Annotated in this window: 52 protein-coding genes and 7 tRNA genes (1 of these 59 running past the window's edge); 22 read left to right on the top strand and 37 right to left on the bottom strand. The window is 48.3% G+C overall.

Annotated features, from left to right (window positions below):
- Positions 1–101 precede the first annotated feature (101 nt).
- Together AZ602_RS10205 and putP are read right to left on the bottom strand one after the other, a co-directional pair.
- Positions 102–557, bottom strand: a complete 456-nt coding sequence (locus AZ602_RS10205) for an ESPR domain-containing protein (RefSeq protein WP_227525190.1) — start codon at positions 555–557, stop codon at positions 102–104.
- A gap of 416 nt (positions 558–973) precedes the next feature.
- Positions 974–2,470 (bottom strand): sodium/proline symporter PutP, encoded by a 1,497-nt coding sequence (gene putP, locus AZ602_RS06015; protein ID WP_103034159.1) that lies wholly within the window; start codon positions 2,468–2,470, stop codon positions 974–976.
- 600 nt (positions 2,471–3,070) lie between these two features.
- Between putP and AZ602_RS06020 the strand changes: the two genes are divergently transcribed.
- The 6 genes from AZ602_RS06020 to AZ602_RS06045 all read left to right on the top strand — a co-directional run bounded on the left by AZ602_RS06020 (position 3,071) and on the right by AZ602_RS06045 (position 7,747).
- Entirely contained in the window at positions 3,071–3,700 is a 630-nt protein-coding gene (locus tag AZ602_RS06020; RefSeq protein ID WP_103034160.1) for a 50S ribosomal protein L25/general stress protein Ctc, read from the top strand.
- 117 nt (positions 3,701–3,817) lie between these two features.
- Positions 3,818–4,399, top strand: a complete 582-nt coding sequence (gene pth, locus AZ602_RS06025) for an aminoacyl-tRNA hydrolase (protein ID WP_103034161.1) — start codon at positions 3,818–3,820, stop codon at positions 4,397–4,399.
- A 31-nt stretch (positions 4,400–4,430) separates the two neighbouring features.
- Positions 4,431–5,438 carry a calcium/sodium antiporter gene (locus AZ602_RS06030; protein WP_103034162.1) on the top strand — a complete coding sequence of 336 codons (1,008 nt, stop codon included), beginning with the start codon at positions 4,431–4,433 and terminating at the stop codon, positions 5,436–5,438.
- 140 nt (positions 5,439–5,578) lie between these two features.
- A complete protein-coding gene (gene hemN / locus AZ602_RS06035) occupies positions 5,579–6,988 on the top strand; it encodes an oxygen-independent coproporphyrinogen III oxidase (RefSeq protein WP_103034163.1) in 1,410 nt (469 codons plus the stop codon).
- A gap of 157 nt (positions 6,989–7,145) precedes the next feature.
- Positions 7,146–7,358, top strand: coding sequence for a DUF2281 domain-containing protein (locus AZ602_RS06040; protein ID WP_078317995.1), 213 nt, complete (start codon positions 7,146–7,148; stop codon positions 7,356–7,358).
- Positions 7,358–7,747, top strand: a complete 390-nt coding sequence (locus AZ602_RS06045; RefSeq protein ID WP_103034164.1) for a type II toxin-antitoxin system VapC family toxin — start codon at positions 7,358–7,360, stop codon at positions 7,745–7,747. Before AZ602_RS06040 ends, AZ602_RS06045 begins: the two co-directional genes overlap by 1 nt.
- An 89-nt stretch (positions 7,748–7,836) precedes the next feature.
- Here the strand turns inward: AZ602_RS06045 and AZ602_RS06050 are convergent, their stop codons facing one another.
- From AZ602_RS06050 to AZ602_RS06060, 3 genes are all read right to left on the bottom strand, one after another.
- Positions 7,837–8,457 (bottom strand): RDD family protein, encoded by a 621-nt coding sequence (locus AZ602_RS06050; RefSeq protein ID WP_199174099.1) that lies wholly within the window; start codon positions 8,455–8,457, stop codon positions 7,837–7,839.
- 183 nt (positions 8,458–8,640) lie between these two features.
- Positions 8,641–8,717, bottom strand: a tRNA-Arg gene (locus AZ602_RS06055).
- Between the two features lie 129 nt (positions 8,718–8,846).
- Positions 8,847–8,938: transfer RNA gene (locus AZ602_RS06060), tRNA-Ser, on the bottom strand.
- 285 nt (positions 8,939–9,223) lie between these two features.
- Here AZ602_RS06060 and AZ602_RS06065 point away from each other — a divergent pair.
- Positions 9,224–10,018 carry a hydroxymethylpyrimidine/phosphomethylpyrimidine kinase gene (locus tag AZ602_RS06065; protein ID WP_103034165.1) on the top strand — a complete coding sequence of 265 codons (795 nt, stop codon included), beginning with the start codon at positions 9,224–9,226 and terminating at the stop codon, positions 10,016–10,018.
- 58 nt (positions 10,019–10,076) lie between these two features.
- Here the strand turns inward: AZ602_RS06065 and AZ602_RS06070 are convergent, their stop codons facing one another.
- The 4 genes from AZ602_RS06070 to AZ602_RS06085 all read right to left on the bottom strand — a co-directional run bounded on the left by AZ602_RS06070 (position 10,077) and on the right by AZ602_RS06085 (position 13,858).
- Entirely contained in the window at positions 10,077–10,640 is a 564-nt protein-coding gene (locus AZ602_RS06070; protein ID WP_103034166.1) for a YggT family protein, read from the bottom strand.
- A gap of 10 nt (positions 10,641–10,650) precedes the next feature.
- Positions 10,651–11,502, bottom strand: coding sequence for a pyrroline-5-carboxylate reductase (gene proC / locus AZ602_RS06075; RefSeq protein WP_103034167.1), 852 nt, complete (start codon positions 11,500–11,502; stop codon positions 10,651–10,653).
- Between the two features lie 36 nt (positions 11,503–11,538).
- The gene (tilS, locus tag AZ602_RS06080) at positions 11,539–12,924 is read right to left on the bottom strand and encodes a tRNA lysidine(34) synthetase TilS (RefSeq protein ID WP_103034168.1); all 1,386 of its coding nucleotides are present in this window, start codon (positions 12,922–12,924) and stop codon (positions 11,539–11,541) included.
- A 136-nt stretch (positions 12,925–13,060) separates the two neighbouring features.
- Positions 13,061–13,858: an acetyl-CoA carboxylase carboxyltransferase subunit alpha gene (locus AZ602_RS06085; RefSeq protein WP_103034169.1), complete on the bottom strand. Its 798-nt coding sequence runs from the start codon at positions 13,856–13,858 to the stop codon at positions 13,061–13,063.
- Positions 13,859–14,088: 230 nt separating this feature from the next.
- Here AZ602_RS06085 and AZ602_RS06090 point away from each other — a divergent pair, with 230 nt between their 5' ends.
- Both AZ602_RS06090 and AZ602_RS06095 read left to right on the top strand, forming a co-directional pair.
- Entirely contained in the window at positions 14,089–14,301 is a 213-nt protein-coding gene (locus AZ602_RS06090) for a hypothetical protein (RefSeq protein WP_103034170.1), read from the top strand.
- Positions 14,301–14,600, top strand: coding sequence for a type II toxin-antitoxin system RelE/ParE family toxin (locus AZ602_RS06095; protein WP_103034171.1), 300 nt, complete (start codon positions 14,301–14,303; stop codon positions 14,598–14,600). Before AZ602_RS06090 ends, AZ602_RS06095 begins: the two co-directional genes overlap by 1 nt.
- Before the next feature lie 95 nt (positions 14,601–14,695).
- On the opposite strand, the gene ppx is transcribed toward AZ602_RS06095, so the two are convergent.
- A complete protein-coding gene (gene ppx, locus AZ602_RS06100; protein ID WP_103034172.1) occupies positions 14,696–16,264 on the bottom strand; it encodes an exopolyphosphatase in 1,569 nt (522 codons plus the stop codon).
- Positions 16,265–16,428: 164 nt separating this feature from the next.
- Entirely contained in the window at positions 16,429–17,607 is a 1,179-nt protein-coding gene (locus AZ602_RS06105) for an RluA family pseudouridine synthase (protein ID WP_103034173.1), read from the bottom strand.
- 638 nt (positions 17,608–18,245) lie between these two features.
- Here AZ602_RS06105 and AZ602_RS06110 point away from each other — a divergent pair.
- A complete protein-coding gene (locus tag AZ602_RS06110) occupies positions 18,246–21,893 on the top strand; it encodes an Rne/Rng family ribonuclease (protein ID WP_103034174.1) in 3,648 nt (1,215 codons plus the stop codon).
- Between the two features lie 73 nt (positions 21,894–21,966).
- Here the strand turns inward: AZ602_RS06110 and AZ602_RS06115 are convergent, their stop codons facing one another.
- The 3 genes from AZ602_RS06115 to AZ602_RS06125 all read right to left on the bottom strand — a co-directional run bounded on the left by AZ602_RS06115 (position 21,967) and on the right by AZ602_RS06125 (position 26,896).
- The gene (locus tag AZ602_RS06115) at positions 21,967–22,809 is read right to left on the bottom strand and encodes an N-acetylmuramoyl-L-alanine amidase (RefSeq protein ID WP_103034175.1); all 843 of its coding nucleotides are present in this window, start codon (positions 22,807–22,809) and stop codon (positions 21,967–21,969) included.
- A 120-nt stretch (positions 22,810–22,929) separates the two neighbouring features.
- Positions 22,930–25,098: a malate synthase G gene (locus tag AZ602_RS06120; RefSeq protein WP_103034176.1), complete on the bottom strand. Its 2,169-nt coding sequence runs from the start codon at positions 25,096–25,098 to the stop codon at positions 22,930–22,932.
- Positions 25,099–25,297: 199 nt separating this feature from the next.
- Positions 25,298–26,896, bottom strand: coding sequence for an isocitrate lyase (locus AZ602_RS06125; RefSeq protein ID WP_103034177.1), 1,599 nt, complete (start codon positions 26,894–26,896; stop codon positions 25,298–25,300).
- Positions 26,897–27,274: 378 nt separating this feature from the next.
- Between AZ602_RS06125 and AZ602_RS06130 the strand changes: the two genes are divergently transcribed.
- The 3 genes from AZ602_RS06130 to aat all read left to right on the top strand — a co-directional run bounded on the left by AZ602_RS06130 (position 27,275) and on the right by aat (position 30,056).
- The gene (locus AZ602_RS06130) at positions 27,275–27,766 is read left to right on the top strand and encodes a chorismate lyase (protein WP_103034178.1); all 492 of its coding nucleotides are present in this window, start codon (positions 27,275–27,277) and stop codon (positions 27,764–27,766) included.
- A gap of 153 nt (positions 27,767–27,919) precedes the next feature.
- Positions 27,920–29,182: a serine hydroxymethyltransferase gene (gene glyA / locus AZ602_RS06135; RefSeq protein ID WP_103034179.1), complete on the top strand. Its 1,263-nt coding sequence runs from the start codon at positions 27,920–27,922 to the stop codon at positions 29,180–29,182.
- 97 nt (positions 29,183–29,279) lie between these two features.
- The gene (aat, locus tag AZ602_RS06140; RefSeq protein WP_103034180.1) at positions 29,280–30,056 is read left to right on the top strand and encodes a leucyl/phenylalanyl-tRNA--protein transferase; all 777 of its coding nucleotides are present in this window, start codon (positions 29,280–29,282) and stop codon (positions 30,054–30,056) included.
- Positions 30,057–30,152: 96 nt separating this feature from the next.
- Here aat and AZ602_RS06145 read toward each other — a convergent pair.
- From AZ602_RS06145 to AZ602_RS06170, 6 genes are all read right to left on the bottom strand, one after another.
- Positions 30,153–30,243, bottom strand: a tRNA-Ser gene (locus tag AZ602_RS06145).
- Between the two features lie 62 nt (positions 30,244–30,305).
- Positions 30,306–32,372 (bottom strand): glycine--tRNA ligase subunit beta, encoded by a 2,067-nt coding sequence (gene glyS / locus AZ602_RS06150; protein WP_103034181.1) that lies wholly within the window; start codon positions 32,370–32,372, stop codon positions 30,306–30,308.
- A gap of 25 nt (positions 32,373–32,397) precedes the next feature.
- Positions 32,398–32,685 (bottom strand): hypothetical protein, encoded by a 288-nt coding sequence (locus AZ602_RS06155; RefSeq protein WP_103034182.1) that lies wholly within the window; start codon positions 32,683–32,685, stop codon positions 32,398–32,400.
- 28 nt (positions 32,686–32,713) lie between these two features.
- Complete coding sequence (locus AZ602_RS06160; RefSeq protein WP_103034183.1) at positions 32,714–33,172, bottom strand: hypothetical protein; 459 nt, start codon at positions 33,170–33,172, stop codon at positions 32,714–32,716.
- A 1-nt stretch (position 33,173) separates the two neighbouring features.
- Positions 33,174–34,109, bottom strand: coding sequence for a glycine--tRNA ligase subunit alpha (gene glyQ / locus AZ602_RS06165; protein WP_103034184.1), 936 nt, complete (start codon positions 34,107–34,109; stop codon positions 33,174–33,176).
- 136 nt (positions 34,110–34,245) lie between these two features.
- The gene (locus AZ602_RS06170) at positions 34,246–34,479 is read right to left on the bottom strand and encodes a PspC domain-containing protein (RefSeq protein ID WP_103034185.1); all 234 of its coding nucleotides are present in this window, start codon (positions 34,477–34,479) and stop codon (positions 34,246–34,248) included.
- A 66-nt stretch (positions 34,480–34,545) separates the two neighbouring features.
- On the opposite strand from AZ602_RS06170, the gene nadR reads away from it, so the two are divergent.
- The 3 genes from nadR to AZ602_RS06185 all read left to right on the top strand — a co-directional run bounded on the left by nadR (position 34,546) and on the right by AZ602_RS06185 (position 37,025).
- Entirely contained in the window at positions 34,546–35,721 is a 1,176-nt protein-coding gene (gene nadR / locus AZ602_RS06175; protein ID WP_103034186.1) for a multifunctional transcriptional regulator/nicotinamide-nucleotide adenylyltransferase/ribosylnicotinamide kinase NadR, read from the top strand.
- The gene (gene pnuC, locus AZ602_RS06180; protein ID WP_103034187.1) at positions 35,718–36,476 is read left to right on the top strand and encodes a nicotinamide riboside transporter PnuC; all 759 of its coding nucleotides are present in this window, start codon (positions 35,718–35,720) and stop codon (positions 36,474–36,476) included. Before nadR ends, pnuC begins: the two co-directional genes overlap by 4 nt.
- 114 nt (positions 36,477–36,590) lie before the next feature.
- Positions 36,591–37,025 carry a DUF962 domain-containing protein gene (locus tag AZ602_RS06185; RefSeq protein WP_103034188.1) on the top strand — a complete coding sequence of 145 codons (435 nt, stop codon included), beginning with the start codon at positions 36,591–36,593 and terminating at the stop codon, positions 37,023–37,025.
- 161 nt (positions 37,026–37,186) lie between these two features.
- Here the strand turns inward: AZ602_RS06185 and AZ602_RS06190 are convergent.
- The 5 genes from AZ602_RS06190 to AZ602_RS06210 all read right to left on the bottom strand — a co-directional run bounded on the left by AZ602_RS06190 (position 37,187) and on the right by AZ602_RS06210 (position 39,261).
- A tRNA-Thr gene (locus AZ602_RS06190) sits at positions 37,187–37,261 on the bottom strand.
- A gap of 15 nt (positions 37,262–37,276) precedes the next feature.
- Positions 37,277–37,350: transfer RNA gene (locus AZ602_RS06195), tRNA-Gly, on the bottom strand.
- Between the two features lie 25 nt (positions 37,351–37,375).
- Positions 37,376–37,459 (bottom strand) — tRNA-Tyr (locus AZ602_RS06200).
- Between the two features lie 78 nt (positions 37,460–37,537).
- A tRNA-Thr gene (locus AZ602_RS06205) sits at positions 37,538–37,613 on the bottom strand.
- 136 nt (positions 37,614–37,749) lie between these two features.
- Entirely contained in the window at positions 37,750–39,261 is a 1,512-nt protein-coding gene (locus AZ602_RS06210; protein ID WP_103034189.1) for an anthranilate synthase component I family protein, read from the bottom strand.
- Between the two features lie 227 nt (positions 39,262–39,488).
- On the opposite strand from AZ602_RS06210, the gene AZ602_RS06215 reads away from it, so the two are divergent.
- Complete coding sequence (locus tag AZ602_RS06215; RefSeq protein WP_103034190.1) at positions 39,489–41,237, top strand: alpha/beta-hydrolase family protein; 1,749 nt, start codon at positions 39,489–39,491, stop codon at positions 41,235–41,237.
- Between the two features lie 72 nt (positions 41,238–41,309).
- Here AZ602_RS06215 and AZ602_RS06220 read toward each other — a convergent pair whose 3' ends face one another.
- The 9 genes from AZ602_RS06220 to AZ602_RS06260 all read right to left on the bottom strand — a co-directional run bounded on the left by AZ602_RS06220 (position 41,310) and on the right by AZ602_RS06260 (position 48,935).
- Positions 41,310–41,630 (bottom strand): NGG1p interacting factor NIF3, encoded by a 321-nt coding sequence (locus AZ602_RS06220; RefSeq protein WP_103034217.1) that lies wholly within the window; start codon positions 41,628–41,630, stop codon positions 41,310–41,312.
- 70 nt (positions 41,631–41,700) lie between these two features.
- Positions 41,701–42,411 carry a phosphoribosylaminoimidazolesuccinocarboxamide synthase gene (purC, locus tag AZ602_RS06225; RefSeq protein ID WP_103034191.1) on the bottom strand — a complete coding sequence of 237 codons (711 nt, stop codon included), beginning with the start codon at positions 42,409–42,411 and terminating at the stop codon, positions 41,701–41,703.
- 70 nt (positions 42,412–42,481) lie between these two features.
- On the bottom strand, positions 42,482–42,754 hold the full coding sequence (locus tag AZ602_RS06230) for a hypothetical protein (RefSeq protein ID WP_103034192.1): 273 nt from the start codon (positions 42,752–42,754) through the stop codon (positions 42,482–42,484).
- Between the two features lie 86 nt (positions 42,755–42,840).
- Positions 42,841–43,746, bottom strand: coding sequence for a 4-hydroxy-tetrahydrodipicolinate synthase (dapA, locus tag AZ602_RS06235; protein WP_103034193.1), 906 nt, complete (start codon positions 43,744–43,746; stop codon positions 42,841–42,843).
- Between the two features lie 181 nt (positions 43,747–43,927).
- Entirely contained in the window at positions 43,928–45,322 is a 1,395-nt protein-coding gene (locus tag AZ602_RS06240) for a Do family serine endopeptidase (RefSeq protein WP_103034194.1), read from the bottom strand.
- 227 nt (positions 45,323–45,549) lie between these two features.
- Positions 45,550–46,167 (bottom strand): dTMP kinase, encoded by a 618-nt coding sequence (gene tmk / locus AZ602_RS06245; protein WP_103034195.1) that lies wholly within the window; start codon positions 46,165–46,167, stop codon positions 45,550–45,552.
- Positions 46,168–46,203: 36 nt separating this feature from the next.
- A complete protein-coding gene (gene mltG, locus AZ602_RS06250; RefSeq protein ID WP_103034196.1) occupies positions 46,204–47,337 on the bottom strand; it encodes an endolytic transglycosylase MltG in 1,134 nt (377 codons plus the stop codon).
- A 144-nt stretch (positions 47,338–47,481) separates the two neighbouring features.
- Positions 47,482–48,327 carry an aminotransferase class IV gene (locus AZ602_RS06255; protein ID WP_103034218.1) on the bottom strand — a complete coding sequence of 282 codons (846 nt, stop codon included), beginning with the start codon at positions 48,325–48,327 and terminating at the stop codon, positions 47,482–47,484.
- A 5-nt stretch (positions 48,328–48,332) separates the two neighbouring features.
- Positions 48,333–48,935, bottom strand: coding sequence for a hypothetical protein (locus AZ602_RS06260; RefSeq protein ID WP_103034197.1), 603 nt, complete (start codon positions 48,933–48,935; stop codon positions 48,333–48,335).
- A 216-nt stretch (positions 48,936–49,151) separates the two neighbouring features.
- Between AZ602_RS06260 and aroE the strand changes: the two genes are divergently transcribed.
- The 4 genes from aroE (at position 49,152) to trxB (ending at position 53,330) form a co-directional block, all read left to right on the top strand.
- Entirely contained in the window at positions 49,152–49,949 is a 798-nt protein-coding gene (gene aroE, locus AZ602_RS06265; RefSeq protein ID WP_103034198.1) for a shikimate dehydrogenase, read from the top strand.
- Positions 49,950–50,051: 102 nt separating this feature from the next.
- Positions 50,052–50,195, top strand: a complete 144-nt coding sequence (locus AZ602_RS10140; protein WP_199174100.1) for a hypothetical protein — start codon at positions 50,052–50,054, stop codon at positions 50,193–50,195.
- Positions 50,196–50,429: 234 nt separating this feature from the next.
- Complete coding sequence (locus AZ602_RS06270) at positions 50,430–52,250, top strand: acyl-CoA dehydrogenase C-terminal domain-containing protein (protein WP_103034199.1); 1,821 nt, start codon at positions 50,430–50,432, stop codon at positions 52,248–52,250.
- A gap of 135 nt (positions 52,251–52,385) precedes the next feature.
- Complete coding sequence (gene trxB, locus AZ602_RS06275) at positions 52,386–53,330, top strand: thioredoxin-disulfide reductase (protein WP_103034200.1); 945 nt, start codon at positions 52,386–52,388, stop codon at positions 53,328–53,330.
- Positions 53,331–53,496: 166 nt separating this feature from the next.
- Here trxB and tuf read toward each other — a convergent pair whose 3' ends face one another.
- Both tuf and pgsA read right to left on the bottom strand, forming a co-directional pair.
- Entirely contained in the window at positions 53,497–54,687 is a 1,191-nt protein-coding gene (gene tuf, locus AZ602_RS06280) for an elongation factor Tu (protein ID WP_078318570.1), read from the bottom strand.
- A 217-nt stretch (positions 54,688–54,904) separates the two neighbouring features.
- On the bottom strand, positions 54,905–55,564 hold the full coding sequence (gene pgsA / locus AZ602_RS06285; RefSeq protein ID WP_103034201.1) for a CDP-diacylglycerol--glycerol-3-phosphate 3-phosphatidyltransferase: 660 nt from the start codon (positions 55,562–55,564) through the stop codon (positions 54,905–54,907).
- A 188-nt stretch (positions 55,565–55,752) separates the two neighbouring features.
- Here pgsA and AZ602_RS06290 point away from each other — a divergent pair, with 188 nt between their 5' ends.
- Complete coding sequence (locus tag AZ602_RS06290) at positions 55,753–56,976, top strand: NAD(P)/FAD-dependent oxidoreductase (RefSeq protein WP_103034202.1); 1,224 nt, start codon at positions 55,753–55,755, stop codon at positions 56,974–56,976.
- Between the two features lie 84 nt (positions 56,977–57,060).
- Here the strand turns inward: AZ602_RS06290 and AZ602_RS06295 are convergent, their stop codons facing one another.
- On the bottom strand, positions 57,061–57,671 hold the end of the coding sequence (locus AZ602_RS06295) for an insulinase family protein (protein WP_103034203.1). Its footprint extends 2,362 nt past the window's final position; only the last 611 of its 2,973 coding nucleotides appear in the window; the start codon falls outside the window, past its right edge; the stop codon is at positions 57,061–57,063.

A 57,671-nucleotide genomic window follows, 5' to 3' on the forward strand; every position in this document is an offset into this window, starting at 1 on the left:
CCGCCAGTACATTGAACAGCAGAATACACCACGCTAAACAACGTCCATGCGTAAACATGATTGCGGAGTTGCCTTATATCCACCGCCTGAAGTCGGTGGTTTTACGGCAACGAAGGATAAACCGTCCCTGCGGCAAATGTCGTATTTGCGGTAAAGTCGCTACCCTTATCACCACGACCCAAACCCGCTTGGTTACCGATGGCGATGTCATTATTATTACGAGCTTCAGCGCCAATACCAACAGACACAGCACTTTGACCGGTTGCTTGGGTGGTCGCAGTGCCACAGATGACGCTATTGGTTGCAGTATCGAAATAACAAATATTATCAGTACCTGCTTGGTACTCGGTGCCAGTGGCTGCGATTGCTTGGGCTGACAAGATCATGCCGGACATCACAAGGGTAAAGCGGATCAGCTTAGAGACACTGCCTGTGTCTGCCTGCTCAGTCGTACCGACGGTGGCGCTGCTGCCTTTGCCTTGAGCGCGGGCATATTCTGCCACTGCCATAAAGGCGCCAGTGGCTTTATTAAAGATTACTTTGTAAATATGGTTCATAATAAAACTACCACTCAAGTGTATTCATCATGTTCGGCAGATGAATGGGGTTGTTAACCAGAATCGCTCGCCAGGAGGCCAAAGTGACTCTATGAGTATAAAAAAAATGAGGAGGGGGGAGATGGTCTGATACATGACTATACGCGACCATCGGAATTTTGGGTGTATTATACCCTTAACATCGATCAATTCTGTAGCAAAAATAGCACTGAATTGTATAGACTTTGTAATATGAGGTTGATTTGGTTAATTTTTAATCATTCTAATCAGTCATCGCCACATCTGACAGGCAGGATCGATGGCTGATGTGCTTACTATCATTATAGCATATATCTTGGCTAAGATCATTTATTAATCCATAAAAAAAGCACCACCCAACAGCGCGTCAGGTGATGCTCTTAATATTAAGCAAAGGATCAGCGCAGACCGCGTTCCATTTCTTCGAATTTCTCGACGATGTACTGAGGTGGTGGTGCTGTCATCAGGCTGACCACGATGGTGGTGATGAAGCTTAGCGCGAAGCCTGGTAGGATCGAGTAGATCGCGTCGTTCGCAGGCTGACCACCGATCTCGAAGCCGCCATATACCCAGATGATCACGGTCAAGGCACCGACGATCATACCTGCCAAGGCGCCGTTACGGTTCATGCGCTTCCACATCAGACTTAGGATGACCAATGGGCCAAATGCTGCACCAAAGCCTGCCCAAGCGTGTGATACCAGCTGTAGCACCGAGCTGTTACTATCACCTGCTAGCATGATCGCGACCAATGCCACGACCACCACCGAGATACGGCCGACGAGGACTTGGCGCGCCTCAGATGCCTCGCGATCAAGGAATAGCTTATACACATCACGGGTCAGTGAGCTCGATACCACGAGCAGCTGGCTTGAGATGGTACTCATGATCGCCGCCAAGATCGCTGCTAATAAGAAACCTGAGATCAGCGGATGGAACAGCACTTGTGAGAACACGAGGAAGATGGTCTCAGGGTCATTCAGCGGTGTGCCAGTACGAGCGATATAAGCGATGCCTGCCAAGCCCACCATCAAAGCACCGATCAAGCTTAGAATCATCCAACCCATACCGATGGCAGTGGCGATCGGCACATCTTTGACCGAGCGAATCGCCATGAAGCGCACGATGATATGCGGCTGACCAAAATAACCAAAGCCCCATGCCATCAGTGAGATGATGCCCATCACGGTAACGCCATTCATCCAGTTAAAGACCTCAGGATTCGCCTGCTGGGCGATCGCCATACCCTCTGAGACGCTGCCAATCTCGCTAAATGCCACAATAGGCACCAGCAGCATCGCGATCAGCATGATCACGCCTTGGACGAAGTCGGTCAATGACACCGCCAAAAAGCCACCAAATAGCGTATAAGCCACGACTACGCCTGCAGTCACCCACAGACCTAGGCTGTAGGACAGACCCAGCGAGCTTTCGAACAGCTTACCACCTGCCACCAGACTGGCTGCGGTATAGACGGTAAAGAATAAGATCACCACGAGCGCTGACATGATGCGCAGCAGATGCGATTTATCATGAAAACGGTTGGCGAAGTAGTCAGGCAAGGTGATGGCGTTATCCGCCACCTCAGTATAGACACGCAAGCGAGGCGCGACCAGTAGATAGTTAGCAAATGCGCCAATCGTCAAACCCAGCGCAATCCAAATACTCACCACACCTGATGCGTACATATAACCAGGCAAGCCAAGCAGTAGCCAGCCTGACATATCAGATGCCCCTGCCGACAGTGCTGTCACCGCAGGCCCTAGGTTACGGCCGCCCAACATGTAGCCTTCGACATCGTTTTTTTGTTTAAAATAGGCATAAACGCCGATGGCAATCATCAAAATAAAATAAATCGCCAGCGAAATCCATACGCCTGTTTCCACAGTTTGCATGGTAAAACTCCTTATATAGCAGGCATTGAGGCTGCCCACCAAAGCACTGATCTGGCCTCGTGCATGTCAGATACGCACCCATCAATGAGCCAAACCAGCCTTAACGCATAAAATTACCCACCCGACAGCTTGGCAGATCAGCCAACCAATCCGCTGCCTAACATAGCCAAGCCGCCCAAGCAGGTGTGACGCGCGTATTATAACATAAAAAGAACAAATCTTTGGTATTTGGGTAATATAATTTGTATAATCATATTTAAATCTTTGATTTATCGGATGATTTTATATAAATTAAAGCGGTCGTTTGCTGATTTTTTAAAGCGGTCGTTTGCTGATTTTTGGGATATTTACCACCTTTTAAGCAGTCATAGACAGCCATCAGCGCATTGATAAGCGCCTAAATGGGGGCAAATTTATCCATCATCATTGAAAAATGCTTTGTCAAAGGGTGAATTATTCGGTATAATATTGCGCTAATTTGTCTATGGCTTGTCAATCATAGCCCAGACAAATCACCCAAAGCCGATGATCTGTATCTAGGCGTGGGCTTTTTGCAGACTGGTCGCAAGTCTGCTTCATTTTATCATTTAAGGATCTATCATGAGCCAATTTACCCTAAACGGCGTTGTGCGCGCCGATGAGCAGCAGGGCAAAGGTGCGAGCCGCCGCCTGCGCAAAGAAAACCTTATCCCAGCCATCATCTATGGTGGTAACGATGAGCCAGTTTCTATCTGCGTAAAGAATAACGAACTGGTAAAAGCACTATCAAACGAAGCATTCTTCTCTAGCGTCATCACCATCAGCCTAGATGGCAATGACCAAGAAGTCATTATCAAAGCCCTACAGCGCCATCCAGCCAAAGGCTTCCCACTGCATGTGGATTTCCAGCGCATCGTTCGTGGCCAAGCCATGAATTTCCATGTGCCAGTACATGTGATCAATGAAGAAACTTCAGTCGGCAAAAAAGCTGGCGGCATCCTAACCACTTTGGTCAATGACATCGAAGTTAGCTGCCTACCACGCAACTTGCCAGAAGCCATCGAGATCGATGTGGCGAAGCTTGCGATCGGTGAATCTATCCACCTATCTGATGTGAAGCTGCCTGCTGAACTGACTCTAGTGACGCACGACGAAGCTGACCTAAATCGCACCATCGTCACTATGCAAGCACCTGCAGTGACCGAGCCTGCCGAAGAAGAAGAAGCTGAAGAAGCAGCCAGCGAAGAGTAATCTTCCAAGCTACCCAAAAAACCAGTAAGCGCTTTACTGGTTTTTTGTTTGTCAGTTTGATAAAATTTTTGGACCTTATGGCTGCATTGGCAGCAGCAGCATCATGGCGATCATTTTATGAGCATTCAATTCATCGTAGGACTGGGCAATCCTGGCGCCCAATATCAGCACACGCGGCATAATGCTGGGTTTTGGTTCGTTGAACGACTGGCAGAGGCGTTTGGCATCACTTTGAGTTATGATAAGAAATTTCACGGCCAAGTCGGTCGCGGTACGATACATGGCACTGATGTGCGCCTGCTTTTGCCTGAGACTTTTATGAATCGCTCAGGACAAGCGGTCGCGCCGATGGCGAAGTTTTATGGCGTGCCTGCTGATGCGATCTTAATTGCGCATGATGAGCTGGACATTCCAGCTGGTGCCATTCGCCTAAAGACAGGCGGTGGACATGGCGGACATAACGGCCTAAAAGACATCGTGCCGCACATCGGTGCTGAGTTTCACCGTCTGCGCATCGGCATCGGTCGCCCTGCACATTCTTCACAGGTCAGCGGCTTTGTCCTTGCCAAGCCGACCCTTGATGAGCGCATCAGCATCGATGCTGCCATCGACTGCGCCATCGACGCACTGCCTGAGCTGATGAGTGGTGACATCGAGCGCGCGCGCAATCACATTAATGGCTTTAAGCTGCCAGCCTAAGCCAGCTGGCTTTATTTACCGAGTATTTATTATGCTACTTCCCATACTTGCTGTCGTCATCGGACTGATCATCCTCATCTACAGTGCCGATATGTTCATCGATGGTGCCGTCGCCATCGCCACCAAGTACCACATGCCAAAAATGCTGATCGGCGCACTGATCATCGGTGTCGGCACTTCAGCGCCAGAGATCGTGGTCTCATCGCTGTCGGCACTGGCTGGCAGCCCAGGGCTTGCGCTCGGTAATGCCTTTGGCTCAAACATCGTCAACATCATGCTGGTGCTGGGCGTCACCGCACTCATCGCACCCATCGTTATCCAAAAACAAGTCCTAAAAACTGACTTCGTCTGGCTGATCAGCGCCACCATCGTCGCCGTCGTCGTCATGCTCGATGGCCACATCAGCCGCATCGATGCTGGCATCTTAGTGGCAGTGATGGCAGCCAATATCTGCGTGCAAGTCATCTACGCCAAGCGCCATGCCAAAGCCGCTGCCGAGAGTGCGATCTTGGCCAGTGATGAGCATGCCTATGAGCTGGCAGAAGATGAGCTGCCTGATCCGAATGCCGTCAGCACACCCAAATCCCTGTTCAAGCTCATCGTAGGTCTCGTGGTACTGGTGCTCAGCTCACGCCTGATCGTCTGGGGCGCGGTGGAGCTGGCGACCTTATGGGGGCTGTCAGATCTGATCATCGGCCTCACGATCGTTGCCATCGGCACCAGCTTGCCTGAGCTGGTCTCCTCTGTGATCGCTGCCCGTCGCGGTGAATTTGAGATGGCACTGGGCAATGTACTAGGCTCAAACCTCTTTAATACCCTAGGTGTCGTCGGTGTGGCAGGTCTGATCATGCCGATGGATGTCGCGCCAGAGGTGCTAAGCCGTGATACGGTGGTGATGTGTGCCATCACCCTGCTGCTATTTATCATGTGTGCGCTGGCATTAAAGCGCGATGGACAGATCGGTCGCCTTTCTGGTGCGCTTTTGATCAGCTGCTTTATTGGCTACAGCGCTTGGCTGATGGTGAGCGTGATGGCTTAATCTGTGACGACCAAGAAGACGGACTGATCGATGATGAGTCCGTTTTTTAATTCCCGAAGATTTTTGTGGATATCGGTTAGAATTTGCCGCCTGATTTGGTATAATACGGCCATCCACTCACCAAAAAACCCGAGCATGCCATGTCAGTCGATCATCCCTACGCCAACCGCACCGCCAAGCATTTTGACGGTATTGAGTTCGATGAAGCCTTGATTCAAAAATATAACCGCCAAGGCCCACGCTATACTTCCTATCCGACCGCACTGGAATTTGCCCCGATGGCAGATGGCATGGAAGCTGATATTCTCAAAAATCGTGATGCTACTGTGCCGCTGTCTTTGTACATTCATATTCCATTTTGTCATCATCTGTGCTACTACTGCGGCTGCAACAAAATCATCACCAAAAAGAACAGTGATGCTGGCGATTATCTGACCTATCTATTCAAAGAAATTCGCCATAAGAAATCCCTGCTGCCATCAGGCAGTCGTGTCAAACAGCTACATCTGGGCGGTGGTACGCCGACATTTTTGAGCGATGATGAGCTGGCCAGCCTGTGGGAATTTTTGCACGCAGAATTTGACTTTGCACCCGATGGTGATTATTCGATCGAAGTCGATCCCCGTGAATTACGCCCAAACACCTTACAGATACTACGCAATCTGGGCTTCAACCGCCTAAGCTTTGGCGTGCAGGATCTGGATAAGACAGTCCAAATCGCTGTCAATCGCGTCCAAAGTCTAGATCTCATCACCCATGTGATGAGCGAAGCGACCCGCCTAGGCTATCAATCAACCAATATCGATCTGATCTATGGCCTACCCCATCAGAGCATCGAGAGTATGAATGCCACGATCCGTGAGATCATCAAGCTATCCCCCGATCGGCTGTCGGTGTTCAACTATGCGCATCTGCCTGATCGCTTCGTCGCTCAACGACGCATCCGTGATGAAGATCTGCCAAGCCCGAGCGATAAGCTTGCTATGTTTGGCAATATCATCGCCGCTCTATCAGAAGCTGGCTATCAGTACATCGGCATCGATCACTTTGCCAAGCCGACCGATACGATGGCACAAGCGCAGCGAGCAGGCGAACTGCACCGTAATTTTCAGGGTTATGCCATCTTGGGCGAGTGCGATTTGATCGGCTTTGGCGTCAGCGCCATCAGTCAAATCGGTGCGCACATCACCCAAAATTCCACCGCACTGGCAGACTATCAAACCGCCATCCGTGATGATAAGCTGCCTGCCGTGAAGCATATCCAAAGCGATGCCAAAGACGAGCTGCGTCGTCATGTCATCATGAATCTACTCTGCCATGATTATATGAATTTTGGCTATTTGCGTGAGCGGTTTGGTATTGAGCCTACCCAAGTATTTGCCGATGAGATTGCCACGCTACACGACATGGCAGCCGATGGATTGGTGCAGATTGATCAAGATGGCATCACTATTTTACCAAAGGGGCGCATTCTTGGGCGTAATGTGGCGATGGTGTTTGATGAATATCTAAGCCAAAAACACGCAGGACGCTTTTCAAAGGTGATTTAGATGGGTGCTATCCCCATCTGACTTGACAATTTGGCACGGTTTGGGATAATGAATTTTATAGGGTGAACATGATGTTGGTAGTGATGAGTGATTATACATCGCTGCCAACACCGCACAGCCCATTTCACCACCCATCACGACGCACTGGAGTTATCACATGATCACACTGGATTTACCCCCAAGCACCGAACAAGCCATCATCGCCAAAGCACAAGACGCCGGTCTGAGTGTTGAAAGCTATCTTGCTGCCTACATCAATGAGCTGATCAATACACCCAAACAAAGACAGCTCGGCGGTGCCGCAGGCTCAGTGCTTTATATGGCGGATGATTTTGATGCACCTTTGGATGAGTTTAAGGATTATATGTAATGCAAGGTTATTTGCTAGACACGCACACCTTGCTTTGGTTGCTTGCCAAACCGGAAAAACTGAGCAAACCCGCCAAAGCCATCATTGAAAATTCTGACAATCGCATCTATTACAGTCCATTATCACTGTGTGAAATCGCCATCAAAATCAGTATTGGTAAGCTAACACTGGTTGAAAATTGGCAAATGCTATATCAACAGCAACTCGCCCATAATGACATTCGCCCAATCAGCCAAAGTTGGCACGATGTTCAAATACTACAACACTTGCCATTTCATCACAAAGACCCATTTGACCGTATGCTCATTAGCTGTGCGATGGCAAATAATTTAGGTTTTATTAGTGCCGACAGTCATTGTGCCTTGTATGAACTGCCCGTGATTTGGTAAGACCATGAAGTTCATATGATGCATTATTTATCAAATCTCTAAATACGCCACCCACAAAAAAGCCGTTGATAACAACGGCTTTGGCATATCTAGCTTTTTGATTGACGGCGTTTTAGGCTTTGCCATAGGGTTTCGTGGGCGATTTTTGGCACTTTGAGTGTGATGGTGTTTGACAGCATATCATGCACCGCAAGCCCCCGAGTGTTAAACACACAAAACAAAAAATTGAACAAAAAGCCCAAAAACGCCGCCAACAAAATCGCAAGCTTCGACCCATGGATAAACGCACCGACCACAGCACATATCGCAGGCACAAGGCAAGCACTGATGATCCGCTTAAAGCTCTGCCCCCAGCTAAGCAGCTGCCCATTGGCATCCACAGTCTTTAGTCGCCAAGTCTGCATACCCAAGGTCTGCCCCGACTTACGCCAAAAAATCCCATAAAACCCCACCAAAGTCAGCACAAACGCAGGTGTCATCACGCCGTTTTGATACCACAAAGGCAACGCTTTGGCATCCTGAGAGGTCGTCCCCACATCCAAAAATAGCAGCGTACCGACGACTGCCAGCACCGCCCCCACCAAAAACAACATCGCCAAAATCAGCATACCATCATAGACGATGGCAGATAGTCGCACCAATGGCTTGGCGATGGTAGGCGTTTCGGTGGTGGGCGTTTGTACGGCTTGGGTATTGGTGTGTTTTGACATAGATGCAATCACAATGAAAAAGATGGGATTATTGTAGCATAAAAGCAAGGCGTTGGGGGAATTAGCAATCGAAGCCTGCAATGCAAATGACTTGCACAATGCTTGTCCCAATGCCTGCCCAATGCCTATGATAAAACGCAAAAAAAATCACCGAAATCAATGACTTCGGTGATTTTCGTAATATGGCGCACCCGGAGAGATTCGAACTCCCGACCCCTTAGTTCGTAGCCAAGTGCTCTATCCAACTGAGCTACGGGTGCGGATTCAACTTACTTTGTTTCTCAACATCGTTCGTTGTGGCGGCTATTATACAGTGTTTATTTTGTATGTCAAGCACTTTTTTTAATTTATTTTCGGTTTTAACATCGATCAAAACTTGAGAAAATAAATGGCGGTGAAGGAGGGATTCGAACCCTCGATACCCGTAATTAGGTATGGTTCCTTAGCAGGGAACTGGTTTCAGCCACTCACCCACTTCACCGAACGCTTGCTTTGATAAGTTGCTAGACTTATCATCCATCATCATCGATGATTTCGCTTGTCGTTGTGGGCGTCAATTATAGCAAAAATTTGATACTTTGCAAGTGTTTTTCGCATCTTTTTTATAAAATTTTTGCAAAATTGGTAATTTACCTTGTGCCTTTATCGGTTTGGCAGACAATTTGGATGGTTGGAGGATAAAAAGTGCTGAATTTTTGTACAGATATCTGCTATCATAAGTTTGTTATCATAAGCCAACGATAGGATAATATCGCTAAGGAGAATTATGCGACCAACCGTATTATGTTTTTCGGGGCTAGATCCATCAGGCGGTGCAGGCCTACAAGCTGACATCGAAGCCATCGGCGGTGCTGGTGCACACGCTGCCATCGCTTGCACTGCCATCACGGTACAAAGCTCGCAGCAGGTATTTGGCTTTGAGCCAGTTTCTGCCGACCTTCTTACCGCTCAAGCCGTCGCTGTGCTCGACGACCTGCCCGTACAAGCCATCAAGTCAGGCATGCTCGGCACAGTTGAAAACATTGATGCCATCGCAAGGCTTTTTGACACACACCAGATACCACACGGTACGCCGTATGTGCTCGACCCTGTCCTGGTCGCCAACTCTGGTGGCAGTCTAGGCGATCCTGCGACATTGGTGCAAGCCTTTGGCAAGCTACTGCCTCACGCCACACTCATCACGCCAAATACGCACGAACTGCGCGCCCTAAGCGGTCGTGACAATCTGCATGATGCGGCCAAATACTTAAATGATCAGGGCGTCAATGCCGTGCTTGTCAAGACATCGCATGACTTTGAGATGGGGGATATTGAGCAGTTTTTGTACATGGATGGGCGTATAGAGCACACCAGTATCGTGCCACGCCTAGAGGGTGAGTACCACGGCTCAGGCTGTACACTGGCCAGCCACATTGCTGGGAGACTGGCGATGGGTGATGATTTGGTGGATGCCATCGTTCATGCGGACGACTGGGTGCATCAGTCGCTCATCCATGCCGATGTGCCACATCCCGATCATGATGCAGCGCAGATGATGCCGAATCGCTTTTATCATCTTTGATAAATCACCAAAAAAATCAGCACCCGTGATATGGCGCTGATTTTTTTTGGGTGTCGTATTAGCCCATCCAAATATTCATGGCGATGATGCGAATAAAATTCTCAGCAAGTAATAAAGCAAACAGCGCCACCAAAAACGACAAATCTATCATGCCAATATTCGGCACAAAACGACGAAACGGCGCGACGATCGGCTCGGATAATTGCATCAGTACCATCATAAAGTTATTATTGATGTTCAAAAACATCACCAACAGACTGCTGATGGCTGATGCGATCATGGTGTAGCGCAAAAGCTGCAAAAATTTCATGATGCCGCTTAACGACCCTGCAAAAAACAACTCCACAGCAGTCATCGATCGACCCAAAATCACATTATTGGCAGCAAGGTTGATCAGATACAAAAGCAGCATCAAGACAACCGCGGCAGTACTGATGCGCCCTTTGCCGACTGCAGGAAAAATGCGCGTAAAGACATCGACAACCCCTGTCAAGCGATAAGTGGCGCGAGCAAATGGTGAGCTGCTATCGACATCGGCTAACTGAATCATAAAACGCACAAACAGCAGCATCAGTGCAAAGTTGATGACCATATTGGTCAGCACAAAAGGCACAGAGTTCATAAACAATCCCTTAGCCTTGGCTCACAGTCGCACCAAGTTCGACACTGCGATCACTGCACGCCTGCATCGCACGGGCAAATGCCTGACCGACATCATCGGCATACAGGCTGTCTAGTGCCGCCGCGGTCGTACCGCCTTTTGAAGTGACTTGCTCTCGCAATGTGGCAGGGTCTTGATTGACTGCCAATGCGCCAGCACCACGCACACTCTGTACTGCCAAGGCGTGGGCATCGTCAGGCGATAGACCCATCTCGATCGCCTTTGCAATCATATTTTCTAGCACATAAAAGAAATACGCGGGTGCTGAGCCTGCCACTGCTGTCACGGCGTGCAATAGGTTTTCGTCTTTGACCCATGCAGTGATGCCCGATGCTTGCATGACTTTTTCGGCCATTTGGCAAGCTGTCTGGCTGACACCATCAGCAAAAAGACCTGACGCACCAAAGCCCACGCTAGCAGGTAGATTTGGCATACAGCGGACGATATTGCTATGACCGCCCAGCATCTGCGATAAGGTTGCCACCGATAAACCTGCCGCAATCGATAGCACAAGCTGTGATGACAAATACGGTGCAATCGACGCACCGACCACGCCCATCACTTGTGGCTTGACTGCCAAGACAACCACATCAGCTGGTGTGATGATCTGCTCAGCGTGCTCTGGGCTGACTGCCGTGACGCCTTTGGCGATAAACTGTGCCTGCTTATCGGTATCGGTATCAGATACTGACAAGGTCAGATCCAATCCGTGCTCGGCTTTTGCCTTTAACAGACCGTCAATAATCGCCCCTGCCATATTGCCACCGCCGATAAAAGCGATGGTTTTGCCATTTAATACATCAAAATCAACAACTGTCGTCATAACACACCTTTTTGTCAAATTTATCAAAGTAAAACTTCACCCATTGTACACCATTCGCCCTATTGGTGCAAAATTATCCAAAGCCACGCGCTCGCCATCAGGCAGTCGCCACACCATCATCGGTGCGATGAGCCAATGTCCACCATCAGCAACGACCACCTGCCACAGATGCCCCCGCAGCCATGGCGGTAGGCGAAGCTGTTGGGCAAGTTTTTTGGCTTTATAGCTGTGTTTGCCAATGATGATGGGTGTGGTTTTCTCTACTTTTTGGGCATGGGTGATGGCTTGTTGGCACTTTAGTATAATTTGCACCCGCCCATCTGCCACCAATGCCAATTCACCCAATTCATGCTGGTGTTCGTGCTGAAGATTAGGCAGCTCATCCGTCTGCACACCTGCTGTCAATAGTTGCCACACATCATCTCGATAGCGATACAGATATGCATCATAACGACAAATCACATAGCGATGATACGCGCCTTGCCAGATGATTTGACTGCGATGATCATTATCCGTGCGTGCCATCAACTCAAGCACGGATTGGGTCGTTTGTTGGCTTGGTGGTAGCGGCTCATCCCCTTGTAGCCAGTGGTGCAGCACGGCAGATTGGGCAAGGTTTGGCAATCGCTCAAATGCCTGCACCGCCATCACTGCTTGATACGGTAGATGATTTTGCTCGTGGGATAATTGCACCAAATACTCATCCACCGCCTGATCTTGCCAAGCGGCTGTCTCACACAGTAGCTGTGATGAGCGAGCGATATTGGCGATGGCTTTGGGATTGATGGTGCTTAGTAGCGGCAAAATCTGAGTGCGTAACACACCCCGCACATAAGCGGTATCCGTATTGGTCAGATCATCCACAAAGGGGAGCTTGTGATGCCAAGCAAAAGCGGTAATCTGCTCTCGAGATAGCTCCAGCCATGCTCGCCACAGCCACACTTGCTTATCATGACCGAATTTGGCTTGCCATGATTTCATCCCTGATAAGCCTTGCACGCCTGCACCATCGATCAGACGCATCAGCACTGTTTCGGCTTGGTCATGGGCATGATGGGCCAGCATCAGCACATCATGATCATTCATCACCGACAGCATGGCATCATAGCGAGCTTGGCGTGCATGAGTTTCGCTGTTTTTTGGGAGTGTGACAGGCAGTATCTGATAATCAAAACCATGCTGTATCGCCCAAGTCTCAACAAGCTTTGCCCAGTCATCATTGGCCGACTGCCACCCATGATGCACATGAAGCAGGATTGGCGGTCTATCTATCTGCCCTGCTTGATACAACAGATGACACGCATATGCCAATGACAGCGAATCCCGTCCGCCGCTACACGCCAAATACAGCGTCACCCCATCCAGTCTGTGTCGATGGGTTTGATAAGCGGTCAATAAAGTCTGGGTCAGTACATCAGGCATAAGTCAGGCATCGCATCAAAATAAAAAATAGGGCAAAATTACTTTCGCCCTATTGTAGCAAATTTATCAGTCAATAGCTGTCTTGGCTGTCAGATAGATAGCAAAGACCACTTTCCATGACTTATCTTGCCATGACTTATAAAGATACCTTAGAATTAAACTGCATCAAGCGCTCATAGCGTTTTTGTAGTAGCTCATCCTTTGGTAGCTTTTCAAGCTCGGCAAGCTGTGTAGTAATCAGTGATTTGAGTGCTGCCATCACAGGTTCTGGTGCTTCGTGTGCACCCACGCCTTCTTCGATGACTTCATCAATCAAGCCCAGCTGATGCAGATTGACAGCGTTAAGCTTCAGTGCATCTGACGCATCAGGCGCTTTTTCGGCAGTCTTCCATAGGATAGACGCACAGCCTTCTGGTGAAATCACCGAATAAATGCTGTTTTCAAGCATATTGACACGATCCGCCACACCAATGGCAAGCGCACCGCCCGAGCCACCTTCACCGATGACCGTTGCGATGACTGGCGTACCAAGACTTGAAAATACGGCGATACTCTTGGCGATGGCTTCAGCTTGTCCACGCTCTTCAGCACCCACGCCAGGGTATGCGCCTTGGGTGTCAATAAAGGTCAATACAGGCAAGCCAAAACGCTCTGCCATCTGCACAAGGCGAATCACCTTGCGATAACCTTCAGGGTTCGCCATGCCAAAATTATGCGCAATACGCTCACGAGTACTGCGACCACGGTGCTGACCTATGACCATCACAGGCTGACCGTTAAATCGTGCCAAGCCGCCAATGATGGCTCTGTCATCTGCAAAGGCACGATCGCCATGCAACTCATCAAATTCGGTAAATAATGCCGATACATAATCAAGGAACAACGGACGCTTTGCATGGCGTGCCAATTGCACACTTTCCCAAACTTTACTCATAGTCCACTCTAATAATGATTGTACAAATGTAAACTAAGATTTAGTTTAGCACATTTTTTGGTATCTCGTCATCTTTTTTGTTGTGATTTTTGGTTGGTTTGTCGTAGAAAATGATAATTAATGAAGGCACATCAATGCAGAGCCACTTTATCATTGGTATAATAATCATCAAATGCTATGGCGATGGCTATTTTATGCTATACTAAAACAAAACACCACAGGAGCCAATCATGGGCTATGCCGTCAAAAAAGACCAAGATTTGTGCTTGCAAAATAGCTACACGCTTGCAAGACAAGCCGAACAGACTTATAAGTCACTGATTGATGCTAAGCTACTTGATTCATTGGATCGCATGAGCGACGATCATTATCACGCAAAACCCATGCCTGATGATTTTCATATGCACACTTTGACTCGTGTCCGCCAAAAATTGGGCAAATAATGTACACTATCGAATTTGACCCAGATTATGAGCAGGAGTTGGAGTTTATTTTAACAGGCATTGTGCTTGATTATACGGTAGCATATGCCGAAAAAATTGTCGCCATCATTGATGATACAATCCAAACACTCAAACATCAACCCAAACTATTTGCCATTTATGCTGATGTTCCCATGTATCGCAAATTCTTGATAGATGGCAAATATGCCATTTTTTATATCGCCAATGATGATGCAAAAACGGTTAGAATCGTACATATTTTTCCTGCTGTTCGAGACCTACCCTATCTTTTACAATAACCCTGAACAATCAAAAACCCCAAAGCACATCATACTGTCATCTTTGGGGTTTTGGTGTTGTCTTTTGGCTAAAATTACCAAGATACTATATACTATCAAGCAAATTCGCCTGTACTCACCACATCAAGCTGCACACCCCATTTGGCAAACTGCGGTGCATCTTGCTCAAGCTGTGTAGCGATAAGCTCTTCGTGCATACCTGCACCGACCAGCACTTGCCAGTGGTCAGCACTGATGATGTTGAGATTAATCGCTGCCGCCTTGGTGGTGCGAGATTGGCTAGACTGTGCTGCTAAACGCAAAATCAAGCACAAATAAACAAGCTTGCGACCACCCAGACTTTCGACCACATCAAGCGCATCAGATTTGAGCTTGCGGCGATGATGTAGCACCAGCTGTGCCATCATCGCTTGACCGACCTGCGAAAACCCTGCAATGTCCGAATGCTCAAGCAAATAAGCGCTGTGGCGTTGGTAATTGCTATGCCCAACCGCCAGCCCAATCTCAAACAGATTTGCCGCACGGCGTAATAGGTCAGCATCTTCACTGCTGAACTCAAGCTCATCTTTGGCATCATGAAACAAGCGAGCCGCTCTTGTCATCACACGCCCTGCCTGTTTGACATCGACTGAATAACGCTCAGCCAGTGCTGCCACTGAGCGGTCACGCACATCTTCAGAATTGAGCCTGCCTAGCATATCATACATCACGCCTTCACGCAGTGCACCGTCTGAATAGCCCAGCTCATCAATCTCTAGCGTCTGCATGATGGCAAGCAACTCTGCCACACCTGCAGGGAATACCGCTTGGCGATGTGCCTTAACCCCTTCAAACTCAATCTTATCCACCGAACCAAGCTTGATCAGATGCTTTTTAAGCTTCACCATCCCATCTAGTGTGATGCTCTCACCGCTAAAGCCCAACTCTTCGAGCACTAGACGCGCTGCCTTGATGGTACCTGATGAGCCGATGGCATTATCCCAGCCGACTTTTTTGTAGCGTTTAGCGATGGCAAGCAGTTCGGTTTGGGTGTGCTTAGCGGCTTGTTCAAAGGCTTTTTCGGTGATTCTGCCATCAGCAAAGAATTTTTTGGTATAAGCCACACAGCCCATTTGCAAGCTTTCCATCTCAATCGGCTCAAAACCCTGACCGATGATAAACTCTGTCGAGCCGCCGCCAATATCGATAACTAGGCGAGTATCAGTACTGGCATTTGAGTGCGACACACCCAAATAAATCAAGCGAGCTTCTTCACGACCTGCGATGATTTCAATCGGCTTTGGCAGAAGTAGATTGGCACGGCGGATAAATTCTTGAGCATTGACCGCTTTACGCAAAGCATTGGTCGCAACGATACGCAGACGAGTCGGATGCACTTCGGTGACGTGCTGAGCAAAGCGATGCAAGCAGTCCAGACCCCGCTGAATGGCTTCTTCACTCAAGACATTATTCTCATCAAGACCTGCTGCCAGCTGTACTTTTTCAGAAATCGATGCCACTTTTCGTACTTCGCCATGATCCAAGCGGGCAATCGCCAAATGAAAGCTGTTCGAGCCCAAGTCAATCGCCCCCAAGAGCTCATCACGGCTAATGGCCGCCGCATCATTGATGGCACTGGCGATTTGTTGGTGGCGTTCGGTGGTATCTGGAAAAGTTGGGTTCATGACAAATCCTGAATTTTTATAGGGATATAATTTTGTTCATTGTATCGCTGTTTATCACCCAAAGCAAGTTGCGTTTTTTGATGACAAACAACTTCATTTATAACGCTCATAGTAGGACAAACGCCTACTTTTGTCTATTGATTTTTGGTTAATGGCTTGGCAAATTACCCTACCAACGACTGCAATGCCAATTCGGGCAACAGATCGCCAAAATCCTGCGGTAATGGTGCAACAAACTGCTGTGGACGATCACACACTTGATCATCATCCATCATAGGTGCAAGGCTCAGCTGCCATGCGTGCAGGCAAAGACGCTTGACCTGTGGTGCAGATGTGTTCAGTTGATATTTATCATCGCCAAGCAAAGCGTGCCCGATATGCGCCATATGCACGCGTATCTGATGCGTGCGACCCGTGGCAGGCATCGCAAGCACAAGGCTGACTGGCTGACCGTCTAGCTCAAATCGTGCCAAGACTTTGATCCGAGTCAGGCTTGCTTTGGCGACTTCTTCGCCGTGTGCTGTGCCGACTTTTGCCACTTTGACACGGCGTTCGCCATTGGCAAGCGTATAGCGAAGTAGCGGTGCATCGATGATTTGACTATCTGCTTTGACATAGCCTGTCACCAAGCACAGATATTGCTTATGGATGGTTTTTTGGCGAAATTGTTCTTGTAAGTGCTTGAGCGTACTGCGTTTTTTTGCGATAAGCAATAAGCCTGAAGTATCCTTGTCGATGCGGTGCACCAGCTCCAAATACTTTTTGCCTGTCGCCTGACGCATCGCTTCAATCACCCCAAAACTCTCACCACTACCGCCATGTACCGCCATGCCCGATGGTTTATTGAGTACAATCAGCCCATCATCTTCATGGATGATGCGTGCCATCAAGCCTTTGGCAAAGCTGTCACTGATGATCACTTCTTCACGCACTGATAAGCGAATCGGTGCAATTCGCACCACATCACCAACATCAAGCTTATCATGTGGCTTACAGCGTTTGCCATTGATGCGTACTTCATCGGCACGAATCAGCTTATATAGATGCGAGCGTGGCAAGCCTTTTAGCCGAGCGAGCAAAAAATTATCAATCCGCTGCCCTGCTTGATTGTCCGTCACCGTCAAAAAATTCACTTGATTAAAATTGCTAATCGCCACATCTGCCGATTGCTTCGGATGCGGATTGGACTGTTGACGTTTTGGTGGGTGGGTTTGGGTGGATTTTGGCAAATTTTTACCAAAACGATGGCTTGATGGCTGATTTTTGGGATTTTTTTGTAAATTTTTCATGGTTTTGTCAAATTTTTGTAGGCGTTTGGCAAAAGATTTGGTATAGTTTAGCATGTTGCAAACCAATACAGGATAATTTTTGCGATTTGACCCAATTTTTATCCGATACCATTGCAAATCCCTGAGCTATTTTTGTTACCATAGTTAAATTCACAAATCAGATATGATAATGACTGATTGAGATACTGGGTAAAAATTGGCGATTGAGCGATGTCGGTTTTGGCATAATTTTACAAAACCAAGTCTCAACGATACCTACACCCTACTGGTGTGACGGTCACGCCCACGCTGCTCATATTTGCCCTTGCAACCGCCAAAATAGTTAATAATCGCTTAAAAAAGCACTACAGCCATTTTAAGCATGATAATGCAACTTCGGTATTGATACCGTACAAGATTTCGCTAGGACGATTGTTCGTCTTTTAGCCTTGTTGAGTACCACTGGTTCAAAAGCACAAGACAAACTCTGCTTTTGCAAGGTAAACCCCAGTCGGCTCAAGCTTACAGAATTTTTATAGCATTGGTGCAAGCAGTGCTAAGTGTCGTTTGTACAGACAAGCGACTTGTAATGATTGCTCGTTCAATCAGCCTAGATGATAAGTATCTGTTGCTGATTGTTTCGTACAGCTAATAAATCTTTGGAAAAATACCGATGTTGCTTGATTCGGGCTTTTGCCCTTATAAGGAACATCATGAAACGCATTTTAATCAACGCCACGCATAACGAAGAAATTCGTGTTGCTCTGTGCAAAGACAGTCACCTGTACGATTTTGACTTAGAAAATCGCACCCGTGAACAAAAAAAGGCCAATATTTATAAAGGCCACATCACCCGAGTTGAGCCATCCTTAGAAGCGGCTTTTGTTGAATACGGCTCTGCTCGTCAAGGCTTTTTGCCACTGCGTGAGATTGCTAGCGAATATCTACACGGCAATCTGCGTGAAGACAACATCAAACAGCTGATCAAAGAAGGCGATGAAGTCATCGTCCAAGTCGAAAAAGAAGAACGCGGCAACAAAGGCGCAGCGTTATCGACTTTTATCTCGCTTGCTGGTCGCTATCTGGTATTGATGCCAAACAACGCCAAAGCAGGTGGCATCAGTCGCCAAATCTCAGGCAAAGTCCGTGAAGAGATGAAACAAATCATCGCAGGGCTAAGCCTACCAAAAGGCATGAGCGTCATCGTACGCACAGCAGGTCTTGGCAAGGGCGCTGAAGATCTACAAAACGACCTTGACCATCTGCTTGATATCTGGAAATCCATCCAAGAACAAAACAAAACTCGCCCAAGTCCATGCCTAGTCCATCAAGAAGCTGGCGTGGTGACTCGTGCGGTGCGTGACTATCTGCGTGATGACATCGGTGAAGTATGGATTGACAGCGAAAACGCCTACAACGAAGCGGCGAATTTCATCAGTGCGGTCATGCCAAGCCAAATGAGCAAACTGCGTAAATACACTGAGTATGAGCCGATGTTTGCTCGCTTTGGTATCGAACGCCAAATCGAAACTGCTTATCAGCGTGAAGTGCGTCTGCCATCAGGTGGCTCGATCGTCATCGACCAAACTGAAGCTTTGGTATCGATTGATATCAACTCATCAAAATCCACCAAAGGCTCAGATGTCGCCGAAACCGCCTATCACACCAACCTAGAAGCCGCCGATGAAATCGCTCGTCAGCTGCGTCTGCGTGATATGGGTGGCCTGATTGTCATCGACTTCATCGACATGAACGACCCACGCCACCAAAAAGAAGTGGAGAAACGCCTGATTGAAGCGACACGCCATGACCGTGCTCGTGTGCAGTTTGCTGAGATTAGTAAATTTGGCCTGATGGAGATGAGCCGTCAACGCCTACGCCCATCGCTCGAAGAAGCCACAGGCTACATCTGCCCACGCTGTCATGGTAATGGCATGATTCGTGATTTGCGTTCGCTATCGCTATCGATCATGCGTCAAATCGAGCAAATCGCTCTAAAAGAACGCATGGGCGAAATCCAAGCTGAAGTACCGACCGACATCGCTGCATTCTTATTGAACGAAAAGCGTGAAAGCTTGGTATATCTAGAGCAAGACAGCGGTGCACGCATTACCATCTTGCCGCACGCACATCTAGAAAGCCCGAATTTCACACTGCATTTCAATCCAGATGGCTTTGCCCCATCTAGCTACGAACGCATCGCCGATACCGAAGAAAAAGAAACTGTTGATCGTGGCTATGAAGTCAATTGGCAAAGCGATAATGATGGCAAGGATACCGCTCGTTGGCACAAACAAAGCGATAAGAGCGACAAAAAAGCCGCCAAACCGCAAGCGGAGCAAGCGACCCCTGCCAAGGCCGAACCACAAGCGGTGGCATGGCTATCCAACCTATTTGCACCAAAACCACAAGCCAAACTGGCAGGTTCTCTAGGCACAGCAGATGTCGCATCTGCCATCGAAGCCATCGTCAATGGCGGCGGAGTCAGTCTAGGTACATCAGGCAATGTCTCAGCCATCATCGAATCAGCGACGCATAACGAGCCAGCCGCTCGCCCACACGCTGATGACAAACGCAAAAAACCAAAACACAAAAAAGAAGTCAGCGAAGACAAAGAGAGTATCGAAAAGCCAGAATTGGATAAAACTGACAAATCCGAGAAAGGCGATCGTCGCACCAAAAAAGACAAAGTCGCTGAACAACACCCAAAACGAGAAGCAGGCTCACGCCGTGAATCTCGTGGCGAAATCGTGCGTCATGAAACCTTGACCGCTAAGAGCGATAAGAACGAAAAAGTCGAAAAAGCCGACAAAAAAGAACGCAACGATAAGCCAAAAGCAGATAAGGCAGAGCGTACACCACGCCAAAAATCAGCCAATCCTGATGAAGTGGTGCTACACATCAGCGCCACCAAAGCTGAAGATGCCGAAACCCAAGTGGTACATCTGTCGCTAGATGGCAGCAAGCCTAAGAAAACCAAGGCTCGTAGTGAAAGAGTAGAAAACGTCGAAAAAGCCGACCAAGTAGCTGCTGATATCGCAGAGCCGATCGATGCACAAGGTCGCGACAAGATCCCTACTGATATCACTGTCGCTACCGATATCACCGCTTTAGAAGTCAGTGATACACCTAAGCAGGCACAAGCTCCTGTCGATACCGTCAGCACGACTGTAGTGGATGCCAAGCCTGTTGCCAAGCCAGCACTGGCGCCTGAATTACAGGCTCGCATTGCAATGCTTGCCAAGTCGATGAATAAAGCAGTGAATGACCCTCGAGTGGTGCAGGCTGCACTACAAGCACCGGCAACGCCGATTCATGGTACTGCAGGTGAGTTCATTGCAAGCGTACTGGGCAGTGATGTCAGCGGTCAGTTTGTCGCCGACTTTTTGGCAGCGCTTGCCAAGTCGCAATCGCAAGTAGGCAAGTTTGACTTTAGCAACTTCGGCTATGCGCCGCTGGATGCTACTGCCAAGTCTGAGTTTGATAAACTTACCCAAGCAGCCTCACAGGCGTCTGCCCCACAAGGCAAAACTGCTGTCGCGCCACGCCCAATCACGCGTCGTGCTGCCAATGACCCACGTGGTCAGCATCCTGACTATGTCGAATCAGATAAACAAACTGCTGGGCAAGCTGCGGTAGCGTCAATCGAAACTGAAAGCGAGCAAGTGCAAAGTCAAGTGGTACAAGACCAAAGTGTCGATGCAGCATCTGAAGTGATGGCAACTCAAGTCGTTGAAATGACTGAAACCACCACCAAAGAAGCCATCGAGCCCGTCATCGAACCGACTAGCGAAGCTGACGCCAATCTTTTGGAATCTCAAGAGACCCTTGGTGAAACTGCGCGCCATTTGGTCGATGATGCCATCGATGTCGCCAAGCTAACTGCTGAGCAAGTCTCAGACTCGGTCAGCGAAGTGGTGAGCGAAACCATCGACAATGTCGCAACCATCGCAGCTGCTGCTGTGGACCTGCTTTCGGGTCAAAGCGACGCTGACAAGGCCAGTGACTCACAGCCAGCAGATGAGCCTGCAGCCACGGCAAGCGATGATGGCTCCCAAGTCGCTGCCGACAAGCAAAGCCAAAAGGTCAGCCAAGTCAAAGAAATCACCGCCGAACAAAAAGCGGAGAAAAAATCCAAGGCCAGTAGCTACAAAGACATGATTGAGAATGTCGCAGGTCAGCTACAGCCACAGGTTGGCATCCTAAATCTGATGGCAGCCAAAGCACCTAAGACCACCAAAACGCCAAAAACTCGTGCACCAAGAAAGCCGAGCAAAAAGCCAACCAAGGTCGAAGTGCGTAAAATCAGCAAGCCTGAGGCGGTCAGTGACACGCCAAACACGGACGGCAGCGACAACTGATCTGCCATGACCCAAAAAATAAGCGCCACATTTTTGGCGCTTATTTTTTTGGTTTATCAAGCAGTTTTCGCCATCACATCTGGGGTGCTGAGCGATATTTATGATTCAGCGCGCGCAAAATGGCCAATGTCTCAGCATCCATCACGCCTGTTGGACGCTGTGGGCGAAAATGCAGCTGAAATGCATATACGACATCTTGGCTGCTTCGATCCCATTCCTCACTGTCATTAATCTGATAACCATAGCGACGCAGCTCAGCCTTGATTTGGCTGATCGGCATATCCGCCATCACCTCATCATTTAGCTGTGCTAAGTAAGATGACTTATCCTGTTCATCATACCAAGCACCAATGCCATGAGTATGATATAGATATGCCCACGGAAATTTGGCGCCTGGGTCGATCTTACGCGATGGCGCAATGTCTGAATGCGCCAAAATATTCGTCGCGGGTATGTCATATTTGGCAATCAAGGTCGTCAATAGTTCAGCGACCTTAGCAATTTGTTGCGGCTCATAATCGACATAAGCCTCATGCGGCAAATAACCGCGCTGCCCACGATAAGTAGCATGCACGCCAGCATTGACGATCTCAATACCGATTGAAATATCATTTAAAGCAGTCTTGCCCTGAAAATGACTGGCGCCAGCGTGCCAGGCTTTTTTATGGTCATCAACAAGCTGATAAATGCGCCGATCATGGCCTGTTGGGATCAGATAATGACTGCTTACCTGACCTGTGGTCAGCACCGCCAAAGAGTTTTCATCATTTTCGGCAGTATAATGCAGCACAATGTATTCGATGCGCTCAGATTGACCTTGGGCAGTGTGCGTCTGATCGACAACAAACTGCGTACTGACGCAGCCGCCAAGCAAAAGACCGCACGACAACATTGCGGTATAAATAATCGATTTCATAAAAAAATTTGCCAAAGTTTTTTTAATTATAAAAGATTGGTCATACAAATGCCATCAAATTCCATTCCGTACATAAAAAAGCCGCCCTTGTAATAAGGACGGCTTTTTAAAGACAGCCGATCAATCGCCAGTATAGCCTTTTAATTTCAAGCGTGCTTTGTGCAGCAATGGCTCGGTATAGCCAGATGGCTGAGTTGCGCCCTTAAAGATCAAATCAGCTGCCGCATTGAAAGCGATATTATTGTCAAAGTCTGCCGACATTGGGCGATATTCAGGATCGCTCGCGTTTTGCTCATCAACGACTTTTGCCATGCGTTTTAGCACCGCCCAGACTTCATCTTCGGTGACGATGCCGTGTGCCAGCCAGTTGGCGACGTGCTGAGATGAGATGCGCAAGGTCGCACGGTCTTCCATGAGACCAATATTGTTGATGTCAGGGACTTTTGAGCAGCCGACACCCAAATCCACCCAACGCACCACATAACCTAAAATGCCTTGGCAGTTGTTTTCAAGCTCTTTTTGCTTATCGCTATCGCTCCAGCTGGTATCTGTCGCCAGTGGAATGGTCAGCAAATCATCGATGGACGGCACTTGAGCAGATTGCAATGCTGCTTGACGCTCAGCCACACTGCACTTGTGATAGTGGATCGCATGGATGGTCGCACCTGATGGGCTTGGTACCCATGCACAGCTTGCCCCTGCTTGTGGGTGCTCAATCTTGGTGCGGTACATATCAGCCAGCTCATCAGGCTTTGGCCACATACCTTTGCCGATTTGAGCACGGCCTTTGAGCCCTGCTTTTAGGCCGATGATGACATTACGGTCTTCATAGGCAGCAAACCATTTTTGACCCTTGATTTCACCTTTTCGCACAAATGCCCCTGCCTTCATAGCGGTGTGAATCTCATCACCTGTGCGATCCATAAAGCCTGTATTGATAAAGATGGTACGCTCACGAGCTGCCGAGATGCAGTTTTTCAGGTTGGCACTGGTGCGTTTTTCTTCGTCCATGATGCCCATTTTGACGCTGTTTTTTGGTAGCTTGAGCAGCTCTTCTGAGCGTGTGAACAACTCCACCGCAAAGGCAACTTCTTCGGAGCCGTGCATTTTTGGCTTGACGATATACATCGAGCCTGTGCGAGAGTTACGCAAGGTATTTTTGCCAGTGATGTCGATGGTGGATAGCATTGGTGTGATCACCCCATCCATAATCCCTTCAAAAATCTCTTCACCGTCCACCAAAATCGCAGGATTGGTCATCAAGTGACCTACATTACGCAGTAGTAGCACTGAGCGGCCGTGTAGGGTTTTGGCATTGCCATTTAGATCGGTGAAGGTGCGGTCGCTATTTAGCGTACGAGTGATGGTTTTGCCATTTTTTTCCAAAGTTTCACTCAAATCACCCTTCATCAGACCCAACCAGTTGCGATAGCCTTCTACTTTTTCTTCGGCATCGACAGCAGCCACTGAGTCTTCTAGGTCCTGGATGGTGGTTACGGCAGCTTCTAAGATGACATCTTTGACGCCTGCTTTGTCCGATTGACCGATTTGACTGGTTTTGTCAATTTGGATAATAGTATGTAGCCCATTGTTTTTTAGGATAATTTCTGCTGGCTCATCACTGCTACCGTTATAACCTTGCAGTTGCTCGGCAGTTTTGAGTGTGGTGATCGTGCCATCTACCAAAGTAACGGCAAGCACGCCGCCATCGATGGCATAGGCGGTCGCATCCGCGTGCGAGCCTGTTGCTAGTGGGTAGGTTTCATCTAGGAAATTTTTAGCAAATTCAATCACCTTTGCCCCACGCACAGGGTTGTAGCCACGACCCTTGTCAGCACCGCCTTCTTCGCTGATAACATCAAAGCCATACAGTGCATCATACAGACTGCCCCAGCGAGCGTTGCCTGCGTTTAGTGCATAGCGAGCATTACGCACAGGCACAACAAGCTGTGCACCTGCGATGGTGGCGATTTCGTCATCGACATTTTCGGTGGTGATTTCAAAATCCGCTACCTCTGGCTCAAGATAGCCGATGTCGGTGAGAAATTTTTTATACGCTTCAAGTTCATAGGTGTTATTCTCATGCCACTCATCAATCTGCGCTTGTAGCTCATCACGGCGAGCAAGCAGGGCTTTGTTTTTTGGGGTGAGATCTTTGACAATCGCCTCAAAGCCTGCCCAAAACTCATCGCTTGAGACATTTGATAGTGGCAAAGCCTCATTTTCGATAAAATCATACAAAATCTTGTCAATGGCAAAGCTGCCTTTTTGGATGCGTTGTGTCGCCATAGTTTTATCCTTAAAAATCATTATCTTAAACTAAATCAAAAACGGTGCTTTAACCCAAAAGTCAAAACACCGTTTTAATTGCCTTTTTTAACAAAGGAAAACCAAGTGGGTAAATGCTAATACAAGGAAAACGAGCGAAGTTGTACAAGTAGTACTACGAGCGAGTTTGACGAAGTAGTAGCGTTACCCACGACGGTTTTTAGCCGCCAAATTGGTTCATGGTGTTCTTACTTGCATCCCCTGCTTTTAGCGCATTCTCACCTGAGAAGATCTCTTTGTGATCGTCACCGATGTCAGAACCTGCCATGGCTTGGTGCTTGACGCAAGCGATGCCGCCGCGGATTTCTTTACGCTGTACACCTGCCACATACGCCAGCATACCTTCTTCACCGAAGTAACCTTTGGCAAGCTCATGCGTTGATAGCGCTGCGGTGTGGTAAGTTGGCAAGGTGATTAGGTGATGGAATACACCTGCTTCACGAGCTGCGTCTGCTTGGAAAGTACGGATTTTTTCGTCTGCGTCATTGGCAAGCTCAGAACCGTCATATTTGGCATCCATCAGTTTATCACGCTCATAGCCTGATACATCTTTGCCTTCAGCAACCCAGCGGTCATACGCTTGCTGACGGAAGTTGATGGTCCAGTTGAACGATGGTGAGTTGTTGTACACCAATTTTGCATCTGGCACTTGTTTTTTGATGTCATTAACAAAGCTTGCGATACCTGCCACATCTGGTGTCGGGGTCTCGATCCAAATCATGTCAGCGCCGTTTTGTAGTGAAGTGACGCAGTCAAGGACAACGCGGTCATGCTGAGTGCCTTCACGGAACTGATACAAGCCTGATGGCAAGCGAGTTGGGCGATGTAGTTTGCCGTTACGCTTGATTAGGATTTCATCTTCTTTGGCTTCAGAGATGTCAATTTCAGTGGTTTCTAGGTAGCTGATGTATTTGCTCGCTAGATCGCCTGGTTCACGAGATACAGGGATTTTTTGAGTTAGGTCAGCACCTTCTGAGTCGGTACGAGCCACGATTACGCCATCATCGACACCCAGCTCAAGGAATGCATAGCGTACGGCATTGATTTTGGCTAGGAAATCTTCGTGCGGCACAGTTACTTTACCTGCTTGGTGGCCACACTGCTTAGCATCAGATACTTGGTTTTCGATTTGAATCGCACACGCACCTGCTTCAATCATTTGCTTGGTCAATAGGTAGGTCGCTTCTTCGTTACCAAAGCCTGCATCGATGTCAGCGATGATTGGCACAACATGAGTTTCAAAGTTGTCGATTTGAGCTTCGATTTCTTTTACTTTCGCTGTGTCGCCTGCTGCTTCAGCTTTTTGCATCGCACGGAATAGGTCGTTTAGCTCTTTGGCGTCTGCTTGGCGAAGGAATGTGTAGATTTCTTCGATTAGCTTAGGCACAGCAGTTTTTTCGTGCATTGATTGGTCAGGTAGTGGACCAAACTCTGAGCGAAGCGCTGCCACCATCCAGCCTGATAGGTAGATGTAGCGTTTGTTGGTTGTGCCGAAGTATTTTTTGTTGGCAATCATTTTTTGCTGAGCGATAAAGCCATGCCAGCAGCCTAGTGATTGGGTGTATTTGCTGTTGTCCGCATCGTATTCTGCCATGTCACGACGCATGATGGCAGCGGTGTATTTGGCAATATCAAGACCGGTTTTGAAGCGGTTTTGGACGATCATGCGTGCCGCATCTTCTGGGCGAATGGCATCCCAAGTGCCGCCCAATTTTTCCTTAACTTTACGAACATGGTCTAGTGCTGATTGATAAGTCATGACTCACTCCTTTTATTGATAACTTAAAAATAAATGATGATTAATAACAACTCAGCGATCCATCGAAAATACCATCGAATCACTGCGTCCCCGATGACTACAGAATAGCCAAAATCTCAGCATAAATCCAATAGCCTGTGCCAATGTTCAATATTTCATAAATAAATGGCTATTACAAAATCATTTACAAATAGAATAAATAATAGTTTATCGATACAAGTGATTGATTTTTTGCAATTAATCTTGGCAATTGTCAGATTTTTGATTAGAATTATTTATTTTATTATATTATTATAAATTATTAATTTCGCAAAATCCCATCGCATTTTGTGGATTTTATGCTAAAATGAAACACCTGTATTCATCACAGTAACCGTCATGCCATCATCAATTTGTGCAAATATCCCTGCAATATCCCCAAAATTACAGGCATTTTTGAAATCCAAAGGTTCGCTGACCGCCCTACTTGAAGCACACGCACACAAGCCACTGCGTGTCGTCGTTCTGCATGAAGGCTATGCTCCACTCAATCACCGCCAAAAACGCCTACTGTCACTACCTATACATAAGCCACAGCTTGCTTGGGTGCGTACGGTCAAATTATACGGCAATAGTGATGATGCTTGGGTGATGGCAACCAGCATTTTCCCCCTACCGACATTGACAGGTGGTCTGTCTCGCCTGCGTCATCTTGGTCGTACGCCCATCGGCTATGTGCTGTTTAAGCAGCAGCGTACCTTGCCTTATGTGCGTCATTATTATGAGCAGCAAGGCTGTCATGGCAGATGTACGGTATATGAATATCAGGGCAAAAAACTGCTGATTGATGAGCGGTTTTTGCCTGCTTTTGTTGACAGTCTCTTGGTGTGATGACTCTCGGCGTAATGAGTTTTGTGTGTCAATTTTGGCATTGATAAATTTTCTTTGTAAAAACTCGCTCGCCCCTAGTGTATCGATAGATAAATATGCTACACTAGGGGCACTGTTTTATCCTTCCATATTTGATACAAACAAGGAAATACCATGTTTAAAGAAATCTCACTACATCAATACGATCCAGACATCGCTGCACAGGTCGATGCCGAAGCACAGCGTCAAGAAGATCATATTGAGCTTATCGCTTCTGAAAACTACTGCTCACCTGCAGTAATGGAAGCACAAGGCACAGCTTTGACCAACAAATATGCCGAAGGTTACCCAGGTAAGCGTTATTATGGTGGCTGTGAATATGTCGATGTTATCGAGCAAATCGCCATCGATCGTGCCAAGGAGCTATTTGGTGCTGACTACGCCAATGTGCAGCCACACTCAGGCTCAAACGCCAACAGTGCTGTCTATCTAGCACTACTAGAAGCTGGCGATACTGTACTTGGTATGAGCCTTGCACACGGTGGTCACTTGACACACGGTGCCACAGTGAGCTTCTCAGGTCGTACCTATAATGCGGTACAATACGGCCTAAATCCAGAGACTGGCTTGATTGATTATGATGAAGTGGCGCGCCTTGCTCGTGAGCATAAGCCAAAGATGATCATTGCTGGTTTCTCAGCGTATAGCCAAGTTGTTGATTGGCAAAAATTCCGTGATATCGCTGATGAAGTCGGTGCATACCTAATGGTCGATATGGCACACGTGGCAGGCCTAGTCGCAGCAGGCGTCTATCCAAACCCAGTACAAATCGCCGATGTCACTACCACTACCACCCACAAAACCCTACGTGGCCCACGCTCAGGCCTAATCCTAGCCAAAGCCAATGCTGATATCGAGAAAAAACTGGCATCAGCGGTATTCCCAGGCAACCAAGGCGGCCCACTGATGCACGCCATCGCTGCCAAAGCTGTCTGCTTCAAAGAAGCGATGAGCGATGAGTACAAAACCTATCAACAACAAGTCGTCGCCAATGCCAAAGCCATGGCAGAAGTTATCCAATCTCGTGGCTACGAGATCGTCTCAGGCGGCACTGAGAACCATCTGATGCTCATCAGCCTAATCAAGCAAGAAATCACTGGCAAAGAAGCGGATAAATGGCTGGGCGATGCACACATCACTGTGAACAAAAACTCAGTGCCAAACGATCCAAAATCACCATTTGTGACTTCAGGTATCCGCATCGGTACGCCTGCCATCACTACTCGTGGTTTTGGCGAAGCTGAGTGCCGTGAGCTGGCAGGCTGGATCTGCGATGTGCTAGATGCCCGTGGTGATGAAGCCGTCATCGCTGCTACTCGCGAAAAAGTCGCAGCCATCTGCAAAAAACTACCCGTTTATGAGCGTAATGCAAAGTAATCGGTGGTTGCTATAAAAAGCTGCTTAATTAAGCAGCTTTTTTAATGGTAAATTCAATATAACACAAGGAAGCTGCCAACCTCGGCAGAAATGGATTATGAATAACACAGATAATGCGATGGCAGACACGGATCATGCCCTTAAGCGGCTACACAGGCTAGCTGATGCATGTGCTTATAATTTTAAAGAGGCTGCTTGCGGTGGTGATGAGTTTTTAGGTACTGGCGCCGATCTTGAGCCATCCACGCTGCTGCATGCTTATCGCTCTGGTGTATTTCCATGGTTTGCAGCCGATGAGCCAATCTGCTGGTGGTCACCAAAAGAGCGCTGCGTGATGGCGCCAAGCGCCTTTGAGCCCAGCAAAAGCCTGATGCGCACCGCCAAAAAGCAGTCTTGGACGATCACCACCAATCAAGCATTCAACCAAGTGATCAGCGCTTGTAGTCAGCCTCGCAGCTACACCGATGACACCTGGATACATGCTGAGATGATCGCAGCCTATGATCAATTACATCAGCTGTCGGCCGCCAGCAGCATTGAGGTCTGGGCGGGATCGCCTCATGACAGCGAACTGATCGGCGGATTGTATGGCGTCAATATCGGGGCGATATTTTGTGGTGAAAGCATGTTTCATCGGAAAACGGATGCTTCCAAAATTGCTTTTTGGGCGCTGATGTACTTTGCCAAACGCTCAGGCATTGAGTTGATTGACTGCCAAATGCCAAACCCACATTTGCTAAGCTTGGGTGCCGACACCATGTCCAAGGCTAAGTTTTTGGATATGTTAGCTTGTTTGGTCACAACGCCCTGTATTGGTATTAATGGCGCGCGGCAGCCGATAACTACCCAAGCGCTATTAATTGATGATATCTGACTGCAAAAACCCCCTTGAAAGCTGGTATTTTCAAGGGGTTTGGTAGGTGTTTGCTTGTCTTTGAAGTTTGTTGCAAATCCTTGCAAAAATCATGGATGGCGGAGACGGAGGGATTCGAACCCTCGATACGCTATTAACGTATACACACTTTCCAGGCGTGCGCTTTCGACCACTCAGCCACGTCTCCAAGGCTGCCTATTATACCCAAAAAACCATAATTTGTCATGAGTTTTGGTAATTTTTTTGGTATCAGCCCTGTAGCAAGCTAATATCCGCCACCAGCATAAACAGATTTCGCACTTGCTGTAGCAGCGCTAGGCGATTTGCTTTGAGCTTGGCATCATCGCTATTGACCATCACATCATCAAAGAAAGCGGTCAAAGGCTCTGATAAGCTTGCCAATGTGGTCAAAATCGCTTGATAATCGGCGGCAGCTTGTAGTGGCAAGACGGCAGCTTGGGCAGATTTCACCGCATCAAAGAGTGCTTTTTCGGCTGCTTCCACCAACACTGCTTCATCGACCGCATCACTCACCGCAACATCAGCTTTGGCTAGGATATTGGCAACGCGCTTATTATTCTCAGCAAGCACGCCCGCCTGTGGCAGACTGCGGAACACCTGTACCGCACGGATACGATCATCAAAATCCATCGGCACATCAATATTCATCGCCTGCACCGCTTGGATGGTATCCACCGCTACACCCTGCTCGCTGTACATCGCACGATAACGAGCATTGATAAATTCCATCACCTCATCAAAAGTCTTGGCAGCATCGCTAAGCTTATCACCATAGCCGCTCAAAGCGTGCTGAATCAACTCACTTAGGCCAAGATTTAGGCGTTTTTCAATCAAAATCCGCAGTACACCAATCGATGCACGACGCAAGCTGAATGGGTCTTTTGAACCTGTCGGAATCTCGCCGATGCCAAAAATCCCCACCAGCGTATCAATACGATCCGCCAAAGCAAGAGCCGTGCCGATGTCGGTCGCAGGCAGTTTATCACCAGCAAACTTAGGCAAATACTGCTCTTCGATGGCATCCGCCACGCCTTTGGCTTCGCCATTTAGACGGGCATAATAAGTGCCTGCCACACCTTGTAGCTCAGGGAATTCACCAACCAGCGTACTGGCAAGGTCGCACTTGGATAGATGCGCTGCACGAATCGCGTGCTCACTATCTGCATCGATTTGGCCAGCGATATATGCCGCTAAGCTAGCGATACGCTCTGATTTTTCCCAAATTGTGCCAAGCTTATCTTGGAAAATACGATTTTTTAGATTTTCGGTCAAGGCAAACAGCGGCTGCTTTTGGTCTTGTAAAAAGAAAAATTCAGCATCCGATAGGCGTGGACGCACGACTTTTTCGTTACCAAAAATCACTTGGCTTGGATCTTTACTTTCAATATTACTAATAAATACAAAATACGGCAACAGCTTACCATCTTTATCGGTCAAGCAAAAATACTTTTGGTCAGCCTGCATGGTGCTGATTAGGGCTTCTTGGGGCACCGCCAAAAAACGCTCTTCAAAGCTGGCTCGTAGTGCCACTGGTAAATCCACCAAAGCGGTGACTTCATCAAGCAACTCATCAGGCACGATGGCAACGGCACCGACTTCATCAGACAGCTTGGCAACTTGCTTTTTGATTGCTGCTTGACGCTTATCAAAATCGGCGATGACTTTGGCATTTTGTAGGACTGCTTCATACTCATCGGCATGAGCGATACTGACAAAATCAGGGGCGTGGAAGCGATGGCCACGAGTGGCATTGCCTGCCTTGTGACCTTGAATGGTCGCATCAATCACCGTGCTATCTGCCATCAGTACCACCCATTGCACAGGGCGGACGAACTCTTCTTTGCTCGCACCCGAACGCATACGCTTGGCGATCGGCAAATCATCTAGGGCTTTTTGGAAAATCGCTGGTAGAAGCTCGGTGACAGGCTTACCTTGTACGGTCAATTCATAACCGATATAGTCGCCCTTATCCGTGCTGATGGTGATGATGTCATCTTTGGTGATACCCAGTCCACTGGCAAAGCCAAGACCTGCTTTGGTCAGATTGCCGTCGCTATCAAAGGCAGCTTTGACCGCAGGGCCGCGTTTTTGTTCGGTGCGGTCAGGCTGTTTGTCGCTGATACCGACAATCTGCAGTGCCAGACGGCGTGGTGCAGCAAAAGGCTTAATCGCTTCATAGGCGATATTTTGGCTCTCCAAGGCGGCTTTGACATTGTCCGTCAAAGCATCACGCAAGGTCTTTAGGTTCTTTGGTGGCAGCTCTTCGGTGCCAAGTTCAAATAGGATTGTGGTCATAGTTTTTCCAATATTTTTATGCTAATCAATCGTCTTTTTGATCGCCATCGTCACGGTCACTATCTTGGTCGTTGTCACGGTCGCCACTGCCATCACGCTCATTGTCGTCATCATTGTCGCGGTCGCTGTCACGATCGTTGTCACCTTGATTATCGCCGTCATTATCACGATCGCTATCATTACTGCTTTGGCGAGTGGTTTGCTTAGTATTTTCGCTGGTATCGCTCTCGCTGTCATTACCACCAATAAAGCCACAGGCAGTTAGGAATGCTGATAAAATAAGGATTAATGAGAACTTTCTTGAATTTTTCATAATAATATAGTATCTCTAATTTTATTAATTACCATTCTTCTGGCTGACAGTTCTTTTCAAACCTCGATAAGTGTGCACGACGACTTTTTTCTGTTGGATTAAACTTTCCAATCAGCTGATTGTCTTTATACACTTTAATTTCTTTTGCAGAAATAATATCACTGAAAAATCCATCATAGTCTTGATTTAAGTCATAATCCGACAAAACCTCCTCTTCGTCAATCAAAAAGGTTAGGTCATATTCGTTAATACCAATACCAAATCCAAACTCACCTGGAAATTCTTTGCTGTAAAAATATGCACCATGTCCTGAGCCGTTTGCAACATCGCAACTCAAAGACAATGTCTGTTTTTTGTCGTTTTCAATCTTACTGTTGTAATATCCATGTTGAGTACCTCCAGTCCAAACATTAGGCACAGCATTTGCAACCACACTCCAACCTATCATAGTTAAGGCGATAACTGTCTTTAATGTCAATTTTTTCATCTTATTTCTCCTGTTCATCCTTTGGCAACCACTTCTCCAGTGCTTCTGCCTTATGCGCTTCGTCCGCCAATGGGAAGCCAAGTTTGGCACGAGCTTCGGTGTAGCTGACCGCCACTTTGCGGGCAAGTGTACGCACCCTTAGAATAAAGCGTTGGCGTTCGGTAACCGAAATCGCTCCACGAGCGTCAAGCAGGTTAAAGGTATGGCTTGCCTTTAGCACCATCTCATAGGCAGGCAGTGGCAAATTCACCGCCACCAATCTATCCGCCTCGCTTTCATAAAAATCAAATAATTCAAACAGCTTATCGACATTGGCGTATTCAAAGTTATAGGTGGACTGCTCCACTTCGTTTTGGTGGAACACATCGCCATAGGTCACTTTGCCAAACTCGCCATCTGTCCACACTAGATCATAGACGCTGTCCACGCCTTGAATATACATCGCCAGACGCTCAAGACCATAAGTAATCTCGCCCGTCACAGGGAAGCACTCAATACCGCCGACTTGTTGGAAATAAGTAAACTGCGTCACTTCCATGCCGTTTAGCCACACTTCCCAGCCAAGCCCCCAAGCACCTAGTGTTGGACTTTCCCAGTTATCCTCGACAAAGCGAATATCATGGGTCAAAGTATCAATGCCGAGTGCTTCTAGCGAGCCCAAATACAGCTCTTGGATATTGGCAGGATTGGGCTTTAGCACCACTTGGAATTGATAATAGTGCTGTAGGCGATTTGGGTTGTCGCCATAGCGTCCATCGGTCGGGCGACGAGATGGCTGCACATAAGCGGCGTTCCATTTTTCGGGGGTCAAGGCACGCAAAAAGGTCGCCGTATGGAATGTACCTGCGCCCATTTCCATGTCATAAGGCTGAAGTACCACACAGCCACGGTCTGCCCAGTAGTTTTGAAGTGTTAGAATAATTTGTTGAAAGGTCATGATGTCTCGCCCAATTTTCGTGTAAAATTAAGATAAAAAATAATGCCCATTGTACTAAACAACAGGCATTTTTTCCATTCTTTTTCAAGATTTGGGCGGATTTTGTGGGATGTTTTGCAGAGAAATTTGCTATCGATTATGAACGATAAACGCCATAATCAGCATACGATGCCGCGGTCGCATTTGGCATCAATAGCCACAACACAAGATAAATCAAAATCCCTGGTACGGCAACACTGGCACACGAGATAATCACAAACGCTAGGCGTACCATCGTTGGCGACCAACCCAAATATTCGGCGATACCACCCATCACGCCTGCAATCATGCGATGGTTTTGTGAGCGGTGAAGTTTGATGAGTTTTGCCATAAAATCACTCCGTATGATGATGACTATAATGATTATCAGTCGTTTTAATGATGACTTGCCAGCAATATGCAACTTAGATATAATGTTAATTTTAATAAAACAGTGCAGCGCCAGCAGACTTATCATATTAATAGTTGTCATCGCACGCGATTTCAAGCACGCTCGATCACTTCGTACAAAACACAACAAAGACTTACAAAGGATGACAAGATGACAAAGGCGAGCAATGCCCTACTGATCGGTGATTTTGCCCCATTGCATCTGGGTCATCTTGCCGATATTAATCATGCCGCCGGCATTGCCGAAACGCTACACATCGTCATCACACCACCTATCAAGCGGCCACTACCGAGTGGTCGTACTGCCAATCTACAGGATGTCGCACGATGGGTACAAGTGGCGTGTCAGCAGTTTGGATTTATCAAAGTTCATACCACGCAGAGTCTTGGGCTAGATATCGCCTTTGATTATCAGCAGGATGCTAGGCTTGATGATGGACAGTTTTCGCAAGTATGTCAAGCGCTTGCCATCGATACGACATCGACGCAGGTGTATCAAGCCAATCTCGATACTGACCTGCGATCACAGCGCATGGCGATCTGTCAGCATCCACTACAGCACTTTGATCAGCTTGCCCCTGCCTGCTGCTATTTTTATACCCAGACGGTGTGCATCGTCGGTGGCGAAAGCTCGGGCAAAACCACACTCATTCATAAGCTTGCCAATCATTACGGTGCCAACATCGCCCTTGAGATGGGACGGCTTTATGCGCACTCGCACCTTGGCGGTACAGAGCTTGGCCTACAGTACAGTGATTATCTGCCGATTGCCATCAATCATGCCAAAGCCATCATGGATGCCACTGCCCATGCCACCGCCCCTATCACCTTGATTGATACGGATTTTGCGACGACGCAGGCATTTTGTGAAGTGTATGAAAACCGCACCCACCCTGTCGTGGCAAGCCTTGCTGATCATTTTCGCGCAGATTTCACCATTTATTTGGATAATAATGTCATGTGGGTCGCTGATGGGATGCGTAGGCTTGGCGACACCAAAGCGCGCAGCCACTTTGCTCAGACACTGCTCGACATCTTGACTCGGCACGACATCCATCATCATGTGATCGATGATGCCGATTATCACGAACGCTACCAACAAGCCATCTCATGGATTGATACGCAGATACTAGGCAAGACACCCACGATTTTGACACAACGCCCACAGGATACCACCCTATGAAAATCGCTCTATTGGATAACATCACTGGCTTTGGCAAGCACGACTGGAGCGTCTATTGGGTGCTGATTTGGTTCAGCTGTGGTCTGCTTGCGCTGTTTTTTGGGTTTTGGACGACGACTGAGCAGACATCATTGGACTGGTTTTATTTATTGGTATCTGTGATTGGTCTGCTATGTGTGGTGAGTCTTAGCTTTCGCAAAAACATCGCAGGCAATGGGCTTGGGATGCTTGCCACCGCAGGTGAAGTGATCGTGCAGGCGACATCAGGGGCGGTGGGACTGATGCTTGCACCTTTGTTTAACTTTTTTAGCCATGCTTATGGGGTCAAATACTGGGCGAACAACACCGATGCCGATGGCAATATGATACCAAAATCCGCCAACAAATATGTCTGGCTTTTGACCATTGGCTTTATCATTGTAGGTCTTGCGCTGTTTCCAATGATTAACCGCTGGCTCGATGCCCAAGGCTATGGTGTCATCGATGATGATGGCAGTCAGTTTTTGGGGGTGATTGACTTTTTTTGGATTAATGTCGTGGCGTTTGTGCTATCCATCACCGCACAGGCGACGATGATTTTACGGTATTCATTCAACTGGTGGCTGTGGATTCTAGTCAATGCTGTATGGCTGATTGTCAATCTGATGACAGGCAATACCATCTTTGCCATCCAAACGGTGATTTATCAAGTCAATGCCGTGGTGGGACTGTACGGCTGGTATCGCAGTGAACAGCTCGTCAAAGGCATCCATTAAAATGACTTAAAGACTGCTGCTTGCGGTCTTTATTTTTATAAAAATCCTTTGAAAATTATCCAAAAATTGGTTACAGTATAAAAACCTTTGGAAGCATCAACAAAAGGAGTTGTCATGTCGTTATTCGTCAGTCAAAAATCACTACAAACATGGCTTGATGACTATGCTGTCAGCCACCAAAATCCCACCAACAAATCCATCCATTGGCTATGCGTGCCAGTGATTTTCCTATGCATTGTCGCACTGTTGTATCATGTGCATATCGGACTACTTGGCGTGATTGCTGTGGGGGTGCTGTTCTTTTATCTGCGTTTGTCGCTGGTGTTATTTATGCAGATGCTGATTTTTATGGCGTTGTGCATTGCAGTGGTTTATTATCTGCCAGTGTCGGTGTGGTTTTGGGTTGGGCTATTTGTGGTGGCATGGATTGGGCAATTTGTTGGGCATAAAATCGAAGGCGCCAAGCCATCATTCTTTGAAGATTTGCAATTTTTGCTCATCGGCCCTGCGTGGGTGGTGCATGATATGGGTCGGCGCTTGTCATCATAGGCCATCGCCTAATATCATTGACAGCCTATCTGGTGAATCTGGCATAAATTTTCGTTGATTTGGTAATTTTAAAATATGCACAGCGAAATGGTAAAATCTATCATGATTTTGTCTGAATAAATAAAAATCCTTGTCAGTATTCACCGACAAGGATTTGAATATGGAGCTCTTGACGAGAATTGAACTCGTGACCTCTCCCTTACCAAGGGAGTGCTCTACCCCTGAGCTACAAGAGCAAAATCGCTAATATATGGAGCGGGTGGCGGGAATCGAACCCGCACCATCAGCTTGGAAGGCTGAGGTTCTACCACTAAACTACACCCGCAGGGTAGTACCTAGGTAGGGAATAATGGTGGTGGGGGAAGGATTCGAACCTTCGAAGCTTTCGCGACAGAGTTACAGTCTGTTGGGTTTGACCGCTCCCCAACCCCACCAAAGTAGATAGGTATGCTTTTACTGGTCTGGTAAAAGTTAAGCCCGTTACTGGGCTTGACCTAATGCTTTCTTAGGAATGGTGCCGGCTGCCGGAATCGAACTGGCGACCTACTGATTACAAGTCAGTTGCTCTACCAACTGAGCTAAGCCGGCGGTGTACTTCCTAAGTGCTGCATATAATAGCAAATTTTTGAGAATGTGCAAGCTTTTTTTTGATAAAAATTGATTTATTTTTATAAGCTATTGATTTAAATAATATTTTTATCAAAATTTCTGCCATAATATATGCTTAAATCTCAAGCCCATCACACGCCATCTCGACCGCTTTGATGATGGCAAGGGCTTTTTTGTTGGTCTCATCCCATTCTGCTATCGGATCAGAATCCGCCACCACGCCTGCCCCTGCTTGGACATGCACCTTGCCATCTTTCATCACCGCGGTGCGAATGGCAATCGCCGTATCCATATTGCCATGCCAGCCCAAATAGCCAATCGCCCCACCAAACACCGTACGGCGAACAGGCTCAACTTCATCAATGATCTGCATGGCTCGGATTTTAGGCGCGCCCGACAGCGTACCTGCCGGAAAAGTCGCACAAAACACATCGAGCGCATCGACATCATCTCGCACTTGACCTTCGACATTGCTGGCGATGTGCATCACCTGCGAGTAGCGTTCGATAAACATCTTATCCGTCACCTTGACTGAGCCGATTTGACATACTCGTCCGATGTCATTACGCCCAAGGTCAATCAGCATCAGATGTTCGGCGATTTCTTTTTGGTCGGACAGCAGTTCTGCCTCAAGTGCCAAATCCTCTGCCACATCACGCCCACGACGGCGAGTGCCTGCCAGTGGTCGCACCGTGACCGTACCATCTTCGATACGAGATAAAATCTCAGGCGATGCCCCAATGATGTCAAATGGCGATTTGCCCACGCCAAAAGTCTCACCATGCAGCATAAACAAATACGGCGATGGGTTCAGATAACGCAGCGCTCGATACACACTCAAGGCATCACCATCAAAATCCGCCGTCATACGCTGTGCAGGCACGACTTGCATGACATCACCTGCTAGGATGTAGTCTTTGATTTTATTAACATCCTTGCAGAACTTATCCTGACCTGTGACAGACACAAAGTTTGGCTTAGGTTGTGTGGTCGTGGTCAAATCAGGTCGCTGTCCCAGTGCTTGTTCAATCGCAGCTAAGCGCGCCAGTCCATCTTCATAGCCATTTTCAAGCTCGCTATTGGCATAGACGACGATGGATAAAGTATGCTCAAGATTATCAAACACCACCACTTCGGTCGATAACATCAACCACAAATCAGGCAGATTCAGCGGATTGGGTACATCCGACTGCCCCACCGATGGCTCAATGGTGCGAATCAAATCATAACCAAAATATCCCACCAAACCACCGCTAAACACCGGCAACGCTGGCACATCCTCCACCGTCGGCATGGTAAACTGTGCCATGAATTTGCGGATTTCATCAAATGGCTTGTCCGTTTGGGTACTCGACACCACGCCCACCAGCTCGCTGCCGACTTTCATCACGCCATCTTGGTATTCAAAATACACGCCCTTGCCAAGCCCAATCATCGAATAACGAGCAAAACGCTCACCGCCGACCACCGACTCAAACAAATAAGCTTTTGGGTTTAGTTTGCGAATATTGGCAAATACCGACACCGGTGTCGCATCGTCCATCAGGCGTTTTTTGATGAGTGGTACATGGCTGTAGCCTTGATTTTTTAGGTCTAAAAACTGCTCTTGGCTTAATGGCTGGGACATTTCGTTCTCAAAAAAATTTCCAAAATTAACTTATCATAGCACAAAAGCCAACGCTAAAAAACCTCAAATTAATAACGCTTTTACAACAAATCTATCCTGATAAGGGATTTTTTTATTGAGTTAAAATGCTAAAATCACCGTGAGAAATTTATTGCCGATTTGATGAATTGTTGAGTATTTTGTGGCATGCACCACAAAGTCTGTTTGTTTTAATTGATGGATCTTTCATGCCCAGAGTTGTTACAGATTCGCCTTCGCTGCACCCCATCCGCTCACCGTGGGCGTTTTTTCAGACCTTATCCATGACTGGATTGGTGCTGGGATTTTTGTGCTTTTATATCACGATGACACCGATGCTGCTGCCACGCTCGTGGCTCGTGCAGGCGGTGTGTTGCGGCGTGTCGGGTGCCATCGGCTATGCCTTTGGCAAGCTATTGACTGGCTGCATGGATTTAGGCTGCCATCTGTGCGCGCAGCAAAAGATCAGACTGGCTGCAAAATACCGCTTAGCGATCGTCATCCTTGGAATCATCGGTCTTGGGGTGATGACACTGCATCACTGGCAAGTCATGCAAGCGATGCGTCAGCTGATGGAGATGCCAGATGAGTCACTGTGGATGGCTTTTGCTGCGGCGGCGATTGGGCTGGTGTTCTGGTTGGCGCTGGTGGCGATCAGCCGCTGGCTTGTGATACTGACCGAATGGCTGGTCAATCTCATCGCCCCAAAGCTGCATCTGCCGATCCGTGCGTTGGCTTGGGTAGGTGCCAGTATTTTGGTCGCCTCGCTGCTGTTTGGATTGACGCGCAATTATGTGTGGCGTCCTGCGCTGCAAACCATCTCCCAAAAAGCTCTGGCGCTTGATTTGACTGAGCCTGACGCACTAAATGCGCCGACCGGCCCCAACCGCTCTGGCGTCGATGGCATCTCGGCACAGCCTTGGCAAGCACTGGGTCATTATGGTCAGCGATTTGTCTCTTTGGGCCCGACTGCCGAGGACATCTCTGCCTTGACTGGCCGCCCTGCCATTGAGCCGATCCGTGTATTTGCAGGCCTTAATCACCAAAACCCCATCACCACCGAAGCCGATGAACTGGTGGCCATCGCCCTACAAGAGCTGGATCGCACCAATGCTTGGCAGCGGCAGCATCTGGTCATTCATGGTGCGACTGGTCGTGGCTGGGTCGAAGAATACAGCAGTCTGGCGGCAGAATATCTGACCGATGGTGACATCGCCAGCGTGGCCGTGCAGTATTCTTATCTGCCCAGTCAAGTATCATTCATCGTTGACCAAGAAGCTTCCAGTCAAGTCAATCGGCTGCTGTATCAAGCCATCAAACAAAGACTCAACGCCATGCCACAGGCCGATCGCCCCAAGCTATACTTAGCTGGCGAATCTTTGGGCGCTTTTGCCACCCAAAGTAATTTTCAGACTTATGAACAGCTAATCACTGAAATCGATGGCGCAGTGTGGGTTGGGACACCAAGACTTAGCCATCTGTGGTCGCATCTGGTGCAAATGCGCAGCAAGCCCAGTACTGAGACGCTGCCGATCATTGATGGCGGCCGACATGTACGCTTTATGGATTATCCTGAGATGCTGAGCGGTCAAGGCCATCCACAGGGTCACCAGTATCAAAACTGGCAGACGCCGCGCATCGTCTTTGTGCAATATGCCTCAGATCCGATCGTTTGGTGGTCACCAACCATGCTATACCAAAGGCCTGACTGGATGCGCGAAGCTGCTGGGCGCGACATCGCTCGCGTGCCTATGTGGCTGCCGATATTAAGCCTATGGGAGCTTAGCTTGGACATGCCAGCCTCGAACAACACTCCGCCTGGGCATGGCCACATCTACCGCTATGACGCCATCCATGCTTGGCAGGCGGTGCTCGATACTAATACACCATCGTATGAGGCATTGGCTGCTGCCATCGATCAACGCGTCGATGAAGGCATCGCTGAGCGTGATGATTAGCCCTTTGACCGCCCATACAAAAGCCCTTGATCATCAAGGGCTTTTGTGCTATCTCGGGCAGATTGATCAAGATCAATCACCCTCTACATCGACAGTCTGGTACACTTCATAAGCAGGCACCTCATACGGATGCGCCTGCTTATAGGCGGCGACCACATCGTACAGCTTATTTTCAGGGACGATCATCTCCACCTTCCACTCAGACACTTGCGCGATCTCGCCGACCGTGCCGATGGCTGGGTGAGAACCTGTCATCGGACGAAACTGACCCACACCAAGTGTCTGCCAACTGCAGCATTCATAATTGCCAAAGTGGCCTGCACCCGCCTCAAACATCGCATTCTTAACTGCCTCAAGATCACTCTCGGGGATGTAGGTGACGATTTTATACATTTGAAAATACATGACAACTCTTTGATAATCTTAGATATTTTAATGATCTTAGATATGGACGATCACGCCATTATAGCGCCACACCGATACGGCGTGCGACTTCTTCATAGCCTTCGACGACATCACCCAAGCCTTGGCGGAAACGGTCTTTATCAAGCTTTTTCTTAGTATCTTTATCCCACAAACGGCAGCCGTCTGGCGAAAATTCATCGCCAAGCACCACGCGGCCTTGGAACAGACCAAATTCTAGCTTAAAGTCCACCAACATCAGACCTGCATCATCAAACAGCTTTGACAGCACTTCATTGACCTTTAAGGTTAATGACTGCATCTGCGCCAACTCATCAGCGGTGGCATAACCAAGCGCGATGGCGGTCGATTCTGACAGCATCGGGTCGCCCAAGCCATCATCCTTATAAAACAGCTCATAAGTCGGCGGCAATAGCGGCAAACCTTCGCTCAGACCCAAGCGCTTCATCAGACCGCCTGCAGCGTAATTGCGCACAACCGCCTCAACGGGAATCATTTTCAGACGCTTAACAAGCACCTCGTCATCCGACAGCTGCTCGACAAAATGCGTCTCCACACCTGCCTCAGCCAGCTTTTGCATGATAAATGCATTAAAGCGATTATTTACCATGCCTTTGCGGTCAAGACTGGCCATTTTCTCGCCGTTAAATGCACTGGCGTCATTGCGAAAATGCAAAATCAGATAATCAGGATTGTCGGTTTCATAGACGGATTTGGCTTTGCCAGTATAAAGTAGCGCTTGTTTTTGCATGGTTATCTCGATGATTAATCAATTATAAATTAATGAAAAAAATGCAGTCAGCTCACTGACCACATGAAAATTATCTGACGCTCGGTGGACGAGGCAGCTCGTACTGCTTGCCAGCTTCATTCACAAAATCAGGCAGCTGGCCTGTGGCAGTTGGGGTTTGGTACAGTGGCGTAAAATCGGCAGCTGGTTGATCAGCTGGCAGCTTGATCGGCGGCAACTGAGCAGCATCACGATAATCCAAGCTGCCATTATCGCGCTTTGAGAGCAAGTCTTTGGTGGCACTACAGCCCGTCAATGCCACGATGGCCACCATCACGCCTGCGGTTAATTTTACAGTTTTCATAAACATTCCAAGTAAATGGCGGTATTGGAGTCAAACAATTAATACCAACACCCAATAATACAAATCAAAATTTTGTGCCTAAGACATCACAGCAATGCGGCTTTTGATAGAGCATCGTCGATGTGCTGATGATACTGCTCATTGAGCCACACCATCGGTAAGCGGATGCCAGTATCGATCCTGCCCATTTTGTGCAAAGCATATTTGACAGGTTGTGGGCTAGATTCGATAAACAGATCGCGGTGCAAATGCTTGATGGTTTGATGGATGGCTTCAGCCTCTTCAAAGCGTCCTTCAAGCGCCAAACCAAATACCTGACTCATTTGGGCAGGTGCGACATTTGAGGTCACCGAGATATCGCCGCGAGCGCCATGTTGCATCAAAGTCAGCGCCGTCGGATCATCACCTGACAGCACCACCATACGATCACCGACACGGCGGATTAGGCTAATACCGCGATCAACATCGCCTGTAGCGTCTTTGATGGCAACGATATTATCAATATCAGCCAAGCGATTGACCGTCTCCTCAGACAGATCAGCCACGGTGCGGCCTGGCACATTATACAGCATCTGCGGCATATCCACTGCCTCGGCGATGGCCTTAAAATGCTGGTACATACCTTCTTGGGTTGGCTTATTATAATAAGGAACCACCAACAACGCACAGTCAGCACCTGCTTCTTTGGCGGCACTGGTCAAGATTATGGCTTCATGCGTGGAGTTTGCGCCTGTACCTGCGATGACAGGGACGCGGCCTGCCACTTGTTTGACAAAAAAGCGAATGACCTCAATATGCTCATCCATCGCCAGTGTCGCCGACTCACCTGTCGTACCCACAGCAACCAAAGCATGGATCCCTGCATCAATCTGCCAGTCAATCAGGCGCGCCAATGCATCATAATCCACCGCGCCATCAGACTTCATCGGTGTTACCAGAGCAGTGATCGCTCCTTGGAGTTTGGATTTGATTTGTTGATATGCGTCTGTCATAAGCAGCCTTGCTTGATTGATTAAAAAAACGGTGACCAATCCCAGCTTCAGGTTTGGTCTATGATCATCTTTGCTAGTGTATCACATTTGCATGGGATATTTGTAGTTATTTTTGGTTGTTTTGGGCATCCTAGCCAAGCGACATCCTTACAATCCCATCTTAAAGTTAGAAAACACCCACTCATTCATCGATGCGCATGCCGATGATGGCTGGTGTGCCTTGGCGGATCAGCTGAACGGTGATCACGCCAGTTTTTGGCAGATTTGTCACTGCCGATGCAAAGTCCTCGACGCTAGAGATGCTCTGTTGATTCAGCCCGATGATCACATCTCCTGTGCTGATGCCTGCTTTGGCGGCGCGGCCGACCAGATCCACTGAGGTGACGAGTACGCCGCCTGACACGCCTTGGCTTTGTAGGGTGCGTCGTTCATTGGCATTCAACGCTCGCAAGCGCAGCCCTAGGCGCACGCCTTCGGCTTTATTGCTGCTTTGGATGGCGGTGTCTTCTTGGGCTTCACCAAAATTGCCTTTGGTGGTATAGACCTTACCTTGGCGCTGATAGGTCAATTCAAATGCATCATTTGGTCTGGCTCGATTGATTTGGTTGAGCAGATCATGCGCATGGACAATCGGCATTTGGTTAAAACTCAGCACCACATCGCCTGATTTTAGGCCAACCTGATCGGCAGGGAAATTGGGTACCACGCGTGTTAATAGCGCACCTTGTGGCTTGGTTAGGCCATAAGCTTCGGCCAAATTACGATCCACATCCTGCACCGAGATGCCCAGATACACGCGCGTGACTTTGCCATTTTGGCGAATCTGCTGATAAATATCCATCGCCGCATCGATGGGGATCGAAAAAGACAGACCCATATAGCCGCCTGTGCCGCTAAATATGAGTGAATTGACACCAACGACCTCACCTTGGCGGTTAAACAGCGGCCCGCCTGAGTTGCCAGGATTGAGCGCAACATCGCTTTGGATAAACGGCACAGCAGCTTCACGGCTGACATTGCGAGATTTGGCAGAAACAATGCCTGCTGATGCCGAGTAATCAAACCCAAAAGGCGAGCCGATGGCCAACACAGGTTCGCCTACTTTTAGCATATCCGCTTTGGCGACAGGCAGCGCAGGATAGTGATTGCCAGCGACTTTTAGCACGGCAATGTCTGAGCTTTCATCGCTGCCGATCAGTGTGGCATCCAGCTCGGTGCGATCATTGAGCGTCACGGTGATGCGATCGGCGCCTTCGATGACATGATGATTGGTCAACAAATAGCCATCACTGCTGATAAAAAACCCCGTTCCATAACCTTGCTCTATCACTGGAATATCCGGCAGCTGTGCTTGTTCACCCAGATAGCCTTTGAGCATCTGCACCGCCCGCGCCTGCGCCAAAGTCTCATCATCGACTTGCTTGGTGATACTGATGCGCACCACCGATGGCGCCACTTGCTCTACCAATGATGAAAAATCGGCGCTCGCCAGTGCATGAGCAGGCGTCGCCACAGGTAAGGTGGTGATGGCTGCGCCTGCCATCATCAAACAAAGCATCAATGCTGATTTTTTCATGAGACATCCTTTACAGATTTTGGGGAATTTTGCTAATGGTGAATGACCAAAAATCACCAATTATGATGATTAATGTTGCAAAGTATCCAAAATTTCATGTGTGGCGTCAAGCATGTTTTGGCGACAAAACCTTTCTTGATCCCATCAAATCTTACCCGATTCTCAACCGCCTTGCTGATTTTTGCGCCACCACATGCCATCGCCAAATATCCAAACAGATGCCCAAATCAAATCCCCAAAGCTGCATCAATGCGTGCGGCGACTTCATCGACCTTGCCTGAGGCATCGATGCGATGGATGCGCTCACCGTGACGAGCAAATTGATACTCCAAGCCTCGATGCACCCGCTCAAAAAAAGCAATGTCATTGGACTCCAAGCGATCGAGCGCGCCACGCTTACCAGCGCGCTGCATCCCTGTCACCACATCCAAATCCAGCCACAGTGTCACCTCGGGCATCACAGGCACAAAATGCTCAATCAACAGCTCAATCTTATTCAGCGCTGTGGTGTCACCCTCATATCGACCAAAGCCCTGATACGCCACTGTGCTGTCCACAAAGCGATCACAAATCACCCACTTGCCCGCTTGTAAGGCTGGCAAAATGGTCTTGTGAATGTGATCGGCTCGCGCAGCAAACATCATCAAGATCTCAGCATCAGCATCGATATGACGCGCAGGATCCAAAAACATCGTCCGCAGCGCCTCAGCCAGCTCACTGCCACCCGGCTCACGCGTGCGCAGCACCTCAATACCACGCGCTGTCAATCGCGCGCACAGCTGATCGATCGCCGTGGTCTTGCCGACGCCTTCGGTACCCTCAAAGCTGATAAATCGACCTTGCATCCTATTCATCCTTTTTGTAATGTTATGGGCATGAAGCTATTTATTGCGCATCACCGTGCGGTATTCTTCAACCGCTTTTTGATGCTCTTGGTAAGTGCGGCTAAACTTATGACCGCCATTGCCTGTCGCCACGAAAAACAGTACATCGCTGTCATCAGGATGCATGGTTGCACGGATGGCCTCAGCAGATGGCAACGCGATGGGTGTCGGTGGTAGGCCATCGATTTGATAGGTATTATAAGCGGTTTTTTCTTGGATATTGCTGCGATAAATGGTGCCATCATAGCGATCAAACAGGCCATAAATGATGGTCGGATCCGTCTGTAGTCGCATGCCCTGACGCAGGCGATTGACAAACACCGAGGACACCAAATGACGCTCTGAGGCGATGCCTGTTTCTTTTTCGATGATGCTTGCCATGATCAGCGCCTCATATGGCGTTGCATAAGGCAAATTGGCATCGCGTTCTTGCCACGCTTGATCCAAGATGCGCTTTTGATCCTCATATAAGCGTTTTAGGATCATCGTGTCTGTCGTGCCTTTGGCAAATTGATAAGTATTCGGCGCAAACCAGCCTTCCAAATTGCCATTGGGCGATTCAATGCCCAATGCTGCCGCCACCGCTTCGTTATCGCGCGCCACATCAGTCCACGCGTAGCCATCAGCCGCTGGTGTCAACAGCTCAAGCACCACGCCATCGGTGTTTTTTAGCGTTTGATACAGATCTTTGATTGTCTTACCTTCGATGATGCGCACACTGATTTCTTCGGTAGCAGCACCCTCGCCAAACAAGCGTACCATCTGCGCCAAACTTGCCCCTTGTGGCACTTGATAATGGCCGGTTTGTAAGGGCTTATCGGCTGCCACCGACAAATACGCCTTGGTGACAAATCGTGAGGCCAATGCCGAATCCGACCACGGCTCTTTTGATAAAAGACTATGATAAGTATCGCCCTTGCCGACACTCAGCGTCTGAGCCGCTCTGTCGGTCTGAGCATAGATGGTCTGATAAATGACAAGCAGCGCCAAGATTACGGCTGCGACCACAGCCACCAGTATCAGCTTGGTCAGTGATGACTGCTTTGGTGGCGGTCTTTGGCGCGACTTACGACGCGATGCAGCCCCTGAAGTGGAGCGCTTGATTGCTTGAGGTTTTTTGGAGGTTGCCATAATTTGCCATAATGATGAATTTTGCTCATTTTAGCAAAATTTTATGACAAATGGCCACTAAATCTATGGCTCGTGCGTGTGAAAATTGTAAGACATTGATCTGCCTAAAAATTCAGCGCAGTACTGATGATGAGTTAAGCATTACTAAGGGATAAATCCAGCAGCATCCCAGCCATCAGTCAAAGGACGACCACAAAGACTGGTGATGGGTGTGATGCCGCGTACTGCATTGGTGGTGATCAAACCCGAGATCAGCGGCAGATCTGCTGTCTGTAACACGCGCTCATGTACCTTGCCCAGCACAGTCGATGCCATCAATGCAGCGCGCATCACGCCTGTCACACCCGAGATATCCACAGGCGGTGTGTACCAACAGCCATCGAGTTGATAAAAAATATTACCCATCGTTGCACAGACCCACTGCCCATGCACATTGGACACCAGTCCATCAGTGATACCGTCATCTTGCTGCTGTCGCTCCAAAAGCTCAGCATGGATCAGCACCTGCTCAGGACAGCCGATCAGCTTTAATCCTGAAAGCCAAGGTGATCGATGGCTTAATTGCCCCTGCATCAGTACCATCTGCCGCTCCATCACAGGCTGAACAGGAATACCATCTTTAAAGCGCACGCCTTGATACGCAGGCGATGGCATCGCTTTGATGTACGCCTGCGCTGCCGCCATGCCGACAAAGCCATAGCCACGCACGCTCTGCACGGGGCGAGTGATGATGATCTTTAAGATGCCCTCGCGCATTTGCTTAGCAAGCTGCGTCAATGCCATCATCAGCTCATCGACACTGGCACTCAATCGCAGCGCTGATAGGCCAGTCAGGATACGCTTGGCATGAAATGGCGCACAGATCATCTGCCCATCACAGACCCCGATGGTGCTAAAAAACCCATCACCATAAGCAAAGGCTCGCTCATCCATACGCGCATCTGACAGCACAAGTGCGCCGTCCTGCTGATAACAATAATATTGCGCCATCAGTGTCATCGTCTTAAGATGATTTGGCAGCGATAATCTTCACAAGCGCCGCGCTCAAGCACAAAACCGCCCACCGTCTGCGATGAGACCGCAGCACCTTGGAGCATCTGTTCTACGATTTTGGTGCCGACATCGCCGCCGGCCATGCTCATCATCCGATAGCTGCGTTTGGCAAAATCGATCGACTGCGTCTTAGTAGCATCATCATCAGTGGGCGCGGCATAATACCACACCAATTCGAATAAGTTGGGCGATTCGATGACATAAAACGGCGGCTCAAATGGCGTGCTAAAACGATAGCGCATCGCTTTATTGCCATAAAAATCCAGCGCCTCTTCACTGGTTGCGGTGGCACTGAGTGCGCCTTTTAACACCTCAAAGTCTTGGCTTTGCTGACTGGCTGTCTGCCAATCGCTCGTGTCATAGACCACAGGGTCATAGCTTTTGACCTCGCCATCGTCGGCAACCATTTCTTCTTGTGAGACAGGCCGAAAAGTCAAAAATAGTACCAGCGCCGCCGCCAGCAGCAAGCCTACCATCAACCAAGGCCGATAACTGTTGTTTTTGGGTGGTGGAGAATCGGGAGTCGATGCGCGATCATAAGTCATGGCAGTTACCGTTGGCTGATTGGGCAATCAAGGATCATAAAAATTCTGAAATTGGATAATTTTAACACAAAAGCCACCCTAAGCCACCCCATCGGTGCCGTTTTTTGCTAAAATAAACCTGATATCTGCCAAGCGATCGGCCATCAGCACTCAGTCATTAGCCAAGCGACTGGTTTATCACTGGCAATCACTCACGAATTTTAATAAGGCATCTTAATGCAGCACTTCATCGTCATCGGCAATCCGATCAATCACTCCAAAAGCCCTGCCATCCATCACGCCTTTGCCGACAGCGTAGGACTGGATATCCGCTATCAACGGCAGTTTTGTCCTGATGATCAGGGCAGCTTTGAAGCGGTGGTATCAGCGTTTTTTGCTGGTGGCGGTGTGGGTGCCAATGTCACTTTGCCTTTTAAGGAGATCGCACATCAGCTATGCCAAGATACAGGTGTAATGAGCGATGATGCCAAGATGGCAGGTGCGGTCAATACCCTGATGATGCGTGATGATAAGCTGTACGGCGATAATACCGATGGCCGTGGCTTGGTGGCAGATCTGATTAGCCAAGATGTTGATTTAACTCATAAAAAAATCGCCATCTTGGGTGCAGGTGGCGCTACTCGTGGTGCGATTTTACCCTTGCTATCTCATGGTACGCACTTGGCGATTTATAATCGCACGCTTGCCAAAGCTGAGCAACTGGTGCAAGACTTTGATCACCAGAATCTATCTGCACACAGTTTAGATGAACTACAAAATATCAGCCATTTTGATGTCATCATCAATGCCACTTCGGCGACCACCACTGGTCAGTCGCTGGATTTTGGGCGTATCACGGCAGATTTTGCTTATGACATGATGTATGGCAAGCCATCGGCATTTTTGGCGCATTTTGCCAAGCAAGGTGCGCGCACATCTGATGGCTATGGGATGCTGATTCATCAAGCCAAGCTTGCCTTTGAGCTGTGGACGGGGGTAACGGTAGATTTATCAGCGATGGTGCTACCCAAGTGATGTGGGTGGCGGCTGATTGCACCTTGAATTTTTGGCAAGCAGCACCATCTTAGGCAAACCTTAGGCAAATTTGAATTTTATAACTGCAGATAGGAGCAGATGATGAGCGAGCAGATGACAGACAATTTTGAGGTTGATTTTGACGATTTGGACAATCTACTGGACGACTTTGATGGCGTGGCTGTCGAAGGTGGCGTCGATAGCATCAATGATGATGGCTGTGAAGGCGGTGCGTGCAAGCTATAACAAGCTATAAATTGCACAAAAAAATTGGGGGCGATGCAAAATCGCCCTTTTTATTTGACAAAAATTCATCAATAATAACAAAAAATTTGCCAAAATAAAATTTGTTATGAAAATAAGTTATCAAAAGCCAAAAAACGCTTTTTCTTGGTGCAATTTGTTGTATAGTGTTTCAAACGGCATCTGCCACTGATGATTTTTAGCAGTATCAAGCGATACAACCAACAAGGATGACTTATGCTAACTTATAAAGCCCCACTTCGTGATATTAAATTTTTGATGAATGAAATGTTCGATTTTCAAGCGCATTATCAGACGCTTGAAAACGGCTCGGCTGCCGATGCCGAAACGGTGGACATGATTTTGTCAGGTTTTGCCGACTTTGCCGAAAATGTACTATCGCCGCTGTACCAGCCTGCCGATGCCGAAGGATGTACCTTTAAGGATGGTGAAGTCACCACACCAACAGGGTTCAAAGAAGCTTATCAGCAATTCGTCGAAGGCGGCTGGCAAGGCATCAGCTATCCTGAAGCCTTTGGCGGTATGAACCTACCAATGTCACTCAATCTCATCAAATCTGAGATGATGGGCACTGCCAACTGGCCGTGGGCAATGTATCCAGGTCTGACCACAGGCTCGGTGAACACCATCTTGCAGTATGGTGATGACGCCCAAAAAGCCACTTATCTGCCTAAGCTCATCTCAGGCGAATGGTCAGGTACGATGTGCTTGACCGAAGCACAGTGCGGTACTGACCTAAACCAAATGAAAACTCGTGCCGTGCCAAACGATGACGGCACTTATGCCATCACAGGCAGTAAAATTTTTATCTCAGCAGGTGAGCATGATTTGACCGAAAATATCGTGCATATCGTGCTGGCTCGTCTACCCGATGCACCTGCTGGCACCAAAGGCATTTCGCTGTTTATCGTACCGAAATTTTTGCCTACAGATACTGGCGAAGTCGGCGCGCGCAATGCGGTGGCTTGTGGCTCGATTGAGCATAAGATGGGCATCACCTCATCAGCTACTTGCGTGATCAACTTTGATGGTGCGACTGGTTTTCTCATCGGTGAGCCAAACAAAGGTCTAAAAGCCATGTTCACCTATATGAACACCGCGCGTATCGGCACAGGCATCCAAGGCCTATCACACATGGAGCTGTCGTTCCAAAACGCCCTACCATACGCCAAAGAACGCCGCTCGATGCGTGCTTTATCAGGCACCAAAGAGCCAAATCAGCCTGCCGATGCCATCATCCACCATGCGGATGTACGCCGTATGTTACTCACCCAAAAGGCATTTACCGAAGGTGCACGCTCGATGATCTATCACACCGCACGCTATGCGGATAAGCTTGCCGAAGCAGTGGCAAAAGGCGATGAAGAAGCCATCAAACAATGGGATGATAAGATTGGTTTTTATACACCCATTCTCAAGGGTTTCTTAACTGAGCTTGGCATTGAGTGTGCCAAACATGGTCAGCAAATCTACGGCGGTCATGGCTATATCAAAGAATCAGGCATGGAGCTGATTGCCCGTGATGCTCGCATCTCGACACTGTACGAAGGCACGACAGGCGTGCAGGCGCTTGACCTACTGGGTCGTAAGGTGCTACTGCATGGCGGTGGCAAGGTCATCCGTGACTACACCGCAGGCATCATGAAGTGGTGCGGTGAATATGCACTGGACAAAGATATGCGCAAATTCGTCTGGACGCTCACCAAGCTGTGTGCCGAATGGAATATGCTTACCGCACGCCTACTACTGACCGCTCGTAAGGACCGTGATATCGTCTCGGCAGCGTCGGATGACTTTTTGATGTATTCAGGCTATGTGATGATGGCGTACCACTGGGCTCGCATGGCGGCGGTGAGTTTTGATAAGCTCAAAAACGGTGGCGAGCAGCCAAAAGAGTTTTATCTTGCCAAGACACAGACAGCGGAGTTTTATTTTGAAAAACTCTTACCAAGAAGCTCGGCACACGCTGAGAGCATGACAGTACCAAGCGAAACCATGATGCAGATGGATATTGAGCATTTTGCGTTCTTGGAATAAGTCTGTGACATCTGACATGCATCAGACTGTTAGCCCAGATCACTTGATTTGGGCTTTTTACTTGCAATTCTCAGCCATAGCCCTATATACTACAGCATCTAATTGAGTATTTTTCTAAATTCATAGGAATCGGATATGTCAAACCATCATCGCCTTATTATCTTAGGCTCGGGCCCAGCAGGCTATTCTGCTGCTGTCTATGCCGCTCGTGCCAACCTAAAGCCTGTCATCATCACAGGTCTGCAAGTCGGTGGACAGCTCACCACCACCACCGAAGTGGATAACTGGCCAGGTGATGCACATGGCTTGACTGGCAATGGCCTGATGGATCGTATGAAAGCGCACGCCGAACGCTTCGGCACCGAGCTTGTCTATGACCACATCAACCAAGTCGATCTACAAAACCGCCCATTTACGCTAACTGGCGATAACGGCACCTATACCTGTGATGCATTGATCATCGCAACTGGTGCTACCGCTCAGTATCTGGGATTGGAATCTGAACAAAAATTCATGGGTCAAGGCGTCTCTGCTTGTGCGACTTGTGATGGGTTTTTTTATAAAAATCAAAAAGTTGTGGTGATTGGCGGTGGTAATACCGCTGTCGAAGAAGCCTTGTATCTATCAAACATCGCAAGTGAAGTGACTCTGATTCATCGTCGTGATAGCTTGCGTTCTGAAAAAATCCTACAAGATCAACTGTTTGAAAAAGCCACTAACGGCAATGTCAAGATCGAGTGGAATCATCAAGTCAAAGAAGTCGTCGGTGATGAGATGGGCGTCACGGGCGTCATTATCGAATCGACCGTCGATGGCAGCACCAAACAGCTCGATGCGATGGGTATGTTCGTCGCCATCGGTCATAAGCCAAATACAGGCCTTTTTGAAGGTCAGCTGACCATGAAAGATGGCTATATCGTCGTCAATAGCGGTCTTGATGGCAATGCTACTGCAACCAGTGTCGATGGCGTCTTCGCTGCTGGTGATGTCGCTGACCACATCTATCGCCAAGCCATCACCTCAGCAGGCACAGGCTGTATGGCAGCACTCGATGCAGAAAAATATTTGGATGCGCTGTAACCACCATCTTATTTATCAAAAATCCACCCGTATCATGGGTGGATTTTTTGTCAATCAATCCTCCCAAAACAAAAAGACAAACCCTCTCGGATTTGTCTTTTTTGCTTGCAATGACTAGACTGATGTCAGCGTCGTCATTGCTTGTGGTTGTTTTGCTGTTTGACGATTAGTCTTTAACAGTTGCAACAACACCAGCACCTACGGTACGGCCACCTTCACGGATCGCGAAGCGAAGACCTTTGTCCATAGCGATTGGGTGGATTAGCTCAACGCTCATCTCAACGTTATCGCCTGGCATAACCATTTCAGTGCCTTCTTGTAGAGTGATTGCACCAGTTACGTCAGTTGTACGGAAGTAGAACTGTGGACGATAGCCATTTAGGAATGGCGTGTGACGGCCACCTTCTTCTTTAGATAGTACGTATACTTCTGCGTCGAATTTGGTGTGTGGCGTGATTGAACCTGGCTTAGCCAGTACTTGGCCACGTTGAACTTCTTCACGCTTAGTACCACGTAGTAGAACACCACAGTTCTCACCTGCACGACCTTCGTCTAGCAGTTTACGGAACATTTCAACACCAGTACAGGTAGTTTTTTGAGTTGGTTTGATACCAACGATTTCGATCTCTTCACCAACTTTGATGATACCAGACTCAACACGGCCAGTAACAACAGTACCACGACCTGAGATTGAGAATACGTCTTCGATTGGCATTAGGAATGCTTTATCTACTGCACGCTCTGGCTCTGGGATGTAGCTGTCTAGGGTGTCTAGTAGTTCTAGAACTGCTGGCTCACCATATTGACCTTGGTCGCCGTTTAGGCCTAGTAGTGCAGAACCTTTGATGATTGGGGTGTCATCACCTGGGAAGTCGTAGTCAGATAGAAGTTCGCGTACTTCCATTTCTACTAGCTCTAGAAGCTCTTCGTCGTCAACTAGGTCGCACTTGTTCATGAATACCATGATGTATGGTACGCCAACCTGACGAGATAGTAGGATGTGCTCACGAGTTTGTGGCATTGGGCCGTCAGTTGCAGCAACAACTAGGATTGCGCCGTCCATCTGTGCAGCACCAGTGATCATGTTTTTAACATAGTCAGCGTGGCCTGGGCAGTCAACGTGTGCGTAGTGACGTGCAGCAGTGTCATACTCGATGTGAGAAGTATTAATGGTAATACCACGTGCTTTTTCTTCTGGAGCAGAGTCAATAGCAGCGTAGTCTTTTGCTTCACCACCGTGGTGCTTAGCAGCAACGGTTGCGATAGCAGCAGTTAGAGTGGTTTTACCATGGTCAACGTGACCGATGGTACCAACGTTTACGTGTGGCTTGTTACGTTCAAACTTGGCCTTTGCCATGATGGTTTCCTCGATTGTTAATTAAAACCCATGGTTTTATTTTTAGCAAAACAAAACCATATTCTGATGCATTATATCATACAAGTTTTTTGATTGAAATAGATTTGGCGGTATTTATTTTATGATGTGCAATGATATGGGCTGAACGATGCTTTGGGTCAGCTTCAGACAGCTTATGTAGTCTTACTGACTGCGCCATCAGCCCTGTTATTGGCCATTAAGGCTGTTTAAGATATGGCCAAGCAGCTTTTAGATAAATCATCATCGACCACAAGGTCAAGATCACCGCAATCACCATCAGCGTATAGCCGATCATCTCAAGCGACTGCCAGTTGAGTAGCAATACAGTGATGGCGATCATCTGAAAAGTGGTCTTAAGCTTACCCACATACGACACCGCCACACTGGTGCGCGCGCCCAGCTCCGCCATCCACTCACGCAGTGCCGACACCGCAATCTCACGCGAGATGATGACAATCGCCGATGTCGCCATCACAATATTTGGATGCCACTGCACCAGTACGATCAAGGCAGCTGCCACCATCAGCTTGTCCGCCACAGGATCTAAAAAACGCCCAAATGCCGAGGTGATGTTCATCTTTCGCGCCAAATGGCCATCTAGCCAATCGGTCAAAGCCGCAAGCACAAACAGCAGCGTCAAGATCAGATGCCGAAGCATGCTGTCGCTATATTCCAGCATTCCCAAGCGAGCGATGGCATTATCAGGAATGGCAGGCACGCCGATGCCCAGCGCTGGCGGCCAATAGGCGATGGCCACAAACAAAGGAATCATCACGATGCGCGCGATGGTAAGATTGTTAGGCAAATTAAAAACCGATGCCGGCTTCGTTTGCTCGGTTGGTAAATTCACAGTCATGCAGTCTTGCGTGGTTAAAGTTGATTTATGATACCCAATTTTTTAATATTTTGCCATCATTTTAGTAAAAATCGCGCAATGGATACGATGCTTTTGGGTCATAAAAATGTTACCATAACAGCTTTGGCGACTCAATGATTCGCCATCAGACACGCCATTTTACCCATTTTCACAGCCAAGGAAATACTATGAACCATACAGTCGATACCATCATCATCGGTGCAGGCGCATCGGGGCTGTTTTGTGCGTTCAACTTGGCAAGTTTTGGCAAATCGGTGCTGGTGCTTGATCATGCCAATAAAGCCGGCAAAAAAATCCTAATGTCAGGCGGTGGACGGTGTAATTTTATCAATCGCCAAGTAGAGCCACGGCATTTTATCAGCCAAAATCCGCATTTTGTCAAATCCGCGCTATCCAAGTACGGCAGTGATGATTTTATTGATTTGGTCAATCGCCACGGCATCGCCTATCACGAGCGGGAGCATGGACAGCTATTTTGTGATGACAGTGCCAAAGATATTTTAGATATGCTACTAAAGCAGTGCCAGGATTTCGGCGTCGGTATCCATCTGCATACCGTCATCGACAGCATCCGTGCGACCGATGATGACGGCTTTGTACTACAGACCACCCACAAAAAGGATGGTACCGCCACCACCTATCACTGTCAGCATCTGGTGGTTGCCACAGGCGGACTATCTATCCCAACGCTTGGGGCGAGCGGCTTTGGCTATCAAGTGGCAAGCCAGTTTGGGCATAGCATCGTCCCGACCGAAGCTGCCTTAGTGCCATTTACCTTTACCGATGCAACAGGGGATCTCATCAAATCACAAGCAGGTCTTAGCCTAGATGTCACTGCATCCAATGATAAGATTAGCTTCACTCTGCCACTGCTATTTACACATCGTGGCCTGTCTGGCCCTGCCATGCTCCAGCTGTCAAACTACTGGCATCTGGGCGAGAGCATCACCATCAATCTGGCGCCACAGACCGACATCGCAGCACTGCTACTAACCGCCAAAAAATCGCATCCAAAACAGCTGATTCGCACCGCCTTGGCAGGTGTGCTACCCAAAAAACTACTCACCGCACTCGAAAACCATCTGTGGCAAGCTCATAAAGAGACTGAACTTGCCAATCTCAAAGACGACACCCTGCGTCATATCGCCACACTGCTAAATGCATGGACGCTCAAGCCCAGCGGCACCGAAGGCTACCGAGTCGCCGAAGTCACTCGTGGCGGTGTCGATACTCGTGATGTCTCAGGCAAGACGATGGAGTCTCGCCTAAAACCAAATCTCTATTTTATCGGTGAAGTGCTCGATGTGACTGGCTGGCTTGGCGGCTATAATTTTGCTTGGGCATGGGCAAGTGGCTATGCCTGCGCCGAAAGTATCGGGATGAAATGGTGATGCAGGGTATTTGGTTTACATTGTAAATCATCACACCCAGCCAATGACAAACCCACAAAAAAGCGAGCCAAAGCCCGCTTTTTATTATGCCAATTTCTTAATCACAAAGCCAAGCTTATTCATGGCATCTGCTTTTTCTATCGGTGCCAGTGTGGCTTTGGTATGTGGTTTATCCTTCAGATAAGTCATCGCCACTCGTTTTAGATCATCGATAGTGACCGCAAGAATCTTGGCTCGCATCGCCTGTTGCCACGCTTGATCACGCTCATGCAGCTCGCTAAAGCATGATTTGACCGCTTCACCAGCAGGCGAACCCGGTTTGTCCATCCCTGCGATGATGCCCAAAATGGCTTCGGTCAGTTGTTCATCATCGTGCTCGGTAGTGAGCAGCCAGTCGATGCTTTTATCAAAATGAGCAAAAGTCTCTTGGCAGTGCGGATCGCGATAGCTATAGAAGCGAAACGCAGCGGCATTGCTGTCAAAGCTGGCACCACCGCCATAAGCACCGCCTTTTTCACGGATGGCACTGTGCAGATAGCTATTTCGCAAAAACGGTGCAAGCACCATCAAAGCAGGCGTATCGGCATGACCTGATGTGGTCGCAGGATAGGCAGCAGCATTGTGATGGACATTGGTTGAGATTAGCCATGCAATATCCTCATCGCTAGTATCATCAAGCAATTCGGTCAGCTCAT

Source organism: Moraxella sp. RCAD0137 (assembly GCF_002894025.1).
GTDB classification, from domain to species: domain Bacteria; phylum Pseudomonadota; class Gammaproteobacteria; order Pseudomonadales; family Moraxellaceae; genus Moraxella; species Moraxella porci.

Coding starts and splice junctions, on each gene's coding strand:
- tilS (WP_103034168.1), bottom strand. CDS start 12,924: ATGCCTGATGTACTGACCCAGACTTTATTGACCGCTTATCAAACCCAT.
- AZ602_RS06070 (WP_103034166.1), bottom strand. CDS start 10,640: ATGAACTCTGTGCCTTTTGTGCTGACCAATATGGTCATCAACTTTGCA.
- AZ602_RS10205 (WP_227525190.1), bottom strand. CDS start 557: ATGAACCATATTTACAAAGTAATCTTTAATAAAGCCACTGGCGCCTTT.
- AZ602_RS06040 (WP_078317995.1), top strand. CDS start 7,146: ATGATCACACTGGATTTACCCCCAAGCACCGAACAAGCCATCATCGCC.
- AZ602_RS06215 (WP_103034190.1), top strand. CDS start 39,489: ATGCCCAGAGTTGTTACAGATTCGCCTTCGCTGCACCCCATCCGCTCA.
- tmk (WP_103034195.1), bottom strand. CDS start 46,167: ATGCAAGGTCGATTTATCAGCTTTGAGGGTACCGAAGGCGTCGGCAAG.
- AZ602_RS06230 (WP_103034192.1), bottom strand. CDS start 42,754: ATGAAAACTGTAAAATTAACCGCAGGCGTGATGGTGGCCATCGTGGCA.
- pgsA (WP_103034201.1), bottom strand. CDS start 55,564: ATGACTGTGAATTTACCAACCGAGCAAACGAAGCCGGCATCGGTTTTT.
- AZ602_RS06240 (WP_103034194.1), bottom strand. CDS start 45,322: ATGAAAAAATCAGCATTGATGCTTTGTTTGATGATGGCAGGCGCAGCC.
- AZ602_RS06105 (WP_103034173.1), bottom strand. CDS start 17,607: ATGCTAAACTATACCAAATCTTTTGCCAAACGCCTACAAAAATTTGAC.
- AZ602_RS06110 (WP_103034174.1), top strand. CDS start 18,246: ATGAAACGCATTTTAATCAACGCCACGCATAACGAAGAAATTCGTGTT.
- AZ602_RS06020 (WP_103034160.1), top strand. CDS start 3,071: ATGAGCCAATTTACCCTAAACGGCGTTGTGCGCGCCGATGAGCAGCAG.
- glyA (WP_103034179.1), top strand. CDS start 27,920: ATGTTTAAAGAAATCTCACTACATCAATACGATCCAGACATCGCTGCA.
- AZ602_RS06120 (WP_103034176.1), bottom strand. CDS start 25,098: ATGGCGACACAACGCATCCAAAAAGGCAGCTTTGCCATTGACAAGATT.
- AZ602_RS06155 (WP_103034182.1), bottom strand. CDS start 32,685: ATGAAAAATTCAAGAAAGTTCTCATTAATCCTTATTTTATCAGCATTC.
- dapA (WP_103034193.1), bottom strand. CDS start 43,746: ATGACAGACGCATATCAACAAATCAAATCCAAACTCCAAGGAGCGATC.
- purC (WP_103034191.1), bottom strand. CDS start 42,411: ATGCAAAAACAAGCGCTACTTTATACTGGCAAAGCCAAATCCGTCTAT.
- ppx (WP_103034172.1), bottom strand. CDS start 16,264: ATGAACCCAACTTTTCCAGATACCACCGAACGCCACCAACAAATCGCC.
- pnuC (WP_103034187.1), top strand. CDS start 35,718: ATGAAAATCGCTCTATTGGATAACATCACTGGCTTTGGCAAGCACGAC.
- AZ602_RS06085 (WP_103034169.1), bottom strand. CDS start 13,858: ATGAGTAAAGTTTGGGAAAGTGTGCAATTGGCACGCCATGCAAAGCGT.
- trxB (WP_103034200.1), top strand. CDS start 52,386: ATGTCAAACCATCATCGCCTTATTATCTTAGGCTCGGGCCCAGCAGGC.
- AZ602_RS06170 (WP_103034185.1), bottom strand. CDS start 34,479: ATGGCAAAACTCATCAAACTTCACCGCTCACAAAACCATCGCATGATT.
- tuf (WP_078318570.1), bottom strand. CDS start 54,687: ATGGCAAAGGCCAAGTTTGAACGTAACAAGCCACACGTAAACGTTGGT.
- aroE (WP_103034198.1), top strand. CDS start 49,152: ATGCAGCACTTCATCGTCATCGGCAATCCGATCAATCACTCCAAAAGC.
- AZ602_RS06290 (WP_103034202.1), top strand. CDS start 55,753: ATGAACCATACAGTCGATACCATCATCATCGGTGCAGGCGCATCGGGG.
- glyS (WP_103034181.1), bottom strand. CDS start 32,372: ATGACCACAATCCTATTTGAACTTGGCACCGAAGAGCTGCCACCAAAG.
- AZ602_RS06030 (WP_103034162.1), top strand. CDS start 4,431: ATGCTACTTCCCATACTTGCTGTCGTCATCGGACTGATCATCCTCATC.
- AZ602_RS06160 (WP_103034183.1), bottom strand. CDS start 33,172: ATGAAAAAATTGACATTAAAGACAGTTATCGCCTTAACTATGATAGGT.
- AZ602_RS06255 (WP_103034218.1), bottom strand. CDS start 48,327: ATGGCGCAATATTATTGTTATCAGCAGGACGGCGCACTTGTGCTGTCA.
- hemN (WP_103034163.1), top strand. CDS start 5,579: ATGTCAGTCGATCATCCCTACGCCAACCGCACCGCCAAGCATTTTGAC.
- AZ602_RS06270 (WP_103034199.1), top strand. CDS start 50,430: ATGCTAACTTATAAAGCCCCACTTCGTGATATTAAATTTTTGATGAAT.
- AZ602_RS06220 (WP_103034217.1), bottom strand. CDS start 41,630: ATGTATAAAATCGTCACCTACATCCCCGAGAGTGATCTTGAGGCAGTT.
- nadR (WP_103034186.1), top strand. CDS start 34,546: ATGCAACTTAGATATAATGTTAATTTTAATAAAACAGTGCAGCGCCAG.
- AZ602_RS06065 (WP_103034165.1), top strand. CDS start 9,224: ATGCGACCAACCGTATTATGTTTTTCGGGGCTAGATCCATCAGGCGGT.
- AZ602_RS06185 (WP_103034188.1), top strand. CDS start 36,591: ATGTCGTTATTCGTCAGTCAAAAATCACTACAAACATGGCTTGATGAC.
- AZ602_RS06095 (WP_103034171.1), top strand. CDS start 14,301: ATGTACACTATCGAATTTGACCCAGATTATGAGCAGGAGTTGGAGTTT.
- AZ602_RS06090 (WP_103034170.1), top strand. CDS start 14,089: ATGGGCTATGCCGTCAAAAAAGACCAAGATTTGTGCTTGCAAAATAGC.
- aat (WP_103034180.1), top strand. CDS start 29,280: ATGAATAACACAGATAATGCGATGGCAGACACGGATCATGCCCTTAAG.
- AZ602_RS06130 (WP_103034178.1), top strand. CDS start 27,275: ATGCCATCATCAATTTGTGCAAATATCCCTGCAATATCCCCAAAATTA.
- putP (WP_103034159.1), bottom strand. CDS start 2,470: ATGCAAACTGTGGAAACAGGCGTATGGATTTCGCTGGCGATTTATTTT.
- proC (WP_103034167.1), bottom strand. CDS start 11,502: ATGACGACAGTTGTTGATTTTGATGTATTAAATGGCAAAACCATCGCT.
- glyQ (WP_103034184.1), bottom strand. CDS start 34,109: ATGACCTTTCAACAAATTATTCTAACACTTCAAAACTACTGGGCAGAC.
- AZ602_RS06050 (WP_199174099.1), bottom strand. CDS start 8,457: ATGTCAAAACACACCAATACCCAAGCCGTACAAACGCCCACCACCGAA.
- AZ602_RS06045 (WP_103034164.1), top strand. CDS start 7,358: ATGCAAGGTTATTTGCTAGACACGCACACCTTGCTTTGGTTGCTTGCC.
- AZ602_RS06125 (WP_103034177.1), bottom strand. CDS start 26,896: ATGACTTATCAATCAGCACTAGACCATGTTCGTAAAGTTAAGGAAAAA.
- pth (WP_103034161.1), top strand. CDS start 3,818: ATGAGCATTCAATTCATCGTAGGACTGGGCAATCCTGGCGCCCAATAT.
- AZ602_RS10140 (WP_199174100.1), top strand. CDS start 50,052: ATGAGCGAGCAGATGACAGACAATTTTGAGGTTGATTTTGACGATTTG.
- AZ602_RS06210 (WP_103034189.1), bottom strand. CDS start 39,261: ATGTCCCAGCCATTAAGCCAAGAGCAGTTTTTAGACCTAAAAAATCAA.
- AZ602_RS06115 (WP_103034175.1), bottom strand. CDS start 22,809: ATGAAATCGATTATTTATACCGCAATGTTGTCGTGCGGTCTTTTGCTT.
- AZ602_RS06260 (WP_103034197.1), bottom strand. CDS start 48,935: ATGACTTATGATCGCGCATCGACTCCCGATTCTCCACCACCCAAAAAC.
- mltG (WP_103034196.1), bottom strand. CDS start 47,337: ATGGCAACCTCCAAAAAACCTCAAGCAATCAAGCGCTCCACTTCAGGG.